We start from the raw sequence: 57,671 nt of genomic DNA, 5'->3' as shown, positions 1-57,671 counted from the left end.
ATGTTTTCGCCGATTTTAGCAATCAGAGCACGACGGGTGTCGTCTACGCTGACACCAGTGCTCAATACCATTGCTTGTAACTCTTCGTCGCTGTTGACATTCGCGCTCAACAGGCTGTTGACGACATCATTAGCAAAACCAATAAAATCATCGCCTTTGGCGACGAAATCGGTTTCGCAGTTAACGTCTACCATAACAACGGTTTTAGCATCATCGGAAACCTTAACGCCGATGATTCCTTCCGCCGCGATACGGCCGGATTTTTTATCGGCTTTTGCCAGACCGGCTTTACGCATGTTTTCAATGGCCAGTTCCATGTCGCCATTGGCTTCAACCAGGGCTTTTTTGCACTCCATCATGCCTGAGCCGGTACGCTCACGCAATTCCTTGACCATCGCCGCACTAATACTCATCATTTTTTCCTCAAATTTTATTAACTAAAAAAACGCCTCACAAAGGAGGCGTTTAAAAGACAGTCTGTTCTGAATACCAGATTCAGCGGCGCTCAACCGCTTCGGCCGAGCGCGTTTAAAACTTACGCTTCCGTTACGACTTCTTCTACAAAATCGTCGGCTTTGGCTGAAGCATCCATACGCAACGCTTTCGCTTCCAGCACAGAGGCTGAAGCACTTTGGCAGTACAAAGTCACTGCGCGGATAGAATCGTCATTACCTGGGATGACATAATCAATTTTTTCGGGCGAGTTATTGGAGTCAACCACGCCGACCACTGGAATACCTAGTTTTTTGGCTTCCATAATGGCATTTTTCTCATAACCTACGTCCAGAACGAAAATAGCGTCGGGAGTACCGCGCATATCTTTGATACCGCCCAAGCTGCGCTCAAGCTTTTCCAACTCGCGTTCCATTCCCAAAGCTTCTTTTTTGCTGAAACGTTGGTACAAGGTGCCGTCGGCTTTCATCGCTTCCAGTTCTTTCAAACGGTTGATGGATTTTTTAATGGTTTTGAAGTTGGTCAACATACCGCCCAACCAACGATGGTTGACGTAGGGCATACCACAACGCTTTGCTTCTTCGGCCACGACTTTACGCGCCGCTTTTTTGGTACCGACAAACAGAATGGTGCCTTTGTTGGCGGTCATTTGGCCTAGATAGTTCATGGCATCGTTAAACAATGGAAGCGTTTGTTCCAAGTCGATGATATGAATTTTGTTACGAGCTCCGAACAAGTATGAAGCCATTTTCGGGTTCCAGTAACGGGTTTGATGTCCAAAGTGAACACCCGCTTCCAGCATTTGACGCATTGACACTGCTGCCATTTACTTCTCCTAAAATTGCCGAATAATTCGGCGTTGGGTTACGCCTCCACCCGCCCCGATCAGTGACCGAAAATCTGAAATAGACTTTCAGCACCCCACCGACCGTGTCGACAAGTGTGAGTATTGGTTACATAGTGAACTTGCCTTTATACCATGATTAGAATTTCACAACAACTTCAAGTCTGATAGACTCCTATCGGCGTTTGCCTGAGAGAGCACTTGATTACTTAGCAAAAACGGGCCCGCACTCGCTTTTATCCCAATAATTAGCCACCTGCCGATGACTATTACCATAAAAACCGCCGAAGAAATCGACAAGATGCGCGTTGCCGGAAAACTGGCCGCCGAAGTACTTGAAATGATCGCCCCCCACGTCGTTGCCGGCATATCCACCGAAGAGCTTGACCAAATCTGTCACGATTACATAGTCGATGTGCAGCAAGCTATTCCCGCACCCCTGAATTATCGCGGCTTCCCTAAATCGATTTGCACATCCATCAATCAGCAGATTTGCCACGGCATTCCCAGCGAGAAAAAACTGAAGAATGGCGACATCGTCAATATCGATATTACGGTGATTAAAGACGGTTACCACGGCGACACCAGCAAAATGTTTTGCATCGGCGACGTCAGCCCTCACGCCAAACGCTTGGTCGACATTACCCACGAATGCCTGTTTTTAGGTATAGCGGAAGTCAAACCCGGCGCCCGCCTAGGCGATATAGGCCACGCCATACAAAAGCACGCGGAAAACAATCGTTATTCCATCGTCAGAGAATTCTGCGGCCACGGCATAGGCAAAAAATTTCACGAAGATCCGCATGTGATGCATTTCGGCAAACGCGGTGAAGGCGAGATACTCGAGCCCGGCATGATTTTTACGATAGAGCCCATGCTCAATCAAGGCAAACGCCACATGAAAATCCTCGCCGACGGCTGGACCGCGGTAACCAAAGACCGCAGCTTGTCCGCGCAATGGGAACATACGATTTTGGTAACCGATACCGGCTACGAGATTTTGACGCTGAGACAGGAAGAGCTGTGAGCCAGGCGCTGTTCACCGAAAACGATTTTCTCGACTGTTTCGCGGACGACAATCCGGTCGCCAAATTCAAAAATGCGATTAACGAGGAAAATGCGCAGTTAAAAATGCGCTTTAACCCTGACCAGGCGACCGTCGGCCTGCTGACCGAGAAAGCTCGCTTTATCGACAATCTATTGACCGCCTGCTGGCTGCATTTCCTCGACGCAGCCGCCAGCCGTCACAGCCTGATCGCGACCGGCGGGTACGGCAGAGGCGAATTGTTTCCTTATTCGGATATCGATATTCTGGTGCTGCTCGGCGCCGCCAACCCGATAGACTATCAACAGCAAGTATCCGGTTTCTGCAATTTCCTATGGGATATCGGTTTAAAACCGGGACTGAGCACGCGTAGCGTACCAGAGTGCCTAGCTGTTGCCGAGGACGACCAGACCGTATTTACCAACCTGCTGGAAATGCGCTTGATTACCGGCAACGCCGAACTATTTAGCGATTTAAAACACCAGGTAAATTCCGAAACACTCTGGCCATCGGAACAATTTTTTCCAGCCAAAATGGCTGAACAACAAAAGCGCTACAGCAAGTTCCACGATACGGCTTACAACCTGGAACCGAATATCAAGGAAGGTCCGGGCGGGCTCCGCGACCTGCAAGTAATCAGCTGGGTATTCAAACGCCACTACAACGCATCCTCTCTCAGAGAGCTGATCAAATACGGTTTTTTACCCAAATCGGAATACGATAATCTGATTACCGCTCGCGACATCCTCTGGCGCCTGCGCTTTGCACTGCACAATCTGACCAGCCGCTGCGAAGACAGATTAGTGTTCGATTACCAACGCGAGCTAGCCAGCCAGTTCGGTTACATCGACAAGAACGAACAACCCGACGTCGAGCAATTCATGCAGTTTTACTTCAAAACTGTCGTGGACATTGAGCGTCTGAACGAAATGCTGTTGCAACTACTGAACGAGAGACTGATCAGCAACAAAGAAAGCCTGGCACCCATACCTATCACCGCCAATTTTTCATCGATAGACGGCTATCTGGAAGTCAGCAACAAAGATGTTTTTCAAAAACAACCACTGGCTTTGCTGGAAATTTTTTTGATCCTGCAACAATCGCCTTCTCTGAAGGGCATTCGGGCCAGCACCATCCGTCTTATCCGCAAGAATCTGCACCTAATCAACGCCGAGTTCCGCACCAACAAGCAGGCCAATCGCCTGTTCATGGACATTCTCAGGCAGCCGCGCGGTATTACCAGCCAACTAAAGCGAATGAACCGCTACGGTGTACTCGCAGCTTATTTGCCGGACTTTGCCAATATCGTGGCGCGCATGCAATACGACCTGTTCCACATCTATACCGTGGACGAACACACTTTGTTTGTCATCCGTAATTTGCGGCGCTTCTCGCTGGCCAAACACAACAAGGAATTGCCGTTTTGCAATAATATTTTTTTACTAATTTCAAAGCCTGACATTTTGTACATTGCCGCCATGTTTCACGACATCGCTAAAGGCAGAGGCGGCGATCATTCCACGCTCGGCGAAACCATCGCCAACAACTTTTGCCAGCAACACGACCTATCCAGCCATGACACCAAGCTGATCACCTGGCTGGTTCGTCAGCATTTGCTGATGTCGATGACCGCACAACGCAAGGACATCAGCGATCCGGACGTCATCCACACCTTCGCACTGGAAGTCGGCAGTATAGAACGGTTGAATTATTTATATTTGCTGACAGTGGCGGACATTCGCGCAACGAATCCCAGCTTGTGGAACGCCTGGAAAGATGTATTACTGAAAGATTTGTATATTTCCACCCACCAAGCCTTGCATCGCGGCCTGCAAAATCCGGTGGCCCGCTCGGAACGGGTACAAGAAAACAAAAAAGAAGCTCGTGACGAGCTTTTGAAACTGGGTATATCCAAAACCAATATCACGCAGTCCTGGCAGCATCTTAGCGACGACTATTTTCTGCGCTATTCGGCAGACGAAATTGCTTGGCACACCATTGCCATCGCGGCCTGCCAGGAAAGCGAACTGCCATTGGTATTGCTGCGCCCGCAAACCCAGCGCGGCAGCGCGGAGATTTTCGTTTACACCCGCAACGAAGCGCAGATTTTTTCAATTTCGACCGCAACCCTGGACCATCTGGGCCTGACGATTCTGGATGCCAGAATCATCACCACCGCCGATCAGTACGTACTGAACAGCTTCCAAGTGCTGGAACAATCCGGCGAAGCCATTAACGACTTGTATCGGGAAGTGCATATCTGCACCTCGCTACGTCAAGGCTTGATCGCCAAAAAAGTTAAAGCCTCAAAGAATATCCACAAGCAATCCCGTCAGGCCCGGCACTTTCCGATTGAAACCAGCATCACCTTTCTGGAAGATCCGTCGCATAAACACACCGTTATCGAATTAGTTACCACGGATCGCGCCGGCCTGCTATCTACCATAGGCAAAGCGTTTACGGAGCTGGACATCCAACTCCACGATGCAAAAATCACCACGATAGGCAGTCGCGCGGAAGACATGTTCTACATCAGCGACCAGCAGTCAATGCCGATCACCGACGAGGATAAGAAAGCTCAAATACGCACCACGATGTTGCGATATTTGAGCCTGAAAAGCTAAAACCTTATCTGACCAGCAAACGTTCGCCGCGCGCCAATTTCGGCAGGCGGCCTTCCAACCCCATCGCGGCCTTCATCGCTTTATTGCGCGCGGGAGTAATGCGTTGGGCCAAACCCAGACCAAGATTTCTTAACAGTTTAATCGGCAAAATGTCGTTACTAAATGACCGATAAAACACATCCATCAAGGTCATCATTTTCAGATTCTCATTGCGGCGCATCGCTTCGTAACGCTGTAACACCGCCAGATCCGCAATGTCTTTGCCGCGTTTACGGGCATCGACCAGTATTTCCGCCAGCGCCGCGGCATCCAGCAAACCGATATTGACGCCCTGCCCGGCCAAGGGATTGATCATGTGTGCAGCATCCCCCACCAAAGCAACCCCTTGCTTAACATAGCTTTGCGCATGCTGTCGCTTCAGCGGGAAACTCGCCACACCCAACACTCGCTTCACCTCACCCAGGCAATCGGGGAAAGCCGCTACCAGCTCGGCCTGCAATTGCTCGTAAGACAAGGCTTGTAGACGCCGGACTTCATCAGGGGATTGATACCAAACGATGGAACCGTAATTGCCTGTCAACGGTAAAAATGCTTGCGGACCGCTGGACACAAAACGTTGCCAGGTAATGTCTTGCTGCGGATAGGCGGTTTCTATGTAAATCACCAACGCGTGCTGGTTGTAATCCCAGCTGGTCACACCCAAGCCCACTGCCTGCCGGACTCGCGACTGACCGCCATCTGCCGCAACCAGCAACTTTGCCTGAAGCACGCGACCGTCCGCTAATACCAACTCCGATTCGTGACCGTCGTAATTCATCTTGGTAATGGTTTGCGGCATCAGCAATTCAATATTGGCGAAACTTGGCAATCTATCCAGCAAGGCCCGCTGGGTGATACGATTTTCGACGATATAGCCTAGCTCGGGATAGCGAATATCATCGCTGTTGAAGGTGGTATCGCCGGCCGTTTCCCAAACCCGCATGCGCTTGAACGGGCAATAGCGCCGTGACGTTACACCTTCCCACGCACCGACGGCTTCCAGAATGTTTTTCGAGGCGATACTTAAGGCTGAAACCCTTAAATCATGCGGCTGTTCGCTAGAAAAAGCTTCTGGAACCTGCGCTTCTATCACAGCCACTTTTAACTCGCTACCGCCTAGGCAACAAGCCACGGCGGCACCCACCATCCCCCCGCCAACTATCACCACATCAAATTGTTCTTTCATATTTCTTCACAAAGTTTTAAAACTAAAGGCCAGACGAGAGAACAACGACGCCATCGGCTTTACGGAATGACAGAGGCAGCGCCACATGGTATGATTACAAAGTTTCGCCAACTGAAATTCCGAAGTTAATTAGGGGTTCTCGCCGCATGGGACGACTCTAACACGCAGCAGGCAGAAAAACCATAAACGGCACTATCGGTAAGGAAAATACCGGCTAGCGCATTTAATCAGTAAGAGAGGATCTGGATAGCAATGATTAAAAACGCCCAGAAAATTAACGCAATACACATGCTTTACGACGCTGATCTTTCCCAGGACAGCTGCGGTGTCGGATTTATCACCCGCAAGGACAGCAAACAGACTCACGAGCTCCTAGTCAAGTCGCATGAAGCCTTGTGTACCATTCCGCATCGCGGCGGCATGAGCGCTGAAGGAATAGGCGACGGCGCCGGCGTTAATATCGATTTGTCTTTGGCGTTTTTCCGCAAGGTCACAGGGGACAAAGGCCTGGAGCTGGGGCAATTCGGCGTAGCCAATTTTTTCTTCCCGGAAGACCACGCGCATTACGATTCAGAAGCACAGAAGCTGGTCGAAGAGCAGCTTCTGGAATTCGATCTGCCCATTATCAAATGGCGGGAAGTCCCGGTTGATAGCTCCGCACTCAATGCGGCGGCCTTGAAGGCTCAATTACCGATCAAACAAGTCATCTTCGGTCGTCCAAAATCCCTGAAAGACGCCAGTCACGAGGCTTTTGAAAGACATATTCAGTCCGCGCTGTTAACGATAGAAGCCAACGGCTTTACTCGCCCGGAACTGAAAGGCTTTTATCCGTTGTCGATGAGTTCCCGCACCCAGGTTTATAAAGGCCGCCTGAACTCGTTCGAAGTAATCCCTTACTTTGTCGACTTATACGACGCCGACCACGAAATCAGCACGCTATTTTTCCACACTCGCTTTTCGACAAATACCGCGCCGGCGACAATGATGGCCCAGCCGTTCCGTTACATGGCGCACAACGGCGAGTTGAACACCGACAAGAAAAACCGCCTAAGCGAAAACGCCATCGCTCGGCAAAACAACAAACACGTGGTATTTCCTTGCGGCCAATCGGATTCCGGTCGCCTGGATCAAACCCTGACCCGCCGTATCAACGAAGATCAGCTGGATATCGTCACCGCCATTTTGGCGATGATGCCGCCTGCCTGGGAAAACGATACCACCCTGTCGGCAGACGTGCGCGCCATGCTGGAATATTTCAGCCTATACGAAGAGAAAAACGACGGCCCGGCAGCGCTGATCTTCAATGACGGTATTCGCGTCGGCGCCCGCCTGGACCGCCTGGGCTTAAGGCCATTGCGTTCTGTCGAAACCGCTGAGTATCTGGCAGTCATGTCCGAAGCTGGTCAGATCGATTTCCCACCTGAAAAAGTGCTGAGACGCGGCCGTATCGAAGCCGGTGGCATGCTGTATTTCGATCATAACACCGGCAAGTCATACGACAGCCATCAAGTTATGGAGCGCTTAGCCAAGGAAAGAGACTATAAAGCGCTGCTGAAACAAAGTTGCATTCACATCAGCGAATTACCCAAAGTAGAGCTTGCGGAACTCAGCAACGAGCATGAACTTAATATCGATCAACGCCATACAGCCTATTCGCTGAACCAGGAAAGCTTTAAATTTTTGCTGGACCCTATCCTGCAAACCGGCTTGGAAAAGGTCTCGGCGATGGGTTACGGTCTGACCCCGAACGCTTTGAGTGCCTCTGAAGGCGGTATGTCGCGTTATTTCAGCCAACGCTTTGCTCAAGTTACCAATCCGCCACTGGACTCCCTGCGGGAAAGCGACGGCATGACCTTGCGCGTAGCCTTGGGTGCCAAGCCGACTTTTGCACCGCAGAACAGCAAACAATTAATGATCGAATCGCCGATTCTGCAACGCACTCAGCTGGAGCAGATTCGCAGACAAGGCCAGGTAAAAACCGCGACGATAGCGGCGCTATACACGCCGAATTTTGAAAGCGCCGCGCAAAACGAACTAGCCTTGGAACTGGCCTTGCAATCGGTCTGTGAACAAGTCGAACAAGCCGCGCGCAGCAATACCGGCATCATTATTTTGAGCGACGCCAATATCAGTAAAGCCCAAGCCGCTATCCCGGCGCTGCTGACTATTGCCGCAGCCAACCAACATCTGGTTAAACATGGCTTGCGCTTTAACAGCTCATTGATCATGGAAACCGGTCAGGCTGCCAGCCCGCACGACGTTGCTACCATTCTGGGCTTCGGTGCCTCCGCGATCTGTCCACTCAGCGTACATAACCGCGTGATCACCGAATACACCGATCCTGCCTCGCAGCAAAAAGCGCTGTACAGTTTTCAAAAAGGCGTCGAAAAATCGCTGATGAAAACCATGGGCAAATTCGGCCTGTGTACGGCGGAAAGCTATATCGGCGGCGAGTTTTTCGAATCCAACTACCTGGATACCGACGAACCGAAGTTAAAACCTTATTTCCCCAACATCAATGCCTCGGTGGGCGGCGTACGTTATTCCGACATCGCCGCCAGCGCAACGGAATGGCACCACAAGGCGCTATCCGTAACCAACGAAAGTGACATTCCATTTCTTGGATTATTTAAAGAGCGGAATGAAGGCGCCGGTCACACCTTCGGCAATACGGCCGTGCGTGAATACATCAACATGACCGATGAAGCGATTCTCTATATACCTCAGCAGCAAGCTGCCGAGGCTAGTGATACCGCCTATCTGGATTTCGGCTACGAAAAACGCACGCCAGCACAAATTGACGCTTTCGGCATCACTCCGGCTTATCGCAGCTTTACCCACAATCTGGCTCAAGAACGCGCCAACCGTCCCGCCGCACTGCGCGACGTAATGGAGTTTCCGGCCGATGTAAGCAACGCTAACAGCAAAGCCGATTTTGATCGTTTATTAGGCAGCCAGGATTTGTACGGTAACAATAACTACCTTATCCGCGGCCTGCATGTCGAGAAAACCAATGGTGTGGTTTTCAATATTCGGTTTACCGAGAATTCAAGCAAAGCGCGTCTGGAACAACTAGCCGAACATCTGAAAGGTCGCTTTGCCGGCAACGATTTCGGCTTGACGGTTGAGGCCGACAGTTTGAATCTACGGGCGAACGACAGCGACAGCCTGATTTACAACTATCTGAGCAACGTCCGCCCTGCCCGCTCGCGGATAGCGCTGGATCAAGTTCAACCCGCCCATGAAATCACCCCGACTTTCGCGTCCGGCGCGATGAGTCATGGCGCACTGCTAGCAGAAGCCCACGAAGCCGTGGCGCAAGGTACCAACATTGCCGGCGGCATGAGCAACTCCGGAGAAGGCGGCGAACACTCCAGCCGTTTCGGCACAATTCGTTCCAGCAAAATCAAACAGTTTGCCTCCGGCCGCTTCGGCGTTTGGGCCGGCTATTTAGCTGATCCGAATTTGGAGGAAATCGAAATTAAAATCGGCCAAGGCGCCAAGCCTGGCGAAGGTGGTCAATTACCGGCACCTAAAGTGTCTGTTGAAATCGCCGCGTTGCGTGGCGGCACACCCAAAGTAGAACTAGTCAGTCCGCCGCCGCATCACGACACCTATTCCATCGAAGACTTGGGGCAACTAATCCACGACGCCAAAGCGGCGCGAGTACGCGTAGTCGTTAAATTGGTATCGTCGGAAGGTATCGGCACCATCGCGGTCGGCGTTGCCAAAGCCGGCGCCGATGTCATCAACGTGGCCGGCAACACCGGCGGTACCGGCGCGGCGGCGGTCACTAGCTTGAAAAACACCGGCCGTTCGCCGGAAATCGGCATCGCCGAAGTACATCAAGCGTTGGCGGCTAACGGTTTGCGCGACAAAGTCATTCTACGTTGCAGTGCGGCCCATCAGAATGGTGCCGACGTGGTGAAATCGGCTATTTTGGGTGGCGACTCCTTTGAATTCGGCACCACCGCGTTGATGATGCTACGTTGCGTGATGGCGAAAAACTGTAATATCCGCTGCCCGGCCGGCCTGACCACCGCCCACGAAGAATTCAAAGGCGACCCACGCGTGCTGGCACAGTTCTTTATGAACTTGGCCCACGAAGTGCGGGAGATCCTGGCTGATTTGGGTTACACCAGCTTGCAGGACATTCGCGGCAAAACCGAGTTGCTGCATCTGATCGACCATCCCAGCATGGTCGGCCAAATTCACCTGCAAAAACTGCTGGCGGAAGTACCGGTGATTAAAATCGAGAAGCCGATTTATCTGGAAAAAGATTTTGTGATCGACGATTTGATCTTCGCCCGCGTCAAATCGGCCTTGTTCGAAAACAGTCAAAAACAGGTGATCGTCGAAGGCGACGAGTTCAAACTCAACAACCGTAACAAAACCGTCGGCGGTCAAACCGCAGTCGATCTGGAACGCTTGTTAGCGTATGAACTCAGCCCGGAACAGGTTGCTAAATCGAATATCATCTATACCAACCAGCATGGCCGCCGCTATCTGGCCGACGATACCATTATCGTCCGCACCCATGGTTCGGCTGGTCAAAGTTATGCCGCATTCAACAACGACGGCATGCGTATGGAACATACCGGCACCTGCAACGACGGCGTTGGTAAAACCGCTTGCGGCGGCACCATCGTCATCAAATCACCGGGCGGCGGATCCAAGTTGCCCGGCGAAAACGTGTTGATCGGTAACTTTGCGCTATTCGGTGCATCCGGCGGCAAAACCTTTATCAATGGTGAAGCCGGCGACCGTTTTGCTGTACGTAATTCAGGGGCAATGGCTGTTGTGGAAGGCGTCGGTGACTTCGCTTGCGAGTACATGATTAACGGCGCGGTATTGAATCTGGGCGGTTTTGGTAAAGGCTTCTGCACCGGCATGTCCGGCGGCAATGCCTATCAATACGATCCAAACAACCGCTTGCAGGACTTGTATGACGAGACCTCGGTGACGATACACAGCTTGGCCGACGGTAGCGATGTAGCCGACAGCCACGAGCAGTTTATTTTGTACATGCTTGAGCAACATGTTGAACACACTGATTCAGAAAAAGCCAAGGCCATCCTGGCGAACTGGGCCAACGAGCGGCAGCACTTCAAATTTGCCTTGCCGCTTTGGCTGAACCGCACGCAAACCGCGGAATATTTGAGTAAAGCACTGGATCGTAAAGCCATGATAGAAGAGTTATCTGTCGCATTTGCGCAAAAACAAATCGAGCAGATCAAGCAGGCTTACAAAAACAACACACCACTGTTCGACGGTGCTATCCCTGGTTACGGCGAAACCGACACCGATCTGACATTGAAACTGATCAACAGCTATGCGGTGATCGATAAAGCCCAGCAAATAGCTAGAGACCAACTAAATAAAGCCGGCCAACCGGCTACCGAAGCCTTAGTCGATAAACATGCCTACAAATTAGTCATGGAACGGCCGCGCAAACTGCAAGACGCGCTGATTAAAAATATCCGCGAGGCTTACAGCCAATATGATGACGGCCAACTGGCAGCGTTGATGGCGGAAAAACGCCTGAACGATTACAAAACCACGCTAATGCTGCGCGACGTGCAAAGCATTTACTCGATAGGCTCCACGGCCTGGATCATCGAACAGGATAGATTCAATCGTGTGGCTTTGGCCGGCCTGCCGTCCATCGATAAAAATCTGGCGAGCTTGGAAAGCCTGTCTATCGTAAAAGACATGCTGGAAAGCGCGTCTGCCTGAGCCAATGGAGGGTGCGTGCCACACCCCCTCCACACCGCGATTGGCAAGAACCAAATACAGTGACTGGACAGCCTGACACCTGTCCACAGATGGTAATGAAATGAAAGCACCTTTTATCCCTCAAAACGCTCCTTACAATGACACCCAACGCGCCTGGCTAGGCGGCTTTTTCGCCGGCATGCACAGCCACATGCTGCATAGCGCCGGCAGCGTCAATCAAGCCGACGCCCGCACCTTGCACATCCTCTACGGTACCCAGACCGGTAACTCCGAGTCGCTGGCCAACGACGCCGCCAACGCGGCTAAAAAACATGGTTTGCAACCTGTCGTTAAAAGCATGGATGAAGTTGAGATTGGGCAATTGCCGCAAATGCAGTACTTGCTGATCATTACCAGCACATACGGTGAAGGCGCGATGCCGGACAATGCCGAGATGCTGTGGGAAGCGGCCAATAGCGACGCGGCCCCGCGCCTGGACAACGTCAATTATTCAGTATTGGCCTTAGGCGACACCAGCTACGACTTGTTCTGCCAGGCCGGTATAGACTGGGATAATAAGCTGGCGGCTTTGGGCGCCAAACGCTTGTTCGACCGCGTCGATTGCGACGTCGATTTCGAAGCCCCGGCGGAAAAATGGCTTAGCGAAGTCATTCCTTTGATGGCAGAAGGTGCCATTACGGTTGCGGTAGTCGATACCGAAGCGCCAAGCACCAAATCGGCGTACAACCGCAAAAATCCCTTTCCGGCCAAAATGCGCGTCAACCGCATTGTCACGGCATTGGACTCATCGAAAGAAACCCGGCATTACGAAATTTCCATCGATGGCTCCGGCCTAAGTTACGAAGCCGGCGATGCCTTGTGCGTAATCCCGACCAACTGCCCGGACTTAGTCGCGCAAATCATTAAAGCCATCGGCTGCACCGGTGCAGAGGACGAACCGGTCAATGGCGAGTTGATGAAACTATCGGATGCGTTGCGCACGCATTTCGAGATTAAATTGCCTGGCAAGGAGCTGATTGAAGAAATCGCCAGCCGCTCCGGTGATCAGGAGTTGAATGCTTTACTGCTATCCGGCGACAAGGAAAAACTGTCCGACTATCTGTGGGGCCGCGACATACTCGATCTGTTGCTGCAATTCCCCGGCGTGGAGTTTTCCGCCGCCGAATTTTTGCGCTTATTAAAACCGCTGCAACATCGCGCCTACTCCATCTCGTCCAGCGGCAAAAAGCATCTGGACAGTGTGCATTTGACAGTGGCTAGCGTACGTTACGATGCGCATGGCCGCCAACACAAAGGCGTCTGCTCCACCTATCTGGCCGATTTGGTTAACGAAGAAACCGATGTGCGGATATTTTTCACCCCTAATAACAACTTCCGCGTGCCGGCAGACGACAATCTGCCGATGATCATGGTCGGTCCCGGCACCGGTATCGCGCCGTTCAGGGCTTTCCTGCAAGAGCGCGAATTCCGTAAAGCCCCCGGCAAAAACTGGCTGTTTTTTGGCGACCGCAATGCCTCCACCGATTTCATTTATCGCGAAGAGATCGAAGCCATGCAAGCCAACGGCCTGCTAACCAAACTGGATCTGGCTTTCTCCCGCGACCAAGCGGAGAAAATCTATGTTCAGGATCGTATGAAAGAGCATGGTGCCGAACTCTATGCCTGGCTGGAGCAAGGCGGCTACTTCTTCGTTTGCGGCGACGCCTACCGGATGGCCAAAGACGTCGATCAAGCCCTGCATGATGTGATCCGCGAGCACGGCAAAAAAACCTTGGTCGAGGCGGTTGAGTACGTCAACCAACTGAAAAAAGACAAACGCTACGTCAGAGACGTTTATTGATCTGAAATACTCACGGGTACACACATATTAGTGTACCCGTGAAAAAGCCTAACACCTCATCACCGCAGCCGCAGAGCCTGCGGTTGGGCCCGGTAAACTAAGCGGTTCTTAATCGATAGTCATCCGTTGCCCACTTTTTTTCAGCTTTTTCGCCAAATTTAGCGTCAATATACCGTTCTCGTAACGGGCCTTACTGGCTTCCTCATCAATCTCGGCCGATAGCTGAAAACTGCGCGACACTTCCCCGAAATAGCGTTCGCTACGCAACAATTTATCGTCTTTGTTTTCAGTATCCAACTGGCTGATCTGCGCACGGATGGCAACCACATTGCCGTCGATATCCACATGGATATTCTCTTTACCGGCACCCGGGATTTCGGCTTGGACGATAAATTCGCCGGGGTTTTCTTTTACATCAACTTTGATCTGCGCCGGTAAACCATCCCCATGCAGCGGTTTGATGTAATAACCTGGATTAACATCGCGAAACAGTTCGTCAAACAGACCGCGACTAACAAATGGACTTAAGTTACTCATGTCGATTCTCCTCTTTGTTGCATGTAAAAACCTGAATGCTTTGATAGCAATATGGTGTTAGGCCGTAAAAAATTCAAGAGGAGGCCACTTCAAAAATCACCTGCAATCGGCGGCAAAAATGCAGTCAGAGGGTAATCGGCGCGTTCGGTATTTCGTTTGGATTGTCTAAGCCCGACACCGGAAAATGCTGTTGCAGCTGAGCGGTAATTTGGGCAATCCCTTCGACTACACCTTGTTCGAATCGACCAGCCTTAAACTGCGCTTCCATGCCCATACAAATCCGGGTCCAGACCGCTTCGCCGACCCTGGCATGTATACCGCGATCAGCAATTATCTCCACATCGCGATCAGCCAGCAGCAAATAAATCAGCACGCCGGTATTATGCTCGGTATCCCAGATTCGGCATTGCGAAAACACTTCAAGCGCGCGTTGTCTCGGCGTAACACCTTGCAGCAACTCACCTATCTCCAACGCGCTCTCCACGACAAACCGGATTTCGCCTAAGTGCGATGTTTCGCTGGCGGCAATCTCGGTTTCAATAACTTGCAAACTGTGCTTGGGAAACGCCAAGCGCGCACGCCAGGGACCGCTGAAAATATGTTTGATAAACCTGATAACTTGCATTTTCTACCATCTCCCTGACGCACCGCCGCCGCCAAAACCGCCGCCGCCACCGGAGAACCCGCCACCTCCAAAACTACCTCCGCCAAAGCCGCCGCCTCTACCGCCACGAAAACCGCGACCATTACTTTGCGTCATTAGAAAGGCCACGAAGGCCAGCAGCAATGCGAACAATAAGCCGCCACCCAAAAACCACACCAAGACACCCACTACGCCGCCATTAATCAAACCGCCGAGAAACCTGCCCAGCACCATGCGTAAAATGCCGCCGCCGGCAATCGCCAGCAAAAATAAAAAGGGAAAGTATTGATTCAACGAGCCATCCATAGCCCGCGATGCAGCAGGAGCCGGCAAAGGTTCGCCTTGAATCAAGCCGATTAAGCTATCCACGCCGGCATTTATCCCTGCGGCATAGTCGCCCTGCCGAAAATACGGGATCATGATGTCGTCGATAATCCGCTTGGCCAACACATCCGGCACTACTCCTTCCAAACCGTAACCCACCTCAATGCGCGAGGCGCGGTCATCCTTGGCCAACAACATCAGTACGCCGTCATCGACACCCTTGCGACCCACGCGCCATTGCTCAACCACGCGAATGGAATATTGGGCGATGTCTTCCGGTTGAGTGCTGGCGACGATTAATACCGCGATCTGAGTGCCTTTTTGTTGTTCGAAGGTCTGCAAACGTTGTTCTAGGGCGGTTCTTTGCTGAGCGGATAAGGTACCTGTCAAATCAGTCACACGCTGCTCAAGACTTGGCACCGCTTGCTCGGCACTTACAGCCTTCGAAAACAGGCAAGCGACCAACATAAGGGCGACCACAAATCCCGGAAGCGGGGCAGGCATCCGCATGTTATTTACCAAAATCGACCACCGGTGCGGTTGAGATGGCCTTTTCGTTTTCAACCGTAAACGATGGCTTGGTTTTATAGCCAAACAGCATCGCGGTCAGATTACTGGGAAACGAGCGCACGGTGATGTTGTAATCCTTGATCGCGGCGATATAACGATTACGCGCCACGGTGATACGGTTCTCGGTGCCTTCCAGTTGCGCTTGCAGATCGCGGAAATTGGCATCGGCCTTTAGTTGCGGGTAATTTTCCGACACCACCATCAAACGCGACAATGCCGAACTTAATTCGCCCTGCGCCGCTTGAAACTTGGCAAACGCCTGTTCGTCATTTACCAGCTCCGGCGTCGCTTGAATACTACCCACCTTGGCGCGCGAAGCCGTCACCGCTTCCAATACTTCCTTCTCATGGCCGGCGTAGCCTTTCACCGTATTCACCAGATTCGGCACCAAATCCGCGCGGCGTTGATATTGATTCAGTACTTCCGCCCAACCGGCATTGATTTGTTCGTCTTGCGTTTGAAAAGTGTTGTAACCGCAACCGGGTAGCATCAAGGTCGCGATTAAAAGAAAAACCGTTACTATTTTTTGCATCTTCCGCTCCGTGACTAGAGGAATTTAGAATAATGGCGAGAGCATAACACGTCACTACCTCCACAACTTAAAGGGATATTCAAGCAAAAACCAACATTGAATCTTGCCTAAGTAAACACAAGGCTCAGCCACTTCAATTACCATTTAGCTTAGTTTCGTTTATACTCTCTGCCACGATTAGGTGCCTTGGTATGCGGTCTGCGTATCAAGGTGAAACGGGAAGTCCGGTGCGATTTGAGATTAATCTCGGTCAAATCCGGCGCAGCCCCCGCTGCTGTAAGCCTGATGAATCTCCTGTATGCCACTGCACGATTAGTGTGGGAAGGCGGTGGATTCAGATGACGGCAAGCCAGAAGACCGGCCTGATCGAATGTAGGATGCCGACTCCGGAGGGGAGCCGTATGCCGGTGATGCAGCGTGAGCTGTATGCGTGCGTGCGTGTTTTCTTGTTCAGTCGGTTTCCCTTTATCCCTGATATTTTAGGAGATTCGACATGCTCGTCCAAACCCATTCCCATTCGGAAACCCTGGCCCCTGCTCGCCCGGTTGCCGCCTTGTCCGCTATTTTGTTGGGGTTCGCCCTGCTGTTGGTTGTCGGCTTCGCACCGCTTGCCGAGATACATAACACCACCCACGACACCCGTCACGCAAACGGCTTCCCTTGCCATTAAAGCCGGATATGTTCAAACAGATTGTGTTTTCATCGGTGCTGGCAGGCATCGCTGCGGCGCTGCTTTTATCCGTGTTGCAGATTTTTTGGGTTACACCGTTAATACTGCAGGCGGAAACCTATGAAGTCGCCGCTGAAGCGGTTGCGCATGGGCATACTGCAGACGACCATGCCCACGATGAAACAGCCTGGCAGCCTGAGGATGGCTGGCAGAGAACGCTTTCCACCATCAGCAGCAACATCCTGATGGCGAGTGCTTTCGCGCTGATGCTGGCCGGCGCCTACGCGCTGCGCAAACCGCCTTGCATACGGCAAGGTCTGGCTTGGGGCTTGGCGGGTTATGCGGTGTTTTTCGCCGCCCCGTCTTTGGGTTTACCGCCGGATTTACCCGGCACTGCCGCCGCAGAAGTTATGGCTAGGCAAGTGTGGTGGCTGGGTACGGCATTGGCAACGGCGTTAGGCCTAGGTTTGCTCTTTCTACAATCCCGTTGGCCGTTGCGAGCGACAGGTATATTAGTGTTGTTGATACCGCATCTGCTGGGTGCGCCACAGCCGGAAATTGCAGGAAGTTTGGCCCCTGAAATTCTGCAAACCCAATTCCGCTGGGTCAGCGCGCTGACTAACGCCGTGTTTTGGATGGCATTAGGCGTGTCGTCTTCATTGACCTTTAACCGGATGCAAAACAAGCCATGAGCCCTGCAGATAAAACTGATCACATCACCGGCAAAGTCTGGTTCGTCGGTGCCGGCCCCGGCGATCCGGAACTGATTACCGTCAAGGCCCAACGTCTGCTGCAGCAAGCCGGTGCTGTGCTTTATGCCGGTTCGCTGGTCAATCAGGCCGCGACTTTATACGCCCCGGATAATTGTGAAATCCGCGACTCCAAAGACATGACGCTGGCCGAGATTACCGATTGGCTGATCGCTCAAGCCCGGCAACATCAAACCGTGGTGCGCCTGCAAACCGGTGATCCAGGCCTGTATGGCGCATTGGTGGAAATGGTGCAGCCGCTGGATACGGCGGGCATCGGCTGGGCGGTGGTGCCGGGCGTATCTTCGGCGATGGCATCCGCCGCCGCCGCCGGCGAAACCCTGACCTTGCCCGAAGTCACGCAAACCGTGATTCTTACTCGCGTTGCCGGACGCACGCCGATGCCGACGGGCGAAGAGCTGGAAGCTCTGGCCGAACATCACACAACCTTGTGCATTTTTCTATCCATCACCCTGCTGCCAGAGGTGCAACGCGCCCTGCTTGCTGCAGGTTGGGCGGAGGATGCGCCGACTCTCGTGGTGCAAAAAGCCAGCTGGCCGGATGAGGAAAAAATCGTGCGTGGCACACTGGCCGACATCCGCGAGCTGTGCCGGGCGGAAAAAATCAACAGCCAGGCGATGATTATCGCCAGTCCGGCCTTGGGTGCCCGTTATTGGCCGGAGATCCAACATTCAAAACTCTACGATGCCAGATTTTCGCATCGTTTCCGTAAAGCCATCAAACCCTGAAACACTCTATGCAAAATCAAACCATCTTATTGATTGGCCACGGCTCGCGCGAGCAATCCGGCAACCTGGAAATCGAAGCCTTTGCCGAACAATGGCGCACCCGCCAGCCGCAATGGCGTATTGAGGTCTGCTTTATCGAGTTTGCCGAGGTGCTGATCGAAGCAGGCCTGGATAGAGCGGCTGCCCATGGCGGGCAAGTGGTCGTGGTGCCTTTGATCCTCAATGCCGCCGGCCACGTCAAAATGGAAATCCCGGAATACATCGAACATGCCCGCTTGCGGCATCCGCAGGTCGAGTTTGTCTATTGCCGTCATCTGGGTGCCAGCGAGGATATTCTGGCGATTCTTAAGCGCAATCTGCGCAAAGCCTTACATAGTCTAGACATACCGGACCCGCGCAACATCGGTGTAATTCTGCTGGGCCGCGGCGCGTCGGATCGGGTCGCCAATGGCGAAGTCGCCAAAATGGCCCGTTGGCTGTATGAAGAAGGCGAGCATCCCATGATAGACATCGCCTTTACCGGCATCACCCATCCGCGTCTGGAATCAATCGTGCAACGCCAACACAAGCTGGAGATGCGACAGATTGTGGTGCTGCCGTACTATCTATTCACCGGTACGCTGATTGAACGTATCCGCCGCCAGGTTACGCGTTTGCAAAGTCAGTACCCGCACATTTATTTTGGACTGGCCGATTATCTGGGCTTTGAAGACGAAATTTATACGCTGTTGGAACATCGCATAGACGAAGCCACCAACCGTACAGCGCCCGTCATGATGGAATGCGACGGCTGCAAATACCGTGAATTCGCAGCCGATCATGGCGACGGCTACCATCATCACGACCACGCACCGCAGGCCACCACATGAACAGCAACATCGTCACTGAACAGCTTACGGACGCCGGCCGCCAGATTGAACACGACTCCTTCGCCATCGTCGACAGCGAAGCCGGGCCGCATAGGTATACCGAACAACAGTGGCAGGTGGTGCGGCGCATCATTCACGCCTCGGCAGATTTTGAATTCAATGGCCTGGTGCGCTTTCATGCCGATGCTGTGGCCGCCGGTTTGCAAGCCATTCGCCGTGGCGCACCGATTGTGGCCGATGTGGAAATGATTTGCGTGGGCTTGTCCAAGCCACGGCTGGATTACTTCGGCGTTGCCACTCATCATTTCATTGCCGATGCGGATGTGATTGCATTAGCCAAGGCCGAAAACAGCACCCGCGCCGTGCAAGCCATGCGCAAAGCGCAGCAATTACAATTGCTCGATGGCGGCATAATCGCGGTTGGCAATGCCCCAACGGCGTTGCTGGAAGTGGTGCGTATGATTAACGACGGGCAAATCATCCCCGCTCTGGTGATCGGCATGCCGGTCGGCTTTGTCTCGGCGGCGGAATCGAAAGCCGTGCTGAGTGAGCTTAACGAGATTCCCTGGATCGTCATCGATGGGCGCAAAGGCGGCTCGACCTTGGTGGTGGCGGCGATTCATGCGTTGCTGGCACTGGCGGAAGCCGAACAAAGCCAGGCGGATTGATTGACGTTGATGGAAAAAAAGCCCAAAGGCACCCGTAAAGGCTACACCACCGGCGCGTGTTCTGCGGCGGCGGCGCGGGCAGCTGTGCTGGGTTTGCTGGAAGGGGCCGTGTCCGAATCGGTAGAGTGCGATTTGCCCAACGGCCAGCGCGTTACCTTTAGTGTCAGCGAAGGCTATTGCGATAGCACTTCGGCGCATGCAGTTGTCATCAAGGATGCCGGGGATGATCCCGATGTCACCGACAAGGCGGCGTTGACCGCCGATGTGCGGCTGCTAGCAGATGCGCCCGGCACGGTGTTGCTGAAAGGCGGCGCCGGTGTCGGCACGATTACCATGCAGGGCTTGGGGCTGGAAGTCGGCGGTCCGGCCATCAATCCCGTACCCCGGCGCAATATCGAAGCCAATGTGCGGCAAGTTGCCGCCCGTCTGCTCGAATATGCCGGACTGGAAGTGACTATCTCCGTACCCGCTGGCGAAGAGTTGGCGAAAAAAACCCTTAATTACCGGCTCGGCATCATCGGCGGCATTTCGATACTAGGTACCACAGGCATCGTGCATCCTTATTCCACGGCAGCATTTCGCGCCAGTGTGATTCAGGGCATCGAAGTGGCCGCCAATCAGGGCCAACATTGCGTGGTGTTGACCACCGGCGGCCGCACCGAAAAATTTACCATGCGCGAATTGCCCGAGTTGGCTCCAGCCTGCTTCGTGCAGATGGGCGACTTTCTGAAATACGCACTGGACACCGTGGTCAAGTGCGGCCTGCCGCAAGTGGTCATTGGCGGCATGGTCGGTAAATTGACCAAAATCGCTCAGGGCGAAACCATCACCCATGCCAATCGCAGTGCGGTGGATACGGATTTACTGGCGGAAATCGCCGCCGAAATCGGTGCGCCCGCCGAAGTCTGCGCCGAGATCAGTCAATCGGAAATGGCCCGTTATGCCAGCGAGCGCATGGAAGAACTGGGCTTGATCAGCGAATTTTATGAGGCTTTAGGCCGGCGAGTCATCGCCACCTTAAGCCAGCGCTACACCGGCAAATTCCGCCTGCGGGTGCTGATGTGCGATTTTGATGGCAACAAACTAGCAGAAGTGGAAGGCGATGTCTGAAATGAGCAACCCTTGCCGAATTATCGGCGTACTGGACAATGGCGCCGCGGGTTTAACGCCGACAGCATTGGCGTTATTGCGCACGGCCGATGTCGTCATTGGCGCAAGTCGCACCTTGGCGCTGTTCGCCGCTGACATCAGCGCCAATGCCAAACAATACGACTTAACCGGCCAATTATCCCAAGTGCCTGCCTGGATAAGCGCCGCCCGCGAGACGGGCAAACAGGTCGTGGTACTGGCCACCGGCGACCCGCTATGCCACGGCATCGCCAATTTTTTGATCAAAAAACTCGGTCGCGACAGCGTAGACATCCTGCCCAATCTGTCCATGCTGCAACTGGCCTGTGCAAGGCTGGGGCTGGCTTGGCAGGACGCGCGCATCGGTTCGGTACACAGTTGCGATGCCGGTGCATGGCAGATCGGCGCTACCCCCGAACATGGTTTGTATGGCTTGCTGCGGTTACTGCGGCAAGCCGATTTAACTGCCCTCTTTACCAGCCCGGAAAACGATCCAGCCCGCATTGCTCGCATGCTCCAGATTGAGTCTTTAGCCAATGACTACGAAATGGCGGTGGCGGAATGTTTGCTGTGCCCGCACGAACAGGTGTCTGCCTGGCTGACTATCGACGAAGCCGCAGGCCGCAATTTTGCCGATCCCAATATCGTCCTGCTACGTCGCCGTCAACCGGTGTCGCGGGAAGCGCTGTTTGGTTTGCCCGACGAGCGCTTTAACCAGCGCAAACCCGACAAAGGCCTGATTACCAAACGTGAAGTGCGGGCGGTGTCCTTGGCGCGCATGGCGTTATTACCCGATAGCGTGGTGTGGGACATCGGCGCTGGCTCCGGTGCCGTCGGTCTGGAAGCGGCGCGACTGTGTGCCCAAGGCCATGTGTATGCCATCGAGAAAAATGCAGACGACGCGGCGATTGCGCTCAGTAATCGAGCCAGTTTGCGGATCAGCAACTACACCCTGCTGCATGGCCTGGCCCCTGCTGGCCTGGAAACCTGGCCCGACCCTGACGCCGTGTTCATCGGCGGTTCCGGCGGCGAATTGCGGGAGCTGATTACGCTCTGCCTGCAACGTCTGCGGCCCGGCGGACATCTGGTGATGAACTTTGCCACCATCGAAAACCTGAGCACTGCGATCGAAGCCCTGAAAGCCGCCAGTGCGCAATGGGATGTATTGCAACTACAAGCCGCGCGCAGCAAGCCGATTCTGGACATGCACCGCATGCAGGCGGAAAACCCGATTTGGGTGGTCTGCGCCCAACCGGCCGAGAATAAACACAATGAGCATAATGACTAAATCACCAACCGGCCGACTGATCGGCGCATCTTTAGGGCCCGGCGACCCAGGCCTGATTACCCGCCGAGTCTGGGATTTATTGCAACGCCCGGATGTGCACTGGACCTACCCCATCCGGCGTAAAGGTGCCGACAGCTACGCCTTACAAATTGCCCTGAATGCCGGATTGAGCTTGCCTTCCGAACACAGCCCGCTGATTTTTCCGATGACCCATGACACGGAAATTCTCGCAGGCTACTGGCAGCGCGCGGCCGAAACGGTAATGATCCGCTTACGCGCTGGTCAAGACGTGTTGTTTTTAGTGGAAGGCGACGCCTCGACCTATTCCACCTTCGGCCATCTGGCCCGCACGGTGCAGGCATTGGATGCCAGCATCGCCATTGAAACCATCCCCGGCGTGCCATCCTACAACGCTGCGGCGGCGCGGGTAGCCATGCCGCTGGCCGATACCGACGAGACCGTTGCCATCATCCCGGCCAGTTACGGCATCGCCATGATCGAACGCCTGCTCAACGACTTCGACACGCTGGTGTTGCTGAAGGTGAAGCCGTTGCTGGACGACATTCTGGATTTATTGGAACGGCGCAATTTGCTGGCCAATGCCGCCTTCGTGGAAAAAGCCGGTAGCCCCGAAGAGCGCGTCGAACGCGATGTATGGCAACTGCACGGGCAAAAGGTCAACTATCTGTCGTTGCTATTGGTGCGCAACCCTGACCGTCAGCGTGGCGAAATGATCCGGGGTTGCCGGAAGAAAATACCCTTTTCGAAAAAAGAGACCCTATGAGCCCATTCATCCAACCCCGCATCGCCCTGGTAGCAATCACCAAACATAGCGTCTCGCAAGCTTTGCGTCTGGCCGAGCACCTGCCGGATGCCCAGCTTGCGGTTTCGGAAAAATTCGCTGCCGGTTTGCCGACTATCGCCAACCCGGTCGAAGTGTTAATCGGTGCCTTGAGCGCCAATATGGGCGGTTTGTTTGCCCGTTACGATCAACTAGTGTTGTTTATTTCGCTGGGCGCGGTGGTGCGTTTGATTGCGCCGCATCTGAAATCCAAGGACGAAGATCCCGGCGTGTTGGTGGTGGACGATGCCGCCCGTTTCGTAATCCCGGTGTTGTCCGGCCATGTCGGCGGCGCCAATGCCTATGCCGAACTGATCGCCGGTTTGTTGGGTGCGGAAGCGGTGTTGACCACGGCTTCGGATGTTGGCAAGACCATCCCGGTGGATATACTCGGCCGCGAGCTGAGCTGGCAGGTGGAAGCACCAAAAATCAACATTACCCGCGTCTCGGCGCATGTGGTCAACGAGGAACCGATTGCTTTTGTGCAGGAAGCGGGGGCAAAAAACTGGTGGACAAGGCCGACGCCGTTGCCGGCCACTATCCATGTCTTCGAACGCTTCGAGGACGTGGATTTAGCGCGCTTCAAAGCGGTGTTGTGGGTGACCCGGAGGGACATTGCCCCGGAACAATGGGAGCAACTTGCCGAGCGGTTGGTGGTGTATCGACCGCCAGTTGGACAGGATTGATGAAAGTCATCCTGGGCTTGGGTTGCGATCGCAATACCTCGTTAACGACCTTAAATACCGCAGTTGAACAGTCGCTGGCAATGGCGGGTTTGGATAAATCCGCCGTGGGGGGTGTCGCCAGCATCGACAAGAAAAACGACGAGACGGCCATACTGCAACTGGCTGCCGACCACGCCTGGTCGCTGACTTTTTACCCGGCCGAGCAACTGGCGCAGGTGCCGGTGCCGAATCCGTCGGAAGTGGTGCGTAAATACATGGGCACACCGGCGGTGGCCGAGGCTGCGGCATTGCTGGCGGCGGGCGTAGGTTCCGAACTATTACTGGAAAAGCACAAATACCGTGGCGAAGACGGCAAGAACGCCACGGTTTCAATCGCAAGCATAAGTAAAAAGAGAACAAGGCATGAAGACAGGTAAGATTTTATTGGTGGGCTTCGGCCCCGGTTCGCAAGAGCACATGACGTACCGAGCGCGCGAGGCGATTGCCGAGGCGGATGCGGTGATCGGCTATACCACCTACATTAAGCTGGTAGAAGAATTATTGGCCGGCAAGGAAGTCATTCGCAAAGGTATGACTGAAGAAATTGACCGTTGTATCGAAGCTTACGATCAGGCCTTGCTGGGCAAAACCGTGGCGCTGATTTCGTCCGGCGACATCGGTGTTTACGGCATGGCCGGGCCGACTTACGAGGTGCTGCTGCAAGCGGGCTGGACGCCAGACAGCGACATCACGGTGGAAGTTATCCCCGGTGCAACCGCATTGAATGCTTGCGCCGCGTTGGTGGGCGCGCCGCTGACGCATGATTTTTGTTCGATTTCGCTGTCGGATTTGCTCACGCCCTGGCCGACCATCGCCAAGCGTTTGGAAGCGGCAGCGCACGGTGATTTTGTGGTGGCGTTGTACAACCCGAAAAGCGGTCGCCGTACCGGACAGATCGTTGAAGCGCAGCGGATACTGTTGTTGCACCGCAGCCCGGAAACGCCGGTTGCCATCGTCAAATCCGGCTATCGCCGCCGGCAGGCGATTCAGATGACCACGTTGGCGCAGATGGCCGATTGCGACATTGGCATGTTATGCACGGTGTTGATCGGCAACAGCAGCACTTTTGTGCGCGAAGGCCTGATGATCACCCCGCGCGGTTATGCCAATAAATACGATAGCCTAACCGGCGATGCAAAAAGCGGCGAACAGGCCGGTCGTTCGCTGAGCATGGGGCTGACCGGCTGGCATGCCTGTGTGCGTAAATACTTGCGCGAAACCCCCGCCAGCTCGCCGCGCGATGCGGGCAAACATTTTGCTGCGCCGCTGGGTGAAATTTTGGCGGCTATCGCTGCGGGTCAAATCGATGACGAAGCGGGTGATCTAACAGCGCGCTGGTTTGCTGCTGATCAAGTCGATGCGGTATTGAACGCGGCCAAGGCTTGGGGACGGTTGCGCACCGTCGTGCGTAGCGAGGCCGGTGCGGTAACGGAATTATTGATTGATGCCAAAGATTTCAGTCAACGCAGCGGCTGGCTCAACCTGACCAACGAACATTGCCATCTGCATGTCGATAAACAGCAGATCGCCAGCGGCTGGTTTTTAAGCCAGGGTGAAAGACAACAAGGCGTTTATTTTGTCGATGGCCATGGCGCGCTGGTGTTTTCAATGTTGTTGGTGAAGACAGCTGAGACATTTGACGACGCTGCGCTGAATGCTTTCCGCAATGCTTCCGAGCAATTCGGCCAACTCTATACCGCTATCGAAACCGTCGAAACTGAAGAGGTGAACAGCGATGAGTGATACTACCCTGCCGGAAAAACCCAAAATGGGTGACTACAAACGTCACTTGCTGGTCTGCACCGGCCCCCGCTGCACCCAGGATGGCCAGTCGCAAGCCTTGTTCGATGGCTTGGGCACCAAATTCAAGGCGGTGGGTTTTGATCAGGGCGCGTTGCGGGTCAAACGCAGTCGCGTGTCCTGCTTTGCCACCTGCAAGTCCGGCCCGATTCTCTGTGTGCAGCCGGATGGCGTTTGGTATTACAACGTCACCGATGCCAATCTTGACCGGATTATTGAGCAGCATCTGCTAGGCGGTGAACCGGTCACCGAGCTGGTGTTCCATCAGGGACCTGATTGTCACCATGATGGGTAAATCCCACTCAAAAAACGCTACGCCATCGCCGTGCTGGATTTTTTGCCAAGCCAGCTCTTAGCCCGCTTTGAAATCGATTTGAAGCATGAGCGGTTTGATGCTGGGATGCCCGGAGATTCCCATTCTTCCTTCGACTGGGGCTCTCCTGAGCGAAGCCGAAGGGCTCAGGACGAACGGGAGTCGCAAAACAGGCAAGTTATTAGTGACCATGTCCTTAGCCCCAATTCCTCAGGCCTTTTTTCGCAAAACCAATAGCCGGTTATTGGCGGGCATGGCATTGTCGGCCTCTAATTCCAAACCGCCATTTTCTGCCAAGCACATGATCTCTTCAAAATCCTTTATCCCGCTCATTACATCCCGTTCTTTCAGCCACAGGTCGAAACGCGCATTGCTTTCGCTGGTATAGGCGCCGGCGTAATTGAACGGACCATAAATACAGACCGTCGCGTCGGCTGCCAGATAGACCGCCAGCCGTTCGAATAACAGATTTACTTCTTCGCTGCTCATGATATGCAGGGTATTCGCGGCAAACACCGCATCGATTCGTTCGCACGGCCATAGCAAATCCGCTACATCCAAGCTTAGCGGCGGCAGTAGATTAGGCAGTTGCGCCTCGTCCCGCCATAAGTGGATCCCTGCCAAATTCTCCGGTCTATCGCTAGGCTGCCATGCCAAATGCGGCAGATTCTCGGCAAAATGGCAGGCGTGCTGCCCGGTGCCGCTGCCGATTTCCCAAACCGTGGTCGGTCGGCTAAAGACCTCTTTGATAGTGTCTAAAATCGGTGCCTTGTTGTTCTCGCAAGCCTGGGAAAATGGCTTCTGTATCGTCATGAGCAGTGGTTTGATGATATTTTGATGCTTTAACTCTACTGTGATTAAAAATGGAAGTAAAACAAATCGACAGCATGGCGCAAATCGACGCCGTCACTTGGAATCAGCTGTGCGGACTCGACTACCCCTTTTTACGCCACGAGTTTTTATACGCCCTGGAACAAAGCGCCGCAGTTTGCCCGCAGACCGGTTGGGAAACCGCGCATTTACTGGTTATGGACAAGCAGAGATTGCTGGCAGCATTGCCGCTGTATTTGAAAACGCATTCCTGGGGCGAATACGTGTTCGATCAGCAATGGGCCCAAGCTTACCAGCAGCATGGTCTGGCCTATTACCCGAAATTAGTCAGTGCGATTCCGTTTACCCCTTGCCAGGGACAGAGATTGATATTTTCGCAGGACGTGGATGAAACCGTAGTCTGCGCCTTATTGTTCAGCTTTATCCAACAGCTCGACATTTCCTCCTGGCATTGTTTGTTTCCCGAGCATTCCCAACTTGAGCTGCTGCAATCCTTAGGTTTAAGCGTCCGTGAAGGGGTGCAGTTTCAATGGTTTAATCGCAACTACGCTACGTTTTCGGACTTTTTACAGACCCTAAGTGCCGATAAGCGCAAGATGATCAAGCGTGAGCGGCGTCGGGTGGCCGAGCAAGGCATTCAGATACAACGCATCGCCGGGCCCGATGTCACCGATGCCCAATGGCAAGTATTTTTCCGGTTTTACGCATTGACCTATCTTAAACGCAGTTCCGAACCTTATCTGAATCTGGTATTTTTTAAACAAATCGCGCGAACCATGCCCGAGCAGTTGTTGCTGGTTCTGGCAATTAAAGACGACACTTACGTCGGCGCGGCCTTGAGCTTCATCGGTACGAACACACTATACGGCCGCTATTGGGGATGCCAGGCGGAATACAATGCCCTGCATTTCGAAGCCTGTTATTACCAGGGCTTGGACTATTGCATAGAACACGGCTTGGCCCGTTTCGATTCCGGCGCGCAAGGCGAGCATAAAATCTCCCGTGGCTTCGAGCCGGTCACCACCTATTCTGCACATTGGCTAAAGGATGCCGGCTTTGCCAAGGCCGTCGCGCAATTCGTAGATCGGGAGAAAAAAGCGATTCAGCATTACAAACAAGACGCGGCGAATTATCTGCCGTTTAAACGCGCTCAATAAAATAGCGCTACATCAGCCTTTTTCCAGCTCGGTTTGACAAGGCAAACAATACTTACAGGCAATCGCCTGACGCCGTGCTTCCGGAATCGGCTCGCCGCATTCCTCGCAATGGCTGGCGGATTCACCGGTATAGATGGCTTTTCGCGTCTCGGCGACAAATAGCTCGGTCATCTTGTCCATTCTTTCCAAAATCGCGTCGGTACCACCCGCCCAGGCCGTGGACATTATTGCTGCTCCTGAATATTCATAGCTTTGTACCTAACGATTGGCTTCCAGCCACACACCAAAATCCTCGAACGGCATCGGCTTGCTAAACAAGTAACCCTGAGCCAAATCGCACTTGTAACTGCTGAGCTTATCCATGATTTCCTGAGTTTCCACCCCTTCGGCGGTGACTTGCAAGCCCAGGTTGTGCGCCAGGTTGATGGTGGCTTTGACGATCACCGCATCGTTTTCGCTATGCAACAAATCGACGACAAACGATTTATCAATTTTTAATTCCGTCAACGGCATGCGTTTTAGGTAGGCCAGCGAGGAATAACCCGTGCCAAAGTCGTCAATTGACAACTTATAACCCATTTCATTCAGGCGCTGAATCACTTCCATCGCCCGCTCCGGATCGGTCATGATAGAGCTTTCGGTAATCTCCAACATCATCCAGCCAGGTTTGATATTCGCTGCTGCGGCAACGCCGGCCATCACATCCGGCAGTTCCGGATCGTGCAAATCCTTGGCGGATAGATTAACTGAAATAGTCAATTCCCAGCCACGTTTACGCCATTCCGCACAATGTTTGAATGATTGTTTCAACACCCAGGAAGTCAGATGCTTGATCACTCGGGTTCTCTCCGCCATCGGAATAAATTCATCAGGCGAAATAAAGCCGTGTTTGGGATGCTGCCAACGCACCAACGCTTCCGCACCGTAAACGTGTCCTGTTGCCACTGACACTTTGGGCTGGTAGTAAATATGTAATTGCTCTTTTTCGATGGCCTGGCGCAGTTCGCTCATCAAGGTCAGGCGGCGCGGACTGTGATCGTCGTAAGACGGCGCGTAAGTGGTGTAACCTTCGTGCGATTGGCCGGCAACGAATAGTGCCACGCCGGCTTTTTGCACCAAGGTATCGACATCGTCGCCATGCTCGGGAAAGTTAACGATACCAATATTGCTGTGAATCACCAGACTCAGACGTTCGACCTTAAACGCCGGGTCCAGCGCCGCCTGGATGTTTTTTGCTAATGTCAGGCCGGCGGTTTCGTTGTCGACCGCCGACAGCAACACGCTGAAAATATTGCCGTCTATCCGGGCAACGCTATCGGTACCCAAGACCACGCTTTGCAAGCGCGTGGCGATCTGCTTCAAGATTAAGTCGCTGCTGTTGCGGCCCAGCGTGTCGTACACTTCTTTAAAATTGGCCACTTCCACCAGCAAGATAGACAGCATTTTGTTTTGGTTGCCGGCAGCCAAAATAGCCTGTTCCACCCTGTCATAGAACAAAACCCGATTCGGCAAGTCCGTTACCGAATCATGGGTGGTGGAATAACTGACTTGTTTTTCCAATGATTCGGCTCGGGAACGCAACTCCTGGGTCTGATCGAGAATCATCGCCCCCGCTTGATAAGCGATTACCGAGCTGGAATATTGACCCCAAAACCCGAAAATGAACGGTAGCGCTTCAAGCATCCACAGGCCATAGTTCTCGGTTTGGGCTTTGATGATGCCGTTTAAGGAGATTTCGCCGACGTAGTAATAACTCAACGCCAGCAACGCGCTGATAATGCTGGCAAGCGCGATAGCCACGCCTTGATAAGTGGTCTTAGATACCTCGCTTTTCAGCACGCGAACATTTTCGTTCAGTATGTTTTTGGCGGGTATCATCTTTTTCCCAGCATCTGTTTAATAATTCGCTATCGTCGTTTAGTTTGTACGGACCAAGCTTTGCAAGCTATGGCCCCACAAAATTTACTAAATATAGTTAGCCAAAGCGTTAATTACAAACCCAAGCCCATCAAATTACCATCTCGGCCTGAAGCAATTTAATCTGGTCTCTAACACGTGCCGCATCTTCAAATTCCAGGTTCTTGGCATGCTGATACATTTTTTCTTCCAGCTGTTTCAAGGCTTTCGCGGCCTGTTTCGGTGTCATCGCCTTGTAATTACCGGCAGGTTCTGCGACTTTTGCTCTGGCATTGGAAATCGAACCGCCGGAACCGGGAATCGAGAGTTCCAATATATCGGTCACCGATTTGAAAATGGTTTTCGGTTGAATGTTATGTTCTTTATTGAACGCTATCTGCTTATTGCGGCGGCGCTCCGTTTCGTCGATAGCCAACTGCATCGAGCGCGTAATTTTGTCGCCGTACAGTATGGCTTTGCCATTGGCGTTGCGGGCCGCCCGGCCTATGGTTTGTACCAGCGACACCAACGAGCGCAGGAAACCTTCCTTATCCGCGTCCAGAATCGCTACCAGCGACACTTCCGGTATATCCAGGCCCTCTCGTAACAGGTTGATACCGACCAGCACATCGAACACACCCAGCCGTAAGTCGCGGATAATCTCCACCCTTTCTACCGTTTCGATGTCCGAATGCAGATAACGCACTTTAACGCCATGCTCCATCAAATAATCGGTCAAATCTTCAGACATGCGTTTGGTTAAGGTGGTGACCAGTACCCGTTCTTGTACAGCGGTGCGTTTGGTGATTTCCGACAACAGATCATCGACCTGGCTGGTCGCCGGGCGAACTTCAACAATAGGATCGACCAAGCCGGTCGGGCGCACCACCTGTTCCACCACCGCGCCGGAATGTTCTTTCTCGTAAGTACTTGGCGTGGCGGAAACATAGATACGTTGGCCGCAGATTTGCTCAAATTCCTCGAACCTGAGCGGCCGGTTGTCCAAGGCCGACGGTAACCGAAAGCCGTATTCCACCAAGGTTTCCTTGCGCGAGCGGTCGCCCTTGTACATCGCGCCGATCTGCGGCACGGTGACATGGCTTTCGTCGATGATCACCAGCGCGTCGTTGGGCAAGTAATCGAACATGGTCGGCGGCGATTCGCCGTCCGCGCGATTGGACAAATGCCGGGAGTAATTCTCTATGCCAGAGCAATAGCCCACTTCCATGATCATTTCGATGTCGAACAGGGTGCGTTGCTCCAGGCGCTGGGCCTCCACTAATTTATGGTTGTCGCGTAATTGCTCCAGGCGCTCGGCCAATTCGATTTTGATTTTTTCTACCGCACTAAGTAATTGATCGCGCGGCGTGACGTAATGGCTTTTCGGATAAAGCGTGAAGCGGGCCAAGCGCTGGGTGACTTCGCCGGTGAGCGGGTCGAACATCGACAAGCGCTCGATTTCGTCGTCGAACAATTCGATGCGCAAGGCTTGTTCTTCCGATTCGGCCGGAAACACATCGATCACCTCGCCGCGAACCCGGTAGGTAGCCCGGCGCAGTTCGGTGTCGTTGCGGGTGTATTGCATTTCGGCCAAGCGCCGCAGTATGTCGCGCTGCTTGATCATATCGCCCCGCACCAGATGTAACACCATCTGGAAGTAGGATTCCGGCTCGCCCAAGCCGTAAATCGCCGAGACGGTGGCCACCACGATAGTATCGCGCCGTTCCAGCAAGGCCTTGGTCGCCGACAGGCGCATTTGCTCGATATGCTCGTTTAGCGAGGCGTCCTTGTCGATGAAGGTATCGGAGGCCGGAATATAGGCCTCGGGCTGGTAATAGTCGTAATAGGAAACAAAATATTCGACGCTGTTTTCCGGAAAAAACTCCTTCATTTCTCCGTATAGCTGCGCGGCCAGCGTCTTATTTGGCGCCATAATCATCGCTGGGCGCTGGGTTTGCTGGATCACGTTGGCGACGGTAAAAGTCTTGCCGGAGCCGGTCACCCCCAGCAAGGTTTGATGCAATTCACCGTCGTTAATGCCTTCCACCAGTTGAGCGATGGCGGTGGGCTGGTCGCCGGCCGGTTGATAACGGCTTTGAATCTTGAACGGTTTATGCGCCGGCCCTTTTTTATGCGGCCGCGCTTCTTCCACACCCAGAATGCCAGTGATCGCCGACTGACTGATTTCCATGCGTCGTTTATCGCTCATTGCACTGCCTTTCTCAGAGTTGGGTTACATGCGGGTAAAATTTTGGTCCGTTCCCACGTCATAGGTGCAAATTTATTCGCGTATAAAAAACTACCTATTTACAAGCCGTTTCCGGCTGGTCATGGCCCAAAGTATCCAACTCGGTCTTCGGATGCAAAAAGCCCTCCACCGGCGCCACGCCCACTAATGATCGCGGCGCGGCCAGCAATACCGGCTGCCGCAGTTGACCGTCCCACGGCCGGAACGACAAAGGCATGCCTTTGTAACCCTGCAATGCAAACGCTTCGGAGAACACATAATCCTTGATCGCCTGAGTCTGGTTCGATTTGCTGCGGACGCTGGCCTCGCCTATGGCCCGCACTGCCAAATAGGCCGCATAATCTTCCTCTTCCATCCAGCGACCGGCAGTGTCCTTGAAGCGATTTTGCAATTGCACCGCGCCCCATTGCTCGTGTGTCCTATGCCAGGCGGTCGCAACCAAACCCTGGGTACCGATCACCGGGCGCGGTTTCCAGGTTCGATAGTCCAGATATTCGCCAAACAAGCCCCGCTCGTCAGCCACAACCAACACGTCGTAATCATCCACTTGCGTGAAAACCGGCACGTCGGATTGGGCAGTACGGCGCGCGTCGTAATCGTTGGTCCAGGTTTTTTCCGTGACCAGTTTGATGCCGAACTTCTTAGCCGCGCGTTTAATAGCTGCTGCGTATAACTTGTCTTCCGGCGTTGGACCAGTCACCAAAAACCAGTTTTGCCAGCGCTTTTTCAACATGTATTGCGCCAACGCATCGGCGCGCATCGCCCGGCTGGGCAGTATGTGCAAAACCTGATGGCGGCAATCCGTGTTACGTAAGTCGTCGTCGCTGGTAGCGGCATCGAACAACAATTTGTTTTTCGCGGCCGGCAAGTCGGCCAGCTTATTTAGTTGGTCGGCTTGCACGTTCAACACCACCAGGCCTATATCATCTCCCAGTTGATTAAAGGCCTGCTGTAAATCGCCGCCAACCGGCACCACGACTTTTGTTAATTCGTAGTGCTGGCCGGTAAATTGCCCGGTGGTATTGTTATCGGCAATCGCCAGCTCGGCACCGATTTGGCCTTTGTTCTGAATAAACGGATCAAGGTTGGATAAGGCGGCCGGCGCTGCCCGCTCCTGACTGAAATAGCCGATTTTGATCAGCTGTTTGGCGGGTTCCGCGGGTTTGGTAATCTGAGGCTTGGCCGGTGCGGCTTTCTTGGCAGGGGCGGCAATTGCGTCGCTTAGCAACAACGCTACAATCCAACAAAAACAAAATGAAATAATCGCAATTTTTTTCATAATCCGATACGGAACGACACAAAAGCGCTATTTTAACGGATTCGGTTCGGCCGGGCTCGGTCAATAATCGACAAGCTCTATTGAATTTTAATGGTTTAACATCAATACTTAGCCACCTTTACATTCGCCGCGTTCGCCATGTCTGAGCCAGATTTCTCTTTAGATTTTCTCGATCAAGAGGTTACGATTGATAGCTCATGGTCTAACAAGCGCAGTGCGGTTCGCTATCTACGCAACGACATTCGTGCCGCCGTTAAAGTCAAAAGTATCTGGTTTCCGCGCTTGTTTCCAGTCGTATTGCGGGATGTGAGTAGCCGCGGCGCGGCGATATTCAGCGAGAAAAAACTCGGCAAGAATAAGCGGATATTCCTGTATTTATTATTCAGCGACGGTACGCGTTTCGATATAGCAGCTCTCGTGGTACATTGCGACCGCGAAAACGGCCGTTACGGCATCAAGTTCGACAACATTGAAAAACATCTGGCCGAGCATTTACTGCATACCCAAACCGATCTGCTATTCAGCTAACAATAAAATAACATGCCGATACTCAGTGAAATTTATGTATACCCGGTCAAATCGCTGGCCGGCATTCGGGTGGCTCACTGGCCGGTTGATCACAAGGGCTTGCTGTACGATAGAAAATGGATGCTGATAGACAGCGATAGACAGTTCCTCAGCCAACGCCGCTTACCGAAAATGGCGTTGATCAAAACCTGCATTGCAGACCAGCAACTGATTTTGTCGGCACCAAACCAAGCGGATTTAGCCCTCCCCTTACAAGCGCTAGACGGCGATGACATTGAAGTGGTGGTCTGGCACGACCGTTGTATAGCTAAAACCTGCGGCGATAATGCCGATGCCTGGTTAAGCGATTTTTTACAAACCGATTGCCGACTGGTTTACCAAACCGATGACGATATTCGCAAGGTCGATCCTAACTATGCTTTGGACAGCGACCAAACGTCTTTTTCCGACGGCTTTCCGTTTTTGATCGTGTCGGAGAATTCCTTAAACGCCCTCAACCAAGCCATGCCGTTGGCAATTGACATGATTCGCTTTCGGCCGAATTTAGTCGTCGCCGATTGCGACAGCTATGCCGAAGATACTTGGCGGCGGCTTACCATCAACGATATTGGTTTTAGATTACCCAAACCCTGCTCGCGCTGTTCGGTACCCACCATAGACCCACTAACCGCCGAAACCGGCAAAGAACCCTTGACGACGCTAAATCGTCTGCGCAAATGGCAAAACAAAGTCTACTTTGGGCAAAACGCTTTGCACGACAAACCCGGCAGCTTGTCGGTCGGCCAGACAGTGCTGATCGACGAAATCGGCGAACCGCAGCCGCCGCTATCCCCACCTTAAAAACCTGCCAACGCCGGTGCGGGTTTGACGTTTTCAGAATACCTGAATCTCCCAAACCCTCATTGAATAGCACGCAAATCTAAAGGTTTTGCCGTCTACCTTAATACATTACTCCCGCACAGACGGGAGCCCACTGGCTACAATGGATTCCCGCTTTCGCGGGAATGACGACCAGGGGAAATTTTAGGGCCTGATTAAGTAAGCGTCGCGTACCCTGCTGCTAAATGTCTTTTAGAAGCAGATTGCGCTCCGACTCTTCGATCATGCTTTTGAAGCTTTCGACCGCATCGATTAACAGTGGCTCCTGATTGCTTTCCGGCAACTGATTTTGCCCGCATTGCTCCAGCGCGTTGATCACAAAGCTGATGGTCAAGATATGAATATCGACCGCCGGCAAATAGACCTCGTCGCTGTTGTCCGGTTCTTTCAGTTCGGCAATAAGGCGGCTGAGCAATAATTTCGCCAGCACCTCCTGAACAATCGCAATGGGTATAGCCAGCTTGCCGGCAATTTCGGCGGCGCTTAAAGGCGCCTGCAACTGGCCAAAGTTTTTGACTATCAGATGCATGACTTGCACGGCCACCAGCTTTTTCAACGCAAAACTTAAGTGGGCAAAGCGGTTGTTATTCCGATAGGTTTGATAGTTTTGGGTAAAAAACGCCATCTCGCAACCGAATAACACGATCATCCAACAGCTTTGCAGCCAAACCACAAATAAGGGCAACGCCGCAAAACTGCCGTAAATGGCGTTATAACTCGACACGCCTATCTGCAAACTCAAATACGCCCATTGCAACAGATGATAGCTAACGCCGGTCACCACGCCGGCGAGAATACCGGCGTGAAAGTTTATTTTATGGTTAGGCATAAAAATAAACGTAAAGGAAAACAAGGCGGTCATCAGCAAGACCGGCGACAAACTCAGTGCCTTAACCACCAACCAGCCGGCGAACGCCGGCAATTGAATGACGGTAATAAACCAGGTGATCTGCGTACTAACAAAGACGGTGATGCTGCTGGAAGCGATCAGCAATACCGGCGCCAACAGCATCAGTGACAAATAGTCGCTAAATTTGCGGCCCAATGTCCGGCCCTTGCCGATTTTCCAGATGTAGTTAAACGATTCTTCTATATTGCCTATCAAGCTGATGATGGTCCAAAACAGCACGACAATGCCTATCCCTGCCACCACTTCGCCCTTAGCGCTTTCCAGCAGATTTTTGGCAAAGCCGATTAGCTGCACCACCAAAGCATCTCGCTCCGGCATACGCTGCAACAATTCTTGCTCCAGCATGGTTTCAAAGCCAAAGCCCTTGGCAATCCCGAACAACATGGCGATGACCGGCACTATCGACAAAATGCTGTACAAGGTTAAAGCGGAGGCGCGTAGCTGACAAAGATCGAGACCGAAACTTTGCAAGGACAAAATAACGATTTTTAAATACTTGATTAGTTTTTCTTGAACATACGGCAAATCTTGCTCGTGCAACAGCCAAATATCGTCTCGGACAAATGTTATCAATCTGTTGTACATAGCTGGATTTGGCGGGTGGCGGTAACGGCTAAGCTAGCGATTATCGACTGTCGGCGGAGATCTGAACACGTTAATAAACAGAAGCAACTCCCTAACAACATAACTGACAAAAGCAGCAACGCTGGTCTGGATGACTAATCTCGCCGCTCGCCGATAGAGTGAAATGCTCAGCAAGACCCTGACGGCGTCGCAGCGAGAACCTTCACTCGCTATCACAATACTTTAACTTGATCCTTCATGAAAGCATCGTTCCTGTCATACTGCTGGGCAAAGAACTTCCATTTCCCATCTTTGCCGCGCACACCAAGCACAGTGGCCTTTTCTCCATCATAGTATGTCCGTACGCCTTCAACCGGCAGCTTGAAAAACTTCGGATTTTTCGAATACCTACCAATGGAATAGCGCCGGCGTAGCATTCCTCCGGTCGGCACGTTCGTCAGTGCCTCACTCTCCACACTCTCCCTCGCCTGAGCACCTTTTAGGTTCTCGCCGTAGTTCCCTGCCAAATGTAATACCGTGGCCTTGGTCATATCACCGGAGTGATATTGGATGGTGAAACGGCAGCCAGTGAGCTGAGATGTCAGAAATATCCCCGGCCCTTTATTGTCCAGCGTAGCTTCCGAGACACCTGACATCTGGTTCACCTCGTCCCAACGCTTCCAGGGTAAATACCAAATCCTTAGAGAATTTCGGGGAGAATCGCCCGAGGTCATCGCGCGCAGTTTGATGGTTTGCGCTTCGTCTACCAGAGTTACATCTACCTGTTTATATTCATCTTGAACCCCTATTTGTCCAGGGACGAAATCGAGGCTCTCTTCATCAACCTTAAAGTTGTACTCATTGAGCGCAACGACCGGATCTTGCTCGAGCTTAATAAGAAAATCTTCTAAATCTGGCATGTTAGCTTCTCCATTGAGTTGATTATTTAAAGTTCGATACAGCTAGTCAGCGACATGCAAGATCTTGTCAACAACTACGGGGGAAAAGTATAGACAAAAAACAGTTACTCTCTACCCGACACTGATTTGAAGTCTTCCAAATGATAACTAGCGAAATTACTTAATAAACTAACATCCGAAAAACCCATATCGATTACGTGTCGCTAAGCAAAAATCCTATTGAACATCGAATTGTAGATTTGCCAGTCTGGCATACAGTCCGCTTTGTTTTCGTAAATCATCTGGAGAGCCGGTTTCGACGATACGTCCCTGATCCAACACCACGATGCGGCTGACTTTATTCACGGTGGCCAAACGGTGCGCAATAATCAAGGTCGTGCGCCCTCGCATGGCAGCGTTCAACCCCTGTTGCACCAATACTTCTGACTCCGCATCCAGCGCGCTGGTAGCCTCGTCCAGCAGCAAAAGCGGGGCGTTTTTCAGAATGGCCCGGGCAATGGCAATACGTTGACGCTGCCCGCCGGACAGGCGCGTACCGCGCTCGCCGAGAAAGGTTTGATAGCCATCCGGCAAGCGGTCGATAAATTCCGCCACTTGGGCCAATTGACCGGCCTCCATCACGTCTTCATCGCTGGCATCGGGTCTACCGTAACGAATATTCTCCAGCGCGGTAGTCGAGAAAATCACCGCGTCTTGCGGCACGATGGCAATTTTGCCGCGCAGTTCCTGCAAGGATAGGTGACGAATATCCTGACCGTTTAGGCGGATGGTGCCATGGGTGGCATCGTAAAAACGCAATAATAATTGGAACAGTGTGGTCTTGCCCGCACCGGACGGGCCGATAAAGGCGACGCTCTCCCCTGCGGCTATGCTCAAATCAATACTATCCAACGCGGCGGTTTGTAAGCGTGACGGATAACTGAAGCCGACTTGCTGAAATTGTATCGCCGCTTTGTCGCCGTCCGCCAAAGGCTGGGGCGTGGCAGTATCTATGATCGCCGGTACGGCATGCAGCAGCTCCAGCAGGCGCCCGGTTGCGCCGGTCGCCCGCATCACATCGCCCCAGACTTCGGCTATGGTACTGACCCCACTGGACACCAGTGTGGCATAGAGTACGAAAGAAGCCAGTTGCCCACCGGTCATGATGCCGGCGTTTACCTGATTGGCACCTATCCATAGCACGAAAATGATCGAACCCATCACGGCGGTGATGACAATCACCGTCAATGCGGAGCGAAAGCGGCTGCGGCGGACAGCGGTGAGAAAACTGATTTCGGCGCGCTCGCTGAAGCGGTTCGCTTCGCGGCGCTCCTGAGTATAGGCTTGGACGATAGGCACGGCATTGAGAATCTCGCCGGCCAACGCCGAGGCATCGGCAATCTTATCCTGCGATTCCCTCGACAACTTTTTTACTTTCCTGCCCATTGCCAAAATCGGCAAGGTCAGCAAGATCATCAATCCCAATATCAGCGAGAACAGATGCAGGCTGGTCACCGCCAGCATGATCATGCCGCCGACAAACTGGAATAAACTACGCAAACCCATGGATATCGAACTGCCCACCACGGTCTGGATCAGCGTGGTATCGCCGGTCAGTCGTGATAGTACTTCCCCGGTTTGTAAGGTCTCGAAAAACTGCGGCGACTGGGCCAACACCCGCTCGTACACCGCGCTGCGCAAATCCGCCGTCACTCGCTCGCCGACCCAACTGACGGTGTAATAACGCGCGGCTATCGTCACCGCCCACAGACAGGCCAAGCCGAATAAAGCCAGAAAGTGCCCATCCATACTCAGCGAACCCAACAAACCGCCTTGCTCAGCCTGTCGCTGCCCAAAGCCAAAATCGATCAGGTCGCGGAATGCCAAAGGCACTAACAAAATTGTTGCCGAGCCGAGGCACAACAAACAAAAAGCCAGAAACATTCTGCCCCGATACGGACGGATAAACGGCCATAACGCCTTTAGTGTTGAGATCTTGCGGGCAGAATCTGTCCGTTTTGAATTGGAGCCAGATTTTTGAGACATAATTTTCGGGGGGGTCGATGCGCTAAAACTCGATGCTTGCAGAGAGGTAAAAATAATATAGGGGCTACCGGAATCTGGATTTTTGTTTTTGCAAAAAAAAGCCGGTGTTACCCGGCTTCGATGCTTCGCTATGATAGCAACCAAATGGCCACTATAGAGGAGTCACATTTTCCGCTTGAGGGCCTTTCGCTCCGGCGGTCACTTCCATCGTCACACTCTGGCCTTCTCTCAGGGTTTTGCGACCGCTGCCTTGAATGACGCTAAAGTGTACGAACACATCTTTGCCACCATCTTGTTCAATGAAGCCGAAACCTTTGTCATCGTTGAACCACTTAACTTTACCTTGTACTAATGCTGCCATAAATTACTCTTAACTTTTAAAAAACCATTACTGGTATGTTCCCGGTTGTTTTCTATCTCTACCGAATGCTAATTATGCATCAAATCAGGCAGGTATACCTCAAAAGAAAAACCGATAACCAAGGCTAGCGGCTTTCATCTCGTGATTGGGCAAGATCAAACCACCAACAGAGGTTCAGCGTTGCCGATTTTAAAAAAATGTTGCACGAGCCGCGCTAGGCGATAACGGTTGAGTGTTGATACTCATTTTGGACATCATGCTGGGTAACCAGGGAGCTCGCGTTGGAGTCGGTCTAGGCCAAGTACCTGGGACAACGGTTCCACACCATCCACCGGAAACAGCCTAAATTTCCTCGGCCGTCAGTACGCTAAAACTTTTATCTGCAATCATATTCATCTCGAATTCTCCAAAAACAACCTTACCATTGGCTGATTCGCATGCTGTGGTGTCGTCCTTGAATTTTAGGTTTACGCCTGACAGCAACTTTGACCCAACTCAGCGCCAAATCAATATGGCTTAATCAGAATCCCTCCAAATCAGTTGGTAAGCTCAATCTATTGGTGCTGTGCATGCGATTCAATGCGCTTATGGCCAGTCTTGAGGTAATTGTTCACAGACGCGAACGCAAAAAGCCGGCGGCTGCCGGCTTTGGCTAATTACTCGATCAGAAACTCAAGCCACGCTCGCCAACCCTGGTCGAGTCACAGACCGACAAGGATCGTTGGAAGCGTAATCTCTTATTGGTGTTTGGCCGATTTCCGGAAACACGTAGAGTTCGAAACGGCGGATTTTCTTTTGGTTGGTCACATCGCGGACTGTATGTGATGCTGAGTCCATCCATTGCCGGGCGATGTCTTCGAAGCTGTTGACGATGGGGAGGCCGGCGTTTACTCGATTCTGATTTTCTGCGGCTTTGGTAATTTCAGCCCGGGCTTGCTTTCTGATTTGACTGGGATCGATGCCGTTGGCAAGGCTGTTTCTGGCATCTTCGGCTTTGCGCCTGACGTTTTCCAAGGAGGTATCCGGATACACACCGAATGAGAGTTTTTTCCGCTTCCTTTCAAACGAGAAAATGAATTTCCATATCTTGGTGCCGTTTTTCCCGACGACGAGATAAAGTCCGCCGCCATCGTTGATAAAGTATTCTTGATCGTGCACTTTTGCCGCTCTGTAGACCGTATCTTTAATTGAGATGGAGAGCCATAGTGTGTCCTCGGCAAGAAGCATTATAGAAAAGGACACAGAAGGACACGCTTTTAGTTGCACGCCCACGTATTTCGCTGAACTTCTTTGAACAATAAAAAACCCGCTAAGCCAGGCGGCTTGCGGGTTTGTACTTCTCTTTGCATTTGATTGCACTAATCAATGGTACCGAGGGTCGGAATCGAACCGACACTCCTTTCGGAACCGGATTTTGAATCCGGCGCGTCTACCAGTTTCACCACCCCGGCAAAGAAAGCGGCATTATACTGAGTTTTTCAGAAATGCCAAACATTTTTTACGCCGCCAAGGTCACCGCTGCTTTCAGCTTTTTCATGGCGTTTTGTTCCAACTGTCTGATGCGCTCGGCCGACACTTGATAACGATCCGCCAATTCGTGCAGCGTGGCTTTTTCTTCCACCAGCCAGCGGCTAGCCAAAATATCCCGGCTTCTGTCGTCCAGGCCCGCCATGGCATCCATCAGCAATTCTTCCTTACGGTCTTCCCAGTCGCTGTTTTCCAGCAATAAAGCCGGATCGGCTCCATGCTGTTCCAGATATGCGATAGGCGCCTGCACATGATCTTCGCTGTCGTCGCCAGTCGGCTCAAGTCCTACATCGCGGCCATCTAAACGCCGTTCCATTTCGTAAACGGTTTTAACATCGACATCCAGATTTTCCGCAATCGCTTCCGCGTCGTCTTGGGAGAGATAGCTCAAGTCCTTTTTGAATTTACGCAGATTAAAAAACAGTTTGCGCTGCGCTTTAGTTGTAGCGACTTTAACGATGCGCCAGTTTTTAATCACATATTCGTGAATTTCCGCTTTGATCCAATGTACGGCAAAAGACACCAAGCGCACGCCCATGTCCGGGTCAAAACGTTTTACCGCTTTCATCAAACCGATATTGCCTTCCTGCACGATGTCCGCCAATGGCAAGCCGTAACCGGCGTAGCCCCTGGCCACATGCGCCACAAAACGCAAATTGGACATAACCAGCTCGCGCGCGGCGTTCAGATCACCTTCATCTCGGTAACGCAACGCCAAGTCCTGCTCTTGCTCGACGCTGAGTTTGGGCATTTGGGCGACTAAACTTAAATAAGAGTCAAATGTCCCAACCGATAAATTGATCGGTAAAGCCAAGCTGTTGTTCATATCACCCTCGTTTCCGGTGGAATAAATTAACGATGACCAAATTCTAGCACTCGATCAACAAGAGTGCTAATAATTTAGTTAAATTCTTTTAATACAAACGCTTACAATGAATTTTTCGTCAATTTTGATGCGAAATCAGCTAATGATGCCGCCTTTACGAATTCCGGCCAAACTCGTTAAAATGGCGACTGACTCGATATTCGCCGCCCACCTCATAAATAACCATAGCCATTTACCCGAACATGTCAGCTTCCGATAGCCCAGTTTCATCCAACTTTATTCGACACATTATCGCCGCCGATCTGGCCGCCAACAAAAACAATGGCAAAGTCGCCACCCGTTTTCCTCCCGAACCCAATGGTTATCTGCACATCGGTCACGCCAAATCGATTTGCCTGAATTTCACGCTAGCCGCCGAAAACAAAGGCACCTGCAACCTGCGCTTCGACGACACCAACCCGGAAAAAGAAAGCGTCGAATATATGGAAGCCATCGAACGCGACGTGCAGTGGTTAGGGTTTAAGTGGGCCGGGAAATATCACGCTTCCGACTATTTCGAGCAACTTTACGCTTACGCGGTGCAGTTGATTAAACAAGGCGATGCTTATGTCGACAGTTCCACGCCGGAGCAAATGCGCGCCGACCGCGGCACCTTGACAGAACCCGGCAAGGAAAGTCCGGACCGCAGCCGTTCCATCGAAGACAATCTGGATTTGTTTACCCGTATGCGCGCCGGCGAATTCGCCGACGGCCAATATGTGCTGCGCGCCAAGATCGATATGGCGTCGCCCAACATTAATATGCGCGACCCAACCATCTACCGCATCCGCCGCGTCCATCATCAACGCACCGGCGATGCCTGGTGTTTGTATCCGATGTACGACTATACCCATTGCATTTCCGATGCGTTGGAAGGCATCACCCACTCGATCTGCACCTTGGAGTTTGAAGATCACCGCCCGCTGTACGACTGGGTGCTGGACAAATTGCAAACCCCTTGCCATCCGCAGCAGATCGAATTCGCTCGCCTGCAATTGGAATACACCATCGTCAGCAAGCGTAAATTGCTGCAATTAGTTACCGAAAAACACGTCAACGGTTGGGACGATCCACGCATGCCGACCATTTCCGGCCTGCGCCGAGCCGGTTTTACGCCGGAAGCGATTAGAGATTTCTGCGAGCGCATCGGCGTGACCAAAAATGACTCCTGGATCGAAATGGGCGTTTTGGAAAACTGTATTCGCGAAGACTTGAATGAGCGCGCACCCAGAGCAATGGCTGTCTTAAGACCCTTAAAAGTAGTGATCAGCAATTGGGAAGACGGCAAAACCGAAACCTACCAAATCGCCAACCATCCGCAAAAACCGGAAATGGGCAGCCGTGAGGTCAGCTTTTCCAAAACCATTTTGATCGAACAAGACGACTTCATGGAAAACCCGCCGAAGGACTTCAAACGCTTGGTAGCAGGCGGCGAAGTGAGACTGCGCGGCTCGTATGTCATCAAATGCGAAGAAGTCATTAAAGACGCTGCCGGCAACATCATAGAACTGCATTGCACTTACGATCCGGCTACCTTGGGCAAAAATCCGGAAGGCCGCAAAGTCAAAGGCGTAATCCATTGGGTATCCGAACAACATGCTCTGGCTGCCGAGCTACGTTTATACGACCGTCTGTTCAGCCATCCCAACCCGGACACGCTCGACAATTTCCTGGACGGCATCAACCCCAAGTCGCTGGAAGTATTGAGCGATTGCCGAGTAGAAGCCAGCTTGGTCAACGCCACGCCGGACACCCGCTACCAGTTCGAGCGCACCGGTTATTTCTGCCTGGACTATGCAGACAGCTCACCTGAAAAACTGGTGTTTAACCGCACCGTCACCTTGCGCGACAGCTGGGCAAAATAACCGGTTAATCGACTATGGCCGCGCTGCAACATTTAGTCAGCCATCTCGAAATTCAAACCGGCCAATCTCTGCATAACCACCGCCTGAGCAGCGTCGGCGGTGGCGACATCAATAGCGCTTACCGGCTGCAAGCCGCCAACATCGACTGGTTTATCAAATTAAACCGCGCGGACTTGGCGGAGATGTTCCTTGCCGAAGCGGCCAGTTTACGAGAGTTGGCCGACATTGGCGCCGTACGCGTACCAAAAGTGATTTGCTTTGGCGAATGTCAACAACACACTTATCTGGTGTTGGAATTTATCGAATTGGGCGCATTACAAGGCCGCAGCGCCAGCCTGTTCGGCCAACAACTCGCCTTGCTGCACCAAAACCCGCAAGCCTATTTCGGCTGGTCCATCGATAACACCATCGGCTCCACCCCGCAACATAACGGCAGACACGACGACTGGATCAGTTTTTGGCGGCAACAACGTCTTGGCAAACAATTGCAGTTTGCCGCCGCCAACGGTTATCGCGGCTCACTGCAAACTCAAGGGGAAAAACTGCTGGAAAAAATGGGCGGTTTCTTTAGCGATTACCGCCCGCATCCTTCCTTGCTGCACGGCGATCTGTGGGGCGGCAACGCTGCCGCAGATAAGCAAGGGCAACCGATAATCTTCGACCCGGCCTGCTATTACGGCGACCGCGAAGCGGATCTGGCCATGACGGAATTATTCGGCGGTTTCAGCCGCGATTTTTATGCGGCATATCAAGCCACTTATCCGTTGGACAGTGGTTACAAAACCCGTAAAACCCTCTACAACCTTTACCACATCCTTAACCATCTAAACCTGTTCGGCAGCGGCTACTTAAACCAGGCCAACAGCATGATCGGCCAGCTATTGGCAGCATTAAACTAATCGCGTTTAGCGCCGAATCATCCATAAATGAAGCGATAGTTTTGGCATAGTCAGTTGCAATTCCCCACCGCTATTTTCCCGGCTCATAAAAAGAATTTTTCCCAGTGCAATCCAGGAATTTACTCACGGATAATAGCCGTCAACTTTAAGGCCGAAACATCACAGTATACCTACAGCCCCCGTTTCGAAATTTATGACGCCAACCCATCGCAACGCTGCCATGAGCAACACCATAAAAACATTATTAGTCGACGACCATGCAGTGGTGCGCGCGGGTTTTCGCATGCTATTGTCGTTTAGCGGCGATGTCGAAGTCGTCGCTGAAGCTGAACGCGGGGAACAAGCCATTCAGCGTTACCATGAGTACAAACCGGATTTGGTGGTCATGGACTTATCCATGCCGGGAATCGGCGGTCTGGAAGCGATTCGCAGGATCGTCGCGCGGGACGCCGATGCACGAATTTTGGTATACAGCATCTATCACGAACAGGTTTACGTGCGTCGTGCTTTCGAGGCCGGCGCGCAAGGTTACATCACTAAAAACATGGCGCCTAATCTATTGTTGCCTGCTATAGAAAGCATTATGCAAGGCAAAAGTTATGCGGAACCCGGTCTGCTTACACATGCAGAGGAACCATCCGCCGATGCGCAGTATCAAGCGCAAATCAACGCGTTCTCACCGCGCGAATTCGATATATTCAGGCTATTGGCCCAAGGCCTGACCGTCTCGAAGATTTCCGCCCACCTGTGTTTGGGCAATAAAACCATCGCCAACTACGCAACGCAAATCAAGAAAAAACTGCACGTGCAGACCACCACCGAATTGGCGCATATCGCCGTCAATCTAAACATACTCAATAAATAAACCGTCACTCAGGCCGATCAGCGCAACACTCTGATCGAACCCAGTGTACCGGTTTCAACGGTCACACTGAGCCTGGTAATTTTACTGACGCGGATCGCGTTCTTGGGTTGCGATGGATCGAAATTGAATTCGTCACCTTCGCGAACCATAAAAGTCCCCACGCCGCTGACTTCCAGCAAGGCAATAAAAGCCTTACCGGACGGATTCAACAAACCGCGTAATTTCAGGTTCGGCACCTTCATGGTTTCTTGATTGGGCAAAAACCCGTAAGCGCCAGCCGTTGTGCCGCCCTGCGCGCCCGCCGTTTCGTACATCAATTCACTGGGCGTGAACGGATCGCGCAACTGCTTCGGCGCGGTCAACGGCAGCTGCGTGGCCGGCGCTTCCAGGGCGTGTGCCACCAGTGCCGTCATTGAAAAAGCAAGGCCAACAACCGGCTTGATTAAATTCGACAAACTCATTTACTGCCCCGATACCAAAGAGAATAAGGCTTGAAAAAAAGCGTAATAGACAAAGCCCACCATCGAGCCGATTACCAGAATCATCACCGGCTCGATCAAGGCCGACAGACGCTTGATCGCAATTTCCAGCAATTTTTCGTAATAAATCCCCAATTCCTGTAACACCTCATCCAGCGCGCCGGTACCTTCACCGACGGCGATCATCTGCACCACCAGCGGTGGAATGCGCGGATGATCAATGCTGCGCGCAATGTCCCGGCCTTCTAATATCTGGTTGGACGCGGCCAGCAACTGATCGACATAAACCCGGTTACCCAACAGATTTGCAGTGATTTTCAGCGCCTCAAATACCGTGACACCGCTACGCAGCAAAATAGACAAAGCCCAGTTCATCTGCGCCATCGAACCGGTTACCAGCAGCGAGCCGATCACCGGTAGCCGCAGCAACATCCGGTCTATCCATAAGCGGCCGTTACGGGTTTGATAAATCAATATCACCAGCAGCAGCAAAGCAGCCGCTCCGCCGGCCAGCCACAGGCCATGCTGGCGCACGAAATCGGATATATTCACCAGCAACTGGGTGGATGGTGGTAAAGCCTTCCCTTTGCCCATCAAAAATTTGCTGAATTTGGGGATGATTTTTACTACCATGAAAATGCCGACGCCAACCGCCGCCAACACCACAATCGCCGGGTAAATCATCGCGTTGATGGTCTGCGCCCGCAGTGCGGCTTTCTTATCCAGATGGATCGCCAACCTTTCCATAATCTGGTCCAAATCGCCTGTGGTTTCCCCGGCAACCACCAAATTGATCGCCATTTCCGGAAATACTGCCTTGTGCTTACTCATTGCCGACGACAGCGATTGGCCGACTCGAATGTCTTTCAACATCAGGCGTAAAGTCAAATTCAAGCGCGGGTTGGTCAATTGCGCCTGGGCCAACTCCAAAGCCTGCGCGACCGGCAGGCCCGCCCGCAACATAAAGCTCATCTGCCTGAAGAAGAAAATCAGCGCCGTGGTCGACACCGAACGTTGCGAGGCCAACCAATCCGAGAAATTGGCCTGGCCGAAAAAGCCGCTGCTGCCGCGCCCCTGCCGCAATGCCAAGACTCGCAAACCGCGCTGGCGGATTTGAGCGGCGGCATTGCCCATATCGTCGGCCTGTAAACGGCCGCCGACCTCGTTACCGCGCTCGTCCAAGGCGGTGTAAACAAATTCGGCCATCTCAGTTTACTCCGCGCATGCCGCGCGTTTTGCGGACCGCCACATCGCGCAACTCGTCCAGCGTGGTCATGCCCAGAAGCACTTTACGGCAACCGTCCTCCCACATAAAACTCAAACGCTCGCCGGCACTGGCTTCCAGGGTTTCCTCGTCGCTACCGCGTGCCACCAGGCGCGCGAGCGTTTCATCCAGCCACAAGGTCTCAAACAAACCCAGCCGGCCGCGGAAACCGCTGCCCTGACAGATCACACAACCGCCCGGTTCGTAAATCCGCACGGCATCGTCCTCTCTATCCAGTTCCGCCTGCTCGGCAGGCGTTGCCAAGCGCGGTTTGCGGCAATGCCCGCATAAACGGCGCACCAAGCGCTGAGCGATCACCGCTGCTACCGTGGAACCGATCAGGAACGGTTCGCAACCGATGTCGATCAAGCGCGTGACGGCGCTTACCGCGTTATTGGTATGCAGCGTCGAGAACACCAAATGCCCGGTCATCGCGGCTTTCACGGCCACATCGGCGGTCTCCGGGTCGCGGATCTCGCCTACCATCAATACGTCCGGATCGTGCCGCAAAAACGAGCGCAGGGCGTCGGCAAAACTGACTTTCGGCCCGGTCTGCAATTGGGAAACCCCGTGCATCACATACTCGATGGGGTTTTCCACGGTCATGATGTTGATGTCGGGCCGGTTGATCTCCTGGAGCGCGGCGAACAAGGTGGTCGATTTACCGCTCCCGGTCGGACCGGTGAGCAGTACCATGCCATAGGGACGGTGAATCACCTTACGAAACTGCTGTAAGTCTTCATCCATCATGCCCAGATCGGCCAGCGTCAAGCCAAACGCCTCTTGACCGAGCAGCCGCAGGGTAATCCGTTCGCCAAGCCGGGTAGGCGCGGTCGCTACCCGAATGTTAAAACCCTTGTCGATGGGCCGGGGCAAATGATAAGAAAAACCACCGTCCTGCGGCATACGCTGTTCGGCGATATCCAAGCCGGCCAGCACCTTGACCCGCGATACCAAAGCGGCAGCCGCGCCGGCGTTGGCAACCAAGGGAAAATCGCGCAATTTGCCGTCCACCCGCAAGCGGACCCGCAGACCCTGCGCATCCGGCAGCAAGTGAATATCCGAAGCCCGGTAAAAATAGGCTTCGCGGATAATGCCGTCCAGCATGGCTACCAAATCAGTATCGGTCTCCGTCGTCACCGCGCCGCTTTGTTCCGGCGCCGACTTTCCGGCCAATACGTGCTTAACCTTCAATTGCAACAAAGCCAGATCGGCCATTGCCAACGGCAATACCTGACCCAACAAGCGTTGCACCGAATCGATCCCGGCCCGGTCGCCCGGATCGCCGCAGATCAGTAACACCTGTTCGCCATCACTGACCGGCAACAGCAACTTGCGCTGCACCAGACTGGGGGGAATTTTTTTTAACAAGCTGTTTTCCACCTGCAACGTATCCAGATCGACATACGGCATGCCGTATTGCTCGGCCACCGCCCGGTGCAACGCCGATAAGGGAAAGCGATAATGCGCCTGAACCATGGTCAGCAGACTCAAGCGTTGCCGACGGGCTTCCAGGCGCAGGCGTTCCAATTGCGCGGCCTCAACCAAGCCGCAGCGCACCCCGGCTTCCAAGAGATGTTCATCGTTGATAGCCATACGCTTACAGCGCCAAAATCACTTCGGCGAGCAGCGGTTGGGGATAACCGGGCATCCCCAACACCGGCATGCGCTCAACGCTGATGCGCAGCACCGCCACTTGAAACGGCAGCCGGTCCAAATCGTGAATAAACCGGTTCAAAGCCAGGTAGGAGCCCTCCACCTCCAGGCGCCGCAGCGGCCTTTCCAACAAGGAACCCGGCGACATGCGCGCAACCCAACCGGCACTCAGCGGCGGAATCATGGCAGTCGCGGGCGCGGTTGGAGCCGCCGGCGTCACGGTCGCCGGTTTGTTTTTCCGGTTTTTCTTGCCGGTTGCCGGTGCCGCAGGAACCGGCGCGGCATTGCTGTTTACCGCAGCTTTGAAAACCTCATTGGCGCGCACATGAATCTGCGCGTCACGCGCCACTTTGGAAATATTCACGACCAGGAACTGCGAATCGTCCGGAGCCAGATGTTTTTCCACACTGTCCGACTGATCCTTGATGGCCGCCAGCAAACGCTCTTGTTCCGCTAACTGGCCCTTCAAGCGCTCGATATCCTCATCCGGCTCCTCCGGAATCTCGGCGTTATGTACGCGCTTATCGGTGGCTTCCGCGGTTTGCTGCAACTGGCCGATTTCCCGGTTGGCCGGCACCCAGCGCAACCAGGCGTATCCGCCGATGACGATCACGCCGATAGCCAAGGCCGACAACCATTGTTCGCGATTACTCAAAGGGGGTAGTTTCATGTGGGTTTGGATTGGATAAACGAATGATTTTGCCGTCCGGCTCGGCCAATTTGACCAGCCGCAAGGAAATACTGAAGCCGTTACTGCTCAGCGGGCCCTTGCCGAAAGTCACTTTGGGCTCACGAACCTGCAGATCCCAGCGGGCAGCGGCATCACCCACCCGCTTAATAAATGTCTGCGCGGCACTGTCGCTGAGCGCCCAGGCCTCCAGCACCAGGTTTTCCGCTTCGATGCGTTTGTCATTGATTGGGTTGGGCGGCAGGGTCGGATTGGCTGCCGGACTCGCCGCCGGCTTTAATGCCGACTTATCCGGCTCGTCCAGGCGCTCGATGACCACCTCATTGTCAACCAGCGTTTGCAGCATACCCAGCACACCTTTCACCAAGTCCATGCGCTCCGGAATATCTTCGTCGTAAAAGCGGGCCAGATTTTCCAGACGCGACTGTTCGGTTCGCAGGCTCTTGATCTTGTCCTTAATCTCCCCGATTTCCGCGGTTCGGGCGTTGATGCGTTTAATCGCCTCGTCGATACTCTGCCAGCTGGCGTCTACCTGTTGCTTGTAACTGTCGACGCTGCTTCTACGCACCCACAACGACAACTCGGCCACGCCGACCAACACCAATAGCACCAGCACCAGCGCCGTTGCTCGCACCTCCAAGCGATCACGCAGCGCCGGCAACGGGCCGCCCAATCGCACGCCCACGCAACGCTCGTCCTCCGCCAAACCCAATGCGTGGTAAGCCGCTCCGGCCATCCCCGGCGAGACTTTGTCCCCAACGATAGCGTGGGTAAGCGGGTGCAACTCCAGTTCCAGCATGTGTTCCAAATTGGCGGCCAGCTCCGGTGCCGGCGGCCAACTAGCCAGCCAGACCGACTCACGCGGCGGTGCATGCAGCGCGTGATAGCTTTCCAGACAAATATCCAGCGGTGCTTTGTGCAGATTCAAATAATGCCGCAACGCGGTAAAACCGCTACCGGCGATACGCGTGCTAAAACCCAGACCGGGCTGGGTTTCCAGCAGCACCGCGTGGGTTTCCGTGCTGGGGAGCAGCGCCGTACTGCAACCGGTTAAAGGATACATTGCCCGCAACTTCAGACCCTGCCGTGCAAAAGCGTCCGACCAGCGCTGTAACAAGCTTTGATGTACGCAACTAATCAGCCAATTGAAAGTACCGGGTATGTCTTCCACCGCGCTCTGCGCCGCCCAGCCGACTTCGATGGCCTCATCCGCAGCCTTCAGCCATTCCTGACCAGTCAAACAAGCATTGAGCTGGCTGCGCTTGATGTAACCCAACTCCACCGCCAGATCGCCAAAACGCCGTAACGAAAACTGCTCGGCCAACGCCAAGCCGCCGCCGGCCCTGGATTTGCCTTGCTGCAAATCCATCACCGCCTTGGCCTGTTCCTCGGTCATATAGCCTTGGCCCACCAATAAATGCCCCACCGACCAACGGGTGACGTGCTGAAGCAACAGCGGCTCGGCTTCCCACCGCGCCAGTTCCAACATCTGCAACAAAGGCCGGGGTTTGCGGGGATTGACGGGCAACTCCACCAGCGTGGAAAACACCGCCGGCGACAACAGAATCGCGGAACCGCCGCCCTGCCAACCCTGGTTTTTCAGCGCCGTCAGCACATCGCCCAGGCCTTCGGCCATATCCACCTGTTCGGTTTTTGCCTGATACAGCAGTTCCATGTCCTGATCGGAACGGCGCAGCACCGCCGCGCGCAACGAAAAACCATCGGTCTCGCAGACCAATAGCTGCGACGGGGTAGCGAAAGGGAGAAAGCGATTAAATTTCATGGATGCTTGGCATTAGGGAATTAAGTAGCTGTTTCCGTACTGTGATTTTTCGGCTCCGCCGCTTCTCGTTCCCACGGTCATCCGTCACTGCCATTACGTTAAGAGCGGGTGATTCCCTCTCCCCCTGGGAGAGGGTTAGGGTGAGGGGAATAAATAAGGAAAAAAGCTGTATTTTGACACCCTCATCCCAACCTTCTCCCGGAGGGAGAAGAAGCTTTTTCCTTGGCTTAATGGCAGTGAAGGCCCGCAGTGAGAACGCATCGTGAGAACGATTCGGAAAAAGTGGACTCATGGAATGATCCACTTAAGCGCCAAATTCAATGTTTGGCGTGGTAATACGCTGAAACTGCGAATGTTGGTGATATCTGGCTTCGGGTTGGGATTGGCTCCGCTGGTTTCACAATCGCCGTCGAAAATCACAAAATCGTCTGGGTCCGCAGGCGGAGCTTCGTAACAAACAATCGCATATGCGCGGTTGCCGATGGCAATTGTTGGGGTAGTATCGAGAATGAAATTGACTGATTTCCTACTGTTAGCTAAAACTGGCTCTGTAGGTGTTAAAGCAAGTAGTTCAGTGGTGCCGTCATCACCTTTGATTGCACTTGTCAGATCAGACAAGTAAACCCGGAGTTGAAGATTTAGGTTGCTAGTTGCCGAAGCGACAGGTATAGGATTGGCACTCTGATTTTCAAACGTCACACTCACTGCCGCCGGCAATTGCACCTGCCAATCGGCGCTGACAATCAACTGCGGCGCTGACACGTCATCGCTTGCAACCGTCAAATCCATGCCCTCACTGCTTAAACTGGTGGTCGTTCCCGTTACGCTGTAATCCCATCCTGAATTCAGCTCATCAGTAGTGGCATTCGCGCCTTCGTTACCGTAGCCATCTCTGAAACGCAGCCCGCCTCCTGATTCCGGAATAACTTGTAAATACGGCCCACGCCAGCCTACGCCGACACCGGTATCCTGATCCAGATTCCACTCGCTAACGATAACGGTATCGTCGCACGACGATTCAAATGTTCGCGGATCAGTGGCAGGAAGCACCTCATCACCCACTCTTAACAACTCCGCCAAACATAATGGCAAGCGCCCCATATCCGCCACAAAGCCGCTAATCTCCGGGGCACCATTCACCGTGCGGGACGGGTCGCCGATGATGGCTTTGCGGATTAACTCCATGCGGCGCTTGGTTTCATCGTATTTGGCTTGGTCTTCCACACCTTCGGTCAACATCAATCCGGTGGAGGCCACCAGCGCCATCAAAAAAATTACCAGCAGCATTTCCAGCAGGGTAAAGCCGCGTTCGGATCTTCGACGTGTCGAACCCGCAGAATGTAGGGCGATTTGGATCAATAAGTTCATCGCAACAAACACAGCAAGGTATCGTCGCCTGTGCCGGTTATCTGGCAGGAAGCGGGAGTCGGGTTATTGTCCGTTTTGTCCGGACCGATACTGACCAGACGGGCTTTGAAGGGATCATCCAAATCCAGCAGCAGATAGGTGGCTTGATAAGCATCGGTGATCGCCCACAAATTATCGACACCGGCATAACTCATCAAACCGCTTTTGCGTTGCAAATACGGGCCGTTCCAACCGCGACGGGTGTCGGGATTCCAGCCGCTGCCCAAGGAATCGGCAAACAGCATCCAGAAATTGGCCGGGGATTCGCACCAAGCCAGTTTTGCAGCGTCGGTGCTGCCCGCTTCAGCGGGAAGATTGACCAAATCCGGGTTGATTTTGCCGGCGTTTGCCGGGTCCTCGCAGACGTAAACACCCTGCCCCGGAAAATCGTTGCTGCCGCTATCGCGCCGAAACCGTAACAAAGCGCTGCGGATTTCCGCCATTTCAAAGCGTGTGGCATCCTGACGGCCTTGATCCTGTAAGCCTTCATACGCCAGCACCGCCGTGCCGGCTACCACCGCCATTAGTGCAATCACCGCCAATAACTCCAGCAGCGTAAAACCGCCTTGCGGCCAGATTTTTATGGATTTGGAACGCGTGGTGGCAACACCGCTGAGGGCTACGGACCGCAACATCCTGGAAAGAACAAACAATAAACACCTCATTTACTTGCTTGTGAAAATTAAAAACCTAGCCATCCATCGTTCCCACGGAGGACCGTGGCAACCCGATTAAACGCCTCACTCAAAATTGTTTGGCGGGCGCGCCGCTGCTGGTGGTGACCACTTTCGCGCCCAGCTTAGAAGCCAACATCGGCAACATGAAGTTGACCTTGCCACTGTCCGAGCCTTTGAGATGGAAAATGTCGACAATAAACTTCGATGCATCATTCGGATATGCCGCCAACGCCCTGCTTAGCGTGGTTTTGGCTGCGTGCTGATCGCCGCTCAAGGCTTGCATCAGCGCCAACCGATACACCAAGTTGTTGGCGGGCACAAAACGCACGGCAACATCCGCCAACACTGTCAATTGCGGCCGCATTGCCAGATCATCGGCTTGACCGGTAAAGGTAAAAATCATCGGCACATAAGGTTCTAGCAAAGGCGCTTGCGTCGCCGCCTTTTGACAGACAGCCACCAGATGATCGGAGCGTTGCTGAGAGGGTTGCGCCACCGCCGCTAACAAGGCCAGCTCCATTCGCAGGTAGTGGATTTCATGTACAACCGCCACGGACAAGGCAGCAGCAATGCAGCTGCCGGAAATGACAGTGCCGGTTTTGTTCCAGGCTATCGGCCGGCTCAACTCATCACCCAACCCCAATACCATCGCGGCAACGCCTAAAAATGGCGCATACCACAGCGGATATTCCAACGTACTGTGAATGCCCAAAATTGCCGCCAGCAGCAGCAACCAAGTTTTAAACGCTTGCTTCTTTGGATCATCACCAACACTGAGAACCGGACGAATCCAGCGGCTGAGCGCCAACAGCAACAACATGACCGGTAATAGACCCAGTTCGGCCAACAAGTGCAAAATCAGGTTGTGCGCGTGTTCGATATAGGTGGGGAGTGCCGGAATATACTGACCAGCTTGAAAGTACGCGGTGTCGAATTGCCCAAAACCGTGGCCCAGCAAGGGCTGTTGCAAAAACAATCCCCATGCCACTTGCCAGATATGCCAGCGCGGCGATACCCCGCTGGTTTGTTGCAGCATTCGTTCCGCCGAGCTCAATTGCGCGTCGGGCAAAACGCCTAGCGACCACAAACCTTGCAACGCCAGATAACCTAGTAAGCCGAAGCCGATTGGTTTCAACCAGGCTGAACGGTAGCGCCAAGCGATGACAAATATCGCTAGCCAATACAATAAAACGCTGCGAGAAGGCGTCAGGCTCAAGCCTAGCATCAGGCTAAAACCCAATAGCGCAAACACTATGCGTGGCAGTCGGCTAAGCGCATGCCAGTACAATAAAGACACACTGCCCAAGGCCAACAAATCACCGTAATTGTTGGCTTGGCCCACGCCGCCCCAGTCGCCGATTGACCCGGATAAGCGCCCGAACAACTCTCGCCAGGCCACCAGCACGGCTGCTGTTACCAATCCGCCGGCCAGCCAGCCGCCGACCCGCTCGGCGCCAAACTGTTGCCGCAAACAGGCAATCAATACCATCATCAACGCGGCCCAGACCAAATAGACCATCCCCATATAGGCATGGGGGGCGACGACCTGCGGCAGCAGCTTGGTCTGCAAGCCTAGGTAAGCTGCCAGGGTTAGCGGTAACCACAGCGTGCGCGGTAGCTGCAATTGCGCGCTACGCCATAAGCCGGGCAATACCGCCGCACAAGCCAGCAATCCGCCGGCGACCGCCAACCATTCCATATGAAAGGTGATGACCGGTTGCAAATGCCAGGGCGCCAGCCAAGGCAAAATCGGCAACAAGCCCAATAGCAACAGGCTAAGCGGTGGAAATTTGCAGTAGTGGAGTGATTTCATCGTATGTGTAAATCTTTAATTGTTATGCGCGTGGCGCTTATGTATTACCTAAACCAGCAAGAGCCTCGTTCCCATTTATGCCCTTTTGGGTACGCTCCCACGTCACTGCCATTAAGTTAAGAGTCAGAGCGTCACCCCGGCTGGGATTAACTTCGTGCTCTAACGGGTGTCGGGGTCCAGAGGCCAGGGATGGCGATGGCGCTTTACATCCCTGTAAACTGGATTCCGGCAATCCCTGCCGGAATGACGGCTTAACTTAATGGCAGTTATGCTCCCGCATGGAAACGCATACAGGCTTATAAGCACACTGGATGCCCGCTATCCAAACTATGACTGTTCGGAGTTCCGAGATGCCCCGTGCCTGCTAGCGCTGGACTCTGTAGCAAATCCCAGAGCTAGTAGGGGTTCCCACGGCGGACCGTGGGAACCAGGGCTTAACTAAATTAATTGCCGTTTTGGTTTTCAGCGCTTTGAGCTGCTAAATTCTCGTCGATCATTTTGCCTTCGGTGTCTACGACAGCCAGCAAGCGAGCTTTATTGAATACTTCATCGTCAGTGAAAGTTTCGTCTTCATTCTCATCTTGGGCAACATGGAACAGTGCGATGTAGCGTGCATAGCTGTTGGCAGGATTGATGTTTTGGCTAACGAAGGTCGGTGCGGTAGAAATCGCCACGGACGAGTTGCTGGTACTATGCGCAGCGTCGTGACCGAAGCCGAGGGCGATCACTAGATTACATTGATCGTCTTCTAGGTTGTCGTTGATGACGTTTTGACGCAGAGCATCATCAATATTGATCGGATCAGCACTCAACTTGGTAGTCGGCATACCTCCTGGCAAAGTACATGCTGCTGGAGAACCACCGGCGTCTCGGCCAAATGTTGGCAGGATCGCAACGTTTGTTATTCCGGCCCAATCGTCTTCACTTACCTGTGTAGGACCAACTGCACCTTCGTTATGTTGCAAGTTTGGCTCTACGCCTGCTGTGGTTGTGGCTACAATACGTTGTTGCAGTTCAGAAATACCAACCGATTCCAAAGCTTCAACTACGGCTATGCGGAAAGTACTAGTGGAGGCAGGCAATGTCCAATTGGCAAACCTTCTTGCGGTTACTGAGGCCAAGAAAGCAGGCGCTGTACCGGCGCTGGCGCCTGCACCAACGACCAAGTTATCCCATTGGTCCGGGTAACGTTGAGTCACTGCACGGTAATTTCGAATCGCGCCATCGGCAGTAGCCGTGCTGCTGGATGCCGCAGTGGCTTGAGCGCTATCGCCAAGTCCTTCATACGCCACCAATGCCGCAGTCGCCAACGTAGCGATCAGCGTGATAACGACCAGCAGTTCCAGCAAGGTGAAACCCGCTTGTCTGTGTTGCAGTCTTTTCAGTTGTTTAGCTTTCATACTGTTTTTCTCAAATGTAAATGCCGCAACTGCCTCACGCAGCCTGTTGGTCATCTTATTTTTTTGGTTTTTTGATGTGACCCCATCACACTCGTTTAGTTATGCGCATCCGTGCGCGGATTAGTCCTGAATTCTCTGTCGTCCTCTTGCCCACTGGGCAGAAAAAGATCGGGGGATTATTTAGAAAATCTCCCCTGGCCCCTCTTTGGCAAAGAGGGGAATTAATTAGGCTAAAGTGGCCTTATTCCCACTCTCCCGCACTTCCACACGGACCGCGCCAACCGAAAGTATCAAGCTTGGCTCGATAAGCCGCTGTCCACCACAAAGCGGTATTGTTTGCCGCAGTGCAATATCACTTCCTTTTGCCGACGCTTGAGGATTTTTACCTCAACGCGGATTTCGCCGAAGCCGTCGTGCTGCAATACTTCATCCAGCAATTCCATCAGCTTGTTTTTGACGGGTTCGGCTTGCGTGTCGTGAAGGTTGTTCGTCATTTACTTGTCTCCCTATTCAATTCAAGCGGGTGTTCATTGCGCCGGCAAGGCCAGTTTGTAGCCGCTGTGGCGGGCCTGATTCAGCCAGTAATCGGCTTTTTCCTGTTGTTCCAGATTGGCGCTGGTGGCATTAATCCGATACAGCATGTACTGGGCGTGGGCGTGGCCTTGGCGGGCGGCGGCTTCGAACCAGCGCGCCGCCAGTGTCAGGTCTTGCG

51 protein-coding genes, 1 tRNA gene and 1 riboswitch (1 of these 53 running past the window's edge) are annotated in these 57,671 nt (G+C 53.2%); of the genes, 22 read left to right on the top strand and 30 right to left on the bottom strand.

The features are described 5' to 3' along the window. A protein-coding gene (gene tsf / locus NP589_RS06860) for a translation elongation factor Ts (protein WP_064010671.1) crosses the window boundary here: on the bottom strand, positions 1-413 show its start. The gene continues 466 nt to the left of window position 1, outside the view; 413 of the gene's 879 nt are visible here — the first part of the coding sequence; the start codon lies at positions 411-413; its stop codon lies off the left edge, out of view. A 122-nt stretch (positions 414-535) separates the two neighbouring features. Continuing rightward, the gene (gene rpsB, locus NP589_RS06855) at positions 536-1,279 is read right to left on the bottom strand and encodes a 30S ribosomal protein S2 (protein WP_020481858.1); all 744 of its coding nucleotides are present in this window, start codon (positions 1,277-1,279) and stop codon (positions 536-538) included. A gap of 280 nt (positions 1,280-1,559) precedes the next feature. Between rpsB and map the strand changes: the two genes are divergently transcribed. Together map and glnD are read left to right on the top strand one after the other, a co-directional pair. Further along, on the top strand, positions 1,560-2,324 hold the full coding sequence (gene map / locus NP589_RS06850; protein WP_256606303.1) for a type I methionyl aminopeptidase: 765 nt from the start codon (positions 1,560-1,562) through the stop codon (positions 2,322-2,324). Further along, positions 2,321-4,966 (top strand): [protein-PII] uridylyltransferase, encoded by a 2,646-nt coding sequence (gene glnD, locus NP589_RS06845; RefSeq protein ID WP_256606302.1) that lies wholly within the window; start codon positions 2,321-2,323, stop codon positions 4,964-4,966. The genes map and glnD overlap by 4 nt, the downstream gene beginning before the upstream one ends. A gap of 4 nt (positions 4,967-4,970) precedes the next feature. Here glnD and NP589_RS06840 read toward each other — a convergent pair whose 3' ends face one another. After that, positions 4,971-6,191, bottom strand: coding sequence for a UbiH/UbiF/VisC/COQ6 family ubiquinone biosynthesis hydroxylase (locus tag NP589_RS06840; protein ID WP_256606301.1), 1,221 nt, complete (start codon positions 6,189-6,191; stop codon positions 4,971-4,973). A gap of 252 nt (positions 6,192-6,443) precedes the next feature. Between NP589_RS06840 and NP589_RS06835 the strand changes: the two genes are divergently transcribed. Both NP589_RS06835 and NP589_RS06830 read left to right on the top strand, forming a co-directional pair. Then, positions 6,444-11,927, top strand: coding sequence for a glutamate synthase-related protein (locus tag NP589_RS06835; protein ID WP_256606300.1), 5,484 nt, complete (start codon positions 6,444-6,446; stop codon positions 11,925-11,927). A gap of 100 nt (positions 11,928-12,027) precedes the next feature. After that, complete coding sequence (locus NP589_RS06830; RefSeq protein ID WP_256606299.1) at positions 12,028-13,767, top strand: sulfite reductase subunit alpha; 1,740 nt, start codon at positions 12,028-12,030, stop codon at positions 13,765-13,767. Between the two features lie 108 nt (positions 13,768-13,875). On the opposite strand, the gene NP589_RS06825 is transcribed toward NP589_RS06830, so the two are convergent. From NP589_RS06825 to NP589_RS06810, 4 genes are all read right to left on the bottom strand, one after another. Beyond that, the gene (locus tag NP589_RS06825) at positions 13,876-14,304 is read right to left on the bottom strand and encodes an Hsp20/alpha crystallin family protein (protein ID WP_064010677.1); all 429 of its coding nucleotides are present in this window, start codon (positions 14,302-14,304) and stop codon (positions 13,876-13,878) included. A 124-nt stretch (positions 14,305-14,428) separates the two neighbouring features. Then, positions 14,429-14,929, bottom strand: a complete 501-nt coding sequence (locus NP589_RS06820; protein ID WP_256606298.1) for a TPM domain-containing protein — start codon at positions 14,927-14,929, stop codon at positions 14,429-14,431. Positions 14,930-14,932: 3 nt separating this feature from the next. Further along, positions 14,933-15,670, bottom strand: a complete 738-nt coding sequence (locus tag NP589_RS06815) for a TPM domain-containing protein (RefSeq protein ID WP_256606297.1) — start codon at positions 15,668-15,670, stop codon at positions 14,933-14,935. Positions 15,671-15,782: 112 nt separating this feature from the next. Continuing rightward, positions 15,783-16,373, bottom strand: coding sequence for a LemA family protein (locus NP589_RS06810; RefSeq protein ID WP_064038459.1), 591 nt, complete (start codon positions 16,371-16,373; stop codon positions 15,783-15,785). A gap of 162 nt (positions 16,374-16,535) precedes the next feature. Beyond that, positions 16,536-16,753: riboswitch (cobalamin riboswitch) on the top strand. 113 nt (positions 16,754-16,866) lie between these two features. On the opposite strand from NP589_RS06810, the gene NP589_RS06805 reads away from it, so the two are divergent. From NP589_RS06805 to NP589_RS06750, 12 genes are read left to right on the top strand one after another with little or no spacing between them, the layout of a single operon-like run. Beyond that, a complete protein-coding gene (locus NP589_RS06805; RefSeq protein WP_256606296.1) occupies positions 16,867-17,043 on the top strand; it encodes a CbtB domain-containing protein in 177 nt (58 codons plus the stop codon). An 8-nt stretch (positions 17,044-17,051) separates the two neighbouring features. After that, the gene (locus tag NP589_RS06800) at positions 17,052-17,735 is read left to right on the top strand and encodes a CbtA family protein (RefSeq protein ID WP_256606295.1); all 684 of its coding nucleotides are present in this window, start codon (positions 17,052-17,054) and stop codon (positions 17,733-17,735) included. Next, complete coding sequence (gene cobM, locus NP589_RS06795) at positions 17,732-18,541, top strand: precorrin-4 C(11)-methyltransferase (RefSeq protein ID WP_256606294.1); 810 nt, start codon at positions 17,732-17,734, stop codon at positions 18,539-18,541. The genes NP589_RS06800 and cobM overlap by 4 nt, the downstream gene beginning before the upstream one ends. Before the next feature lie 8 nt (positions 18,542-18,549). Continuing rightward, entirely contained in the window at positions 18,550-19,410 is an 861-nt protein-coding gene (locus NP589_RS06790; protein WP_256606293.1) for a sirohydrochlorin chelatase, read from the top strand. After that, complete coding sequence (locus NP589_RS06785) at positions 19,407-20,078, top strand: precorrin-8X methylmutase (protein WP_256606292.1); 672 nt, start codon at positions 19,407-19,409, stop codon at positions 20,076-20,078. Before NP589_RS06790 ends, NP589_RS06785 begins: the two co-directional genes overlap by 4 nt. A gap of 9 nt (positions 20,079-20,087) precedes the next feature. Then, complete coding sequence (locus NP589_RS06780) at positions 20,088-21,188, top strand: cobalt-precorrin-5B (C(1))-methyltransferase (RefSeq protein WP_256606291.1); 1,101 nt, start codon at positions 20,088-20,090, stop codon at positions 21,186-21,188. Beyond that, the gene (cbiE, locus tag NP589_RS06775) at positions 21,181-22,494 is read left to right on the top strand and encodes a precorrin-6y C5,15-methyltransferase (decarboxylating) subunit CbiE (RefSeq protein ID WP_256606290.1); all 1,314 of its coding nucleotides are present in this window, start codon (positions 21,181-21,183) and stop codon (positions 22,492-22,494) included. Before NP589_RS06780 ends, cbiE begins: the two co-directional genes overlap by 8 nt. Continuing rightward, positions 22,487-23,278: a precorrin-2 C(20)-methyltransferase gene (gene cobI / locus NP589_RS06770; protein ID WP_256606289.1), complete on the top strand. Its 792-nt coding sequence runs from the start codon at positions 22,487-22,489 to the stop codon at positions 23,276-23,278. The genes cbiE and cobI overlap by 8 nt, the downstream gene beginning before the upstream one ends. Next, complete coding sequence (locus NP589_RS06765) at positions 23,275-24,021, top strand: cobalamin biosynthesis central domain-containing protein (protein ID WP_256606288.1); 747 nt, start codon at positions 23,275-23,277, stop codon at positions 24,019-24,021. Before cobI ends, NP589_RS06765 begins: the two co-directional genes overlap by 4 nt. After that, complete coding sequence (locus NP589_RS06760) at positions 24,021-24,437, top strand: cobalamin biosynthesis protein (protein ID WP_256606287.1); 417 nt, start codon at positions 24,021-24,023, stop codon at positions 24,435-24,437. The genes NP589_RS06765 and NP589_RS06760 overlap by 1 nt, the downstream gene beginning before the upstream one ends. Next, entirely contained in the window at positions 24,424-25,803 is a 1,380-nt protein-coding gene (gene cobJ / locus NP589_RS06755; protein WP_256606286.1) for a precorrin-3B C(17)-methyltransferase, read from the top strand. The genes NP589_RS06760 and cobJ overlap by 14 nt, the downstream gene beginning before the upstream one ends. Continuing rightward, entirely contained in the window at positions 25,796-26,155 is a 360-nt protein-coding gene (locus NP589_RS06750) for a (2Fe-2S) ferredoxin domain-containing protein (protein WP_256606285.1), read from the top strand. Before cobJ ends, NP589_RS06750 begins: the two co-directional genes overlap by 8 nt. A 228-nt stretch (positions 26,156-26,383) precedes the next feature. Here NP589_RS06750 and NP589_RS06745 read toward each other — a convergent pair whose 3' ends face one another. After that, on the bottom strand, positions 26,384-26,986 hold the full coding sequence (locus tag NP589_RS06745; protein WP_256606284.1) for a DUF938 domain-containing protein: 603 nt from the start codon (positions 26,984-26,986) through the stop codon (positions 26,384-26,386). A gap of 50 nt (positions 26,987-27,036) precedes the next feature. On the opposite strand from NP589_RS06745, the gene NP589_RS06740 reads away from it, so the two are divergent. After that, positions 27,037-28,161, top strand: coding sequence for a GNAT family N-acetyltransferase (locus tag NP589_RS06740; protein WP_256606283.1), 1,125 nt, complete (start codon positions 27,037-27,039; stop codon positions 28,159-28,161). 12 nt (positions 28,162-28,173) lie between these two features. Here NP589_RS06740 and NP589_RS06735 read toward each other — a convergent pair whose 3' ends face one another. The 4 genes from NP589_RS06735 to pedA1 form a co-directional block, all read right to left on the bottom strand. Then, complete coding sequence (locus NP589_RS06735) at positions 28,174-28,386, bottom strand: TraR/DksA C4-type zinc finger protein (protein WP_256606282.1); 213 nt, start codon at positions 28,384-28,386, stop codon at positions 28,174-28,176. A 33-nt stretch (positions 28,387-28,419) separates the two neighbouring features. Beyond that, entirely contained in the window at positions 28,420-30,039 is a 1,620-nt protein-coding gene (locus tag NP589_RS06730; RefSeq protein WP_256606281.1) for a putative bifunctional diguanylate cyclase/phosphodiesterase, read from the bottom strand. Positions 30,040-30,169: 130 nt separating this feature from the next. Further along, on the bottom strand, positions 30,170-32,266 hold the full coding sequence (gene uvrB, locus NP589_RS06725; protein ID WP_256606280.1) for an excinuclease ABC subunit UvrB: 2,097 nt from the start codon (positions 32,264-32,266) through the stop codon (positions 30,170-30,172). Positions 32,267-32,360: 94 nt separating this feature from the next. Then, a complete protein-coding gene (gene pedA1, locus NP589_RS06720) occupies positions 32,361-33,584 on the bottom strand; it encodes a lanthanide ABC transporter ABC transporter substrate-binding protein PedA1 (protein ID WP_256606279.1) in 1,224 nt (407 codons plus the stop codon). 138 nt (positions 33,585-33,722) lie between these two features. Here pedA1 and NP589_RS06715 point away from each other — a divergent pair, with 138 nt between their 5' ends. Both NP589_RS06715 and NP589_RS06710 read left to right on the top strand, forming a co-directional pair. After that, a complete protein-coding gene (locus tag NP589_RS06715) occupies positions 33,723-34,112 on the top strand; it encodes a PilZ domain-containing protein (protein WP_256606278.1) in 390 nt (129 codons plus the stop codon). Positions 34,113-34,124: 12 nt separating this feature from the next. Then, positions 34,125-34,952 carry an MOSC domain-containing protein gene (locus NP589_RS06710; RefSeq protein WP_256606277.1) on the top strand — a complete coding sequence of 276 codons (828 nt, stop codon included), beginning with the start codon at positions 34,125-34,127 and terminating at the stop codon, positions 34,950-34,952. Positions 34,953-35,172: 220 nt separating this feature from the next. Here the strand turns inward: NP589_RS06710 and NP589_RS06705 are convergent, their stop codons facing one another. The 7 genes from NP589_RS06705 to rpoH form a co-directional block, all read right to left on the bottom strand. Beyond that, the gene (locus NP589_RS06705) at positions 35,173-36,486 is read right to left on the bottom strand and encodes a YihY/virulence factor BrkB family protein (protein ID WP_256606276.1); all 1,314 of its coding nucleotides are present in this window, start codon (positions 36,484-36,486) and stop codon (positions 35,173-35,175) included. Positions 36,487-36,698: 212 nt separating this feature from the next. Continuing rightward, complete coding sequence (locus tag NP589_RS06700) at positions 36,699-37,385, bottom strand: hypothetical protein (RefSeq protein WP_256606275.1); 687 nt, start codon at positions 37,383-37,385, stop codon at positions 36,699-36,701. A gap of 216 nt (positions 37,386-37,601) precedes the next feature. Further along, positions 37,602-39,308, bottom strand: a complete 1,707-nt coding sequence (locus NP589_RS06695) for an ABC transporter transmembrane domain-containing protein (RefSeq protein ID WP_256606274.1) — start codon at positions 39,306-39,308, stop codon at positions 37,602-37,604. A 253-nt stretch (positions 39,309-39,561) separates the two neighbouring features. Then, entirely contained in the window at positions 39,562-39,771 is a 210-nt protein-coding gene (locus NP589_RS06690) for a cold-shock protein (RefSeq protein WP_064010690.1), read from the bottom strand. Positions 39,772-40,443: 672 nt separating this feature from the next. Beyond that, entirely contained in the window at positions 40,444-40,998 is a 555-nt protein-coding gene (locus NP589_RS06685; RefSeq protein ID WP_256606318.1) for a tyrosine-type recombinase/integrase, read from the bottom strand. Between the two features lie 139 nt (positions 40,999-41,137). After that, positions 41,138-41,222, bottom strand: a tRNA-Leu gene (locus NP589_RS06680). Between the two features lie 47 nt (positions 41,223-41,269). Beyond that, on the bottom strand, positions 41,270-42,124 hold the full coding sequence (gene rpoH, locus NP589_RS06675) for an RNA polymerase sigma factor RpoH (RefSeq protein ID WP_256606273.1): 855 nt from the start codon (positions 42,122-42,124) through the stop codon (positions 41,270-41,272). Positions 42,125-42,366: 242 nt separating this feature from the next. Between rpoH and NP589_RS06670 the strand changes: the two genes are divergently transcribed. From NP589_RS06670 to NP589_RS06660, 3 genes are all read left to right on the top strand, one after another. Next, positions 42,367-44,028 carry a glutamine--tRNA ligase/YqeY domain fusion protein gene (locus NP589_RS06670; RefSeq protein WP_256606272.1) on the top strand — a complete coding sequence of 554 codons (1,662 nt, stop codon included), beginning with the start codon at positions 42,367-42,369 and terminating at the stop codon, positions 44,026-44,028. Positions 44,029-44,042: 14 nt separating this feature from the next. Continuing rightward, on the top strand, positions 44,043-44,927 hold the full coding sequence (locus tag NP589_RS06665; RefSeq protein WP_256606271.1) for a fructosamine kinase family protein: 885 nt from the start codon (positions 44,043-44,045) through the stop codon (positions 44,925-44,927). Between the two features lie 220 nt (positions 44,928-45,147). Beyond that, complete coding sequence (locus NP589_RS06660; protein ID WP_256606270.1) at positions 45,148-45,792, top strand: response regulator transcription factor; 645 nt, start codon at positions 45,148-45,150, stop codon at positions 45,790-45,792. A gap of 17 nt (positions 45,793-45,809) precedes the next feature. Here NP589_RS06660 and NP589_RS06655 read toward each other — a convergent pair whose 3' ends face one another. From NP589_RS06655 to NP589_RS06605, 11 genes are all read right to left on the bottom strand, one after another. Then, entirely contained in the window at positions 45,810-46,253 is a 444-nt protein-coding gene (locus tag NP589_RS06655) for a hypothetical protein (RefSeq protein WP_256606269.1), read from the bottom strand. After that, positions 46,254-47,477, bottom strand: a complete 1,224-nt coding sequence (locus NP589_RS06650; protein ID WP_256606268.1) for a type II secretion system F family protein — start codon at positions 47,475-47,477, stop codon at positions 46,254-46,256. A 1-nt stretch (position 47,478) separates the two neighbouring features. After that, positions 47,479-49,131: a GspE/PulE family protein gene (locus NP589_RS06645; protein WP_256606267.1), complete on the bottom strand. Its 1,653-nt coding sequence runs from the start codon at positions 49,129-49,131 to the stop codon at positions 47,479-47,481. A 4-nt stretch (positions 49,132-49,135) separates the two neighbouring features. Beyond that, on the bottom strand, positions 49,136-49,861 hold the full coding sequence (locus tag NP589_RS06640; RefSeq protein WP_256606266.1) for a hypothetical protein: 726 nt from the start codon (positions 49,859-49,861) through the stop codon (positions 49,136-49,138). Continuing rightward, positions 49,839-51,662 (bottom strand): hypothetical protein, encoded by a 1,824-nt coding sequence (locus tag NP589_RS06635; RefSeq protein WP_256606265.1) that lies wholly within the window; start codon positions 51,660-51,662, stop codon positions 49,839-49,841. Before NP589_RS06635 ends, NP589_RS06640 begins: the two co-directional genes overlap by 23 nt. A gap of 288 nt (positions 51,663-51,950) precedes the next feature. Next, a complete protein-coding gene (locus tag NP589_RS06630; protein WP_256606264.1) occupies positions 51,951-53,030 on the bottom strand; it encodes a type II secretion system protein in 1,080 nt (359 codons plus the stop codon). Continuing rightward, positions 53,027-53,704, bottom strand: coding sequence for a type II secretion system protein (locus tag NP589_RS06625; RefSeq protein WP_256606263.1), 678 nt, complete (start codon positions 53,702-53,704; stop codon positions 53,027-53,029). The genes NP589_RS06630 and NP589_RS06625 overlap by 4 nt, the downstream gene beginning before the upstream one ends. Positions 53,705-53,813: 109 nt before the next feature. Continuing rightward, positions 53,814-55,559: a PglL family O-oligosaccharyltransferase gene (locus NP589_RS06620; protein WP_256606262.1), complete on the bottom strand. Its 1,746-nt coding sequence runs from the start codon at positions 55,557-55,559 to the stop codon at positions 53,814-53,816. A 443-nt stretch (positions 55,560-56,002) separates the two neighbouring features. Continuing rightward, positions 56,003-57,013: a type II secretion system protein gene (locus NP589_RS06615; protein WP_256606261.1), complete on the bottom strand. Its 1,011-nt coding sequence runs from the start codon at positions 57,011-57,013 to the stop codon at positions 56,003-56,005. A 236-nt stretch (positions 57,014-57,249) separates the two neighbouring features. Next, positions 57,250-57,453: a hypothetical protein gene (locus tag NP589_RS06610; RefSeq protein WP_256606260.1), complete on the bottom strand. Its 204-nt coding sequence runs from the start codon at positions 57,451-57,453 to the stop codon at positions 57,250-57,252. 33 nt (positions 57,454-57,486) lie between these two features. Then, a partial coding sequence (locus tag NP589_RS06605; protein ID WP_443190050.1) for a hypothetical protein occupies positions 57,487-57,671 on the bottom strand: 185 nt, incomplete at its 5' end.

It is taken from the genome of Methylomonas rosea (assembly GCF_024505055.1).
In the GTDB taxonomy this organism is placed as follows: domain Bacteria; phylum Pseudomonadota; class Gammaproteobacteria; order Methylococcales; family Methylomonadaceae; genus Methylomonas; species Methylomonas rosea.
Note: the sequence above shows the minus strand (reverse complement) of the source record. Positions and strands in the feature narration are given on the sequence as shown.

Excerpts from the sequence above, each read along its gene's own strand:
- rpsB (WP_020481858.1), bottom strand. The coding sequence starts at position 1,279 with ATGGCAGCAGTGTCAATGCGTCAAATGCTGGAAGCGGGTGTTCACTTT.
- map (WP_256606303.1), top strand. The coding sequence starts at position 1,560 with ATGACTATTACCATAAAAACCGCCGAAGAAATCGACAAGATGCGCGTT.
- NP589_RS06840 (WP_256606301.1), bottom strand. The coding sequence starts at position 6,191 with ATGAAAGAACAATTTGATGTGGTGATAGTTGGCGGGGGGATGGTGGGT.
- NP589_RS06835 (WP_256606300.1), top strand. The coding sequence starts at position 6,444 with ATGATTAAAAACGCCCAGAAAATTAACGCAATACACATGCTTTACGAC.
- NP589_RS06830 (WP_256606299.1), top strand. The coding sequence starts at position 12,028 with ATGAAAGCACCTTTTATCCCTCAAAACGCTCCTTACAATGACACCCAA.
- NP589_RS06825 (WP_064010677.1), bottom strand. The coding sequence starts at position 14,304 with ATGAGTAACTTAAGTCCATTTGTTAGTCGCGGTCTGTTTGACGAACTG.
- NP589_RS06820 (WP_256606298.1), bottom strand. The coding sequence starts at position 14,929 with ATGCAAGTTATCAGGTTTATCAAACATATTTTCAGCGGTCCCTGGCGT.
- NP589_RS06810 (WP_064038459.1), bottom strand. The coding sequence starts at position 16,373 with ATGCAAAAAATAGTAACGGTTTTTCTTTTAATCGCGACCTTGATGCTA.
- NP589_RS06805 (WP_256606296.1), top strand. The coding sequence starts at position 16,867 with ATGCTCGTCCAAACCCATTCCCATTCGGAAACCCTGGCCCCTGCTCGC.
- NP589_RS06800 (WP_256606295.1), top strand. The coding sequence starts at position 17,052 with ATGTTCAAACAGATTGTGTTTTCATCGGTGCTGGCAGGCATCGCTGCG.
- cobM (WP_256606294.1), top strand. The coding sequence starts at position 17,732 with ATGAGCCCTGCAGATAAAACTGATCACATCACCGGCAAAGTCTGGTTC.
- NP589_RS06790 (WP_256606293.1), top strand. The coding sequence starts at position 18,550 with ATGCAAAATCAAACCATCTTATTGATTGGCCACGGCTCGCGCGAGCAA.
- NP589_RS06785 (WP_256606292.1), top strand. The coding sequence starts at position 19,407 with ATGAACAGCAACATCGTCACTGAACAGCTTACGGACGCCGGCCGCCAG.
- NP589_RS06780 (WP_256606291.1), top strand. The coding sequence starts at position 20,088 with ATGGAAAAAAAGCCCAAAGGCACCCGTAAAGGCTACACCACCGGCGCG.
- cbiE (WP_256606290.1), top strand. The coding sequence starts at position 21,181 with ATGTCTGAAATGAGCAACCCTTGCCGAATTATCGGCGTACTGGACAAT.
- cobI (WP_256606289.1), top strand. The coding sequence starts at position 22,487 with ATGACTAAATCACCAACCGGCCGACTGATCGGCGCATCTTTAGGGCCC.
- NP589_RS06765 (WP_256606288.1), top strand. The coding sequence starts at position 23,275 with ATGAGCCCATTCATCCAACCCCGCATCGCCCTGGTAGCAATCACCAAA.
- NP589_RS06760 (WP_256606287.1), top strand. The coding sequence starts at position 24,021 with ATGAAAGTCATCCTGGGCTTGGGTTGCGATCGCAATACCTCGTTAACG.
- cobJ (WP_256606286.1), top strand. The coding sequence starts at position 24,424 with ATGAAGACAGGTAAGATTTTATTGGTGGGCTTCGGCCCCGGTTCGCAA.
- NP589_RS06750 (WP_256606285.1), top strand. The coding sequence starts at position 25,796 with ATGAGTGATACTACCCTGCCGGAAAAACCCAAAATGGGTGACTACAAA.
- NP589_RS06745 (WP_256606284.1), bottom strand. The coding sequence starts at position 26,986 with ATGACGATACAGAAGCCATTTTCCCAGGCTTGCGAGAACAACAAGGCA.
- NP589_RS06740 (WP_256606283.1), top strand. The coding sequence starts at position 27,037 with ATGGAAGTAAAACAAATCGACAGCATGGCGCAAATCGACGCCGTCACT.
- NP589_RS06735 (WP_256606282.1), bottom strand. The coding sequence starts at position 28,386 with ATGTCCACGGCCTGGGCGGGTGGTACCGACGCGATTTTGGAAAGAATG.
- NP589_RS06730 (WP_256606281.1), bottom strand. The coding sequence starts at position 30,039 with ATGATACCCGCCAAAAACATACTGAACGAAAATGTTCGCGTGCTGAAA.
- uvrB (WP_256606280.1), bottom strand. The coding sequence starts at position 32,266 with ATGAGCGATAAACGACGCATGGAAATCAGTCAGTCGGCGATCACTGGC.
- pedA1 (WP_256606279.1), bottom strand. The coding sequence starts at position 33,584 with ATGAAAAAAATTGCGATTATTTCATTTTGTTTTTGTTGGATTGTAGCG.
- NP589_RS06715 (WP_256606278.1), top strand. The coding sequence starts at position 33,723 with ATGTCTGAGCCAGATTTCTCTTTAGATTTTCTCGATCAAGAGGTTACG.
- NP589_RS06710 (WP_256606277.1), top strand. The coding sequence starts at position 34,125 with ATGCCGATACTCAGTGAAATTTATGTATACCCGGTCAAATCGCTGGCC.
- NP589_RS06705 (WP_256606276.1), bottom strand. The coding sequence starts at position 36,486 with ATGTACAACAGATTGATAACATTTGTCCGAGACGATATTTGGCTGTTG.
- NP589_RS06700 (WP_256606275.1), bottom strand. The coding sequence starts at position 37,385 with ATGCCAGATTTAGAAGATTTTCTTATTAAGCTCGAGCAAGATCCGGTC.
- NP589_RS06695 (WP_256606274.1), bottom strand. The coding sequence starts at position 39,308 with ATGTTTCTGGCTTTTTGTTTGTTGTGCCTCGGCTCGGCAACAATTTTG.
- NP589_RS06690 (WP_064010690.1), bottom strand. The coding sequence starts at position 39,771 with ATGGCAGCATTAGTACAAGGTAAAGTTAAGTGGTTCAACGATGACAAA.
- NP589_RS06685 (WP_256606318.1), bottom strand. The coding sequence starts at position 40,998 with ATGCTTCTTGCCGAGGACACACTATGGCTCTCCATCTCAATTAAAGAT.
- rpoH (WP_256606273.1), bottom strand. The coding sequence starts at position 42,124 with ATGAACAACAGCTTGGCTTTACCGATCAATTTATCGGTTGGGACATTT.
- NP589_RS06670 (WP_256606272.1), top strand. The coding sequence starts at position 42,367 with ATGTCAGCTTCCGATAGCCCAGTTTCATCCAACTTTATTCGACACATT.
- NP589_RS06665 (WP_256606271.1), top strand. The coding sequence starts at position 44,043 with ATGGCCGCGCTGCAACATTTAGTCAGCCATCTCGAAATTCAAACCGGC.
- NP589_RS06660 (WP_256606270.1), top strand. The coding sequence starts at position 45,148 with ATGAGCAACACCATAAAAACATTATTAGTCGACGACCATGCAGTGGTG.
- NP589_RS06655 (WP_256606269.1), bottom strand. The coding sequence starts at position 46,253 with ATGAGTTTGTCGAATTTAATCAAGCCGGTTGTTGGCCTTGCTTTTTCA.
- NP589_RS06650 (WP_256606268.1), bottom strand. The coding sequence starts at position 47,477 with ATGGCCGAATTTGTTTACACCGCCTTGGACGAGCGCGGTAACGAGGTC.
- NP589_RS06645 (WP_256606267.1), bottom strand. The coding sequence starts at position 49,131 with ATGGCTATCAACGATGAACATCTCTTGGAAGCCGGGGTGCGCTGCGGC.
- NP589_RS06640 (WP_256606266.1), bottom strand. The coding sequence starts at position 49,861 with ATGAAACTACCCCCTTTGAGTAATCGCGAACAATGGTTGTCGGCCTTG.
- NP589_RS06635 (WP_256606265.1), bottom strand. The coding sequence starts at position 51,662 with ATGAAATTTAATCGCTTTCTCCCTTTCGCTACCCCGTCGCAGCTATTG.
- NP589_RS06630 (WP_256606264.1), bottom strand. The coding sequence starts at position 53,030 with ATGAACTTATTGATCCAAATCGCCCTACATTCTGCGGGTTCGACACGT.
- NP589_RS06625 (WP_256606263.1), bottom strand. The coding sequence starts at position 53,704 with ATGTTGCGGTCCGTAGCCCTCAGCGGTGTTGCCACCACGCGTTCCAAA.
- NP589_RS06620 (WP_256606262.1), bottom strand. The coding sequence starts at position 55,559 with ATGAAATCACTCCACTACTGCAAATTTCCACCGCTTAGCCTGTTGCTA.
- NP589_RS06615 (WP_256606261.1), bottom strand. The coding sequence starts at position 57,013 with ATGACCAACAGGCTGCGTGAGGCAGTTGCGGCATTTACATTTGAGAAA.
- NP589_RS06610 (WP_256606260.1), bottom strand. The coding sequence starts at position 57,453 with ATGACGAACAACCTTCACGACACGCAAGCCGAACCCGTCAAAAACAAG.